This window comes from Streptococcus dentiloxodontae, from assembly GCF_053206925.1.
In genome coordinates this window covers 1-57,671 of sequence record NZ_JBRUHR010000006.1, presented here as the reverse complement: position 1 = coordinate 57,671, position 57,671 = coordinate 1, and the positions used below count along the sequence as shown (strand labels likewise).

Annotated in this window: 48 protein-coding genes and 2 pseudogenes (1 of these 50 running past the window's edge); 6 read left to right on the top strand and 44 right to left on the bottom strand. The window is 40.6% G+C overall.

Annotated features, from left to right (window positions below; genetic code table 11):
• From ACVRZ8_RS04875 to cdaA, 18 genes and pseudogenes are all read right to left on the bottom strand, one after another.
• Window positions 1-349: the 5' end (the start) of a TIGR01457 family HAD-type hydrolase gene (locus ACVRZ8_RS04875; RefSeq protein WP_447448191.1), read on the bottom strand. The gene continues 425 nt to the left of window position 1, outside the view; only the first 349 of its 774 coding nucleotides appear in the window; the start codon lies at window positions 347-349; its stop codon lies off the left edge, out of view.
• Window positions 346-1,089 carry an acyl-ACP thioesterase domain-containing protein gene (locus ACVRZ8_RS04870; RefSeq protein WP_447448190.1) on the bottom strand — a complete coding sequence of 248 codons (744 nt, stop codon included), beginning with the start codon at window positions 1,087-1,089 and terminating at the stop codon, window positions 346-348. Before ACVRZ8_RS04870 ends, ACVRZ8_RS04875 begins: the two co-directional genes overlap by 4 nt.
• An 11-nt stretch (window positions 1,090-1,100) precedes the next feature.
• Window positions 1,101-2,228 (bottom strand): radical SAM family heme chaperone HemW, encoded by a 1,128-nt coding sequence (gene hemW, locus ACVRZ8_RS04865; protein ID WP_447448189.1) that lies wholly within the window; start codon window positions 2,226-2,228, stop codon window positions 1,101-1,103.
• Window positions 2,229-2,246: 18 nt separating this feature from the next.
• On the bottom strand, window positions 2,247-2,714 hold the full coding sequence (locus ACVRZ8_RS04860) for a hypothetical protein (protein WP_447448188.1): 468 nt from the start codon (window positions 2,712-2,714) through the stop codon (window positions 2,247-2,249).
• A gap of 98 nt (window positions 2,715-2,812) precedes the next feature.
• Window positions 2,813-3,859: a dTDP-glucose 4,6-dehydratase gene (rfbB, locus tag ACVRZ8_RS04855; protein WP_447448187.1), complete on the bottom strand. Its 1,047-nt coding sequence runs from the start codon at window positions 3,857-3,859 to the stop codon at window positions 2,813-2,815.
• A gap of 210 nt (window positions 3,860-4,069) precedes the next feature.
• On the bottom strand, window positions 4,070-4,558 hold the full coding sequence (locus ACVRZ8_RS04850; protein WP_447448186.1) for a phosphoribosylanthranilate isomerase: 489 nt from the start codon (window positions 4,556-4,558) through the stop codon (window positions 4,070-4,072).
• A 1-nt stretch (window position 4,559) separates the two neighbouring features.
• Window positions 4,560-5,153: a dTDP-4-dehydrorhamnose 3,5-epimerase family protein gene (locus tag ACVRZ8_RS04845; RefSeq protein WP_447448185.1), complete on the bottom strand. Its 594-nt coding sequence runs from the start codon at window positions 5,151-5,153 to the stop codon at window positions 4,560-4,562.
• A gap of 3 nt (window positions 5,154-5,156) precedes the next feature.
• Window positions 5,157-6,026 (bottom strand): glucose-1-phosphate thymidylyltransferase RfbA, encoded by an 870-nt coding sequence (rfbA, locus tag ACVRZ8_RS04840; RefSeq protein ID WP_447448184.1) that lies wholly within the window; start codon window positions 6,024-6,026, stop codon window positions 5,157-5,159.
• A gap of 332 nt (window positions 6,027-6,358) precedes the next feature.
• A pseudogene (locus ACVRZ8_RS04835) lies at window positions 6,359-7,657 on the bottom strand (PHB depolymerase family esterase); the annotation flags it as partial.
• A gap of 223 nt (window positions 7,658-7,880) precedes the next feature.
• A complete protein-coding gene (locus ACVRZ8_RS04830) occupies window positions 7,881-8,966 on the bottom strand; it encodes an NAD(P)/FAD-dependent oxidoreductase (protein WP_447448183.1) in 1,086 nt (361 codons plus the stop codon).
• Window positions 8,967-9,014: 48 nt separating this feature from the next.
• Complete coding sequence (locus tag ACVRZ8_RS04825) at window positions 9,015-9,839, bottom strand: ZIP family metal transporter (RefSeq protein WP_447448182.1); 825 nt, start codon at window positions 9,837-9,839, stop codon at window positions 9,015-9,017.
• Window positions 9,840-9,896: 57 nt separating this feature from the next.
• Window positions 9,897-10,700 (bottom strand): alpha/beta fold hydrolase, encoded by an 804-nt coding sequence (locus ACVRZ8_RS04820; RefSeq protein ID WP_447448181.1) that lies wholly within the window; start codon window positions 10,698-10,700, stop codon window positions 9,897-9,899.
• A 14-nt stretch (window positions 10,701-10,714) separates the two neighbouring features.
• Window positions 10,715-11,503: a Nif3-like dinuclear metal center hexameric protein gene (locus ACVRZ8_RS04815; protein ID WP_447448180.1), complete on the bottom strand. Its 789-nt coding sequence runs from the start codon at window positions 11,501-11,503 to the stop codon at window positions 10,715-10,717.
• Window positions 11,490-12,179: a tRNA (adenine(22)-N(1))-methyltransferase gene (locus tag ACVRZ8_RS04810; RefSeq protein WP_447448179.1), complete on the bottom strand. Its 690-nt coding sequence runs from the start codon at window positions 12,177-12,179 to the stop codon at window positions 11,490-11,492. Before ACVRZ8_RS04810 ends, ACVRZ8_RS04815 begins: the two co-directional genes overlap by 14 nt.
• Window positions 12,180-12,462: 283 nt before the next feature.
• A complete protein-coding gene (locus ACVRZ8_RS04805) occupies window positions 12,463-12,909 on the bottom strand; it encodes a GtrA family protein (RefSeq protein ID WP_447448178.1) in 447 nt (148 codons plus the stop codon).
• 15 nt (window positions 12,910-12,924) lie between these two features.
• On the bottom strand, window positions 12,925-14,277 hold the full coding sequence (gene glmM / locus ACVRZ8_RS04800; RefSeq protein WP_447448177.1) for a phosphoglucosamine mutase: 1,353 nt from the start codon (window positions 14,275-14,277) through the stop codon (window positions 12,925-12,927).
• A 38-nt stretch (window positions 14,278-14,315) separates the two neighbouring features.
• Window positions 14,316-15,284, bottom strand: coding sequence for a CdaR family protein (locus ACVRZ8_RS04795; RefSeq protein WP_447448176.1), 969 nt, complete (start codon window positions 15,282-15,284; stop codon window positions 14,316-14,318).
• Window positions 15,277-16,131, bottom strand: a complete 855-nt coding sequence (gene cdaA, locus ACVRZ8_RS04790) for a diadenylate cyclase CdaA (protein WP_447448229.1) — start codon at window positions 16,129-16,131, stop codon at window positions 15,277-15,279. Before cdaA ends, ACVRZ8_RS04795 begins: the two co-directional genes overlap by 8 nt.
• A 127-nt stretch (window positions 16,132-16,258) precedes the next feature.
• On the opposite strand from cdaA, the gene murT reads away from it, so the two are divergent.
• Together murT and gatD are read left to right on the top strand one after the other, a co-directional pair.
• Window positions 16,259-17,602 (top strand): lipid II isoglutaminyl synthase subunit MurT, encoded by a 1,344-nt coding sequence (murT, locus tag ACVRZ8_RS04785; RefSeq protein ID WP_447448175.1) that lies wholly within the window; start codon window positions 16,259-16,261, stop codon window positions 17,600-17,602.
• A complete protein-coding gene (gene gatD / locus ACVRZ8_RS04780) occupies window positions 17,602-18,387 on the top strand; it encodes a lipid II isoglutaminyl synthase subunit GatD (protein WP_447448174.1) in 786 nt (261 codons plus the stop codon). The genes murT and gatD overlap by 1 nt, the downstream gene beginning before the upstream one ends.
• Window positions 18,388-18,879: 492 nt before the next feature.
• Here the strand turns inward: gatD and ACVRZ8_RS04775 are convergent, their stop codons facing one another.
• The 4 genes from ACVRZ8_RS04775 to udk form a co-directional block, all read right to left on the bottom strand.
• Complete coding sequence (locus ACVRZ8_RS04775) at window positions 18,880-20,757, bottom strand: ABC transporter ATP-binding protein (protein ID WP_447448172.1); 1,878 nt, start codon at window positions 20,755-20,757, stop codon at window positions 18,880-18,882.
• Window positions 20,758-20,759: 2 nt separating this feature from the next.
• Window positions 20,760-22,511, bottom strand: a complete 1,752-nt coding sequence (locus ACVRZ8_RS04770; protein WP_447448228.1) for an ABC transporter ATP-binding protein — start codon at window positions 22,509-22,511, stop codon at window positions 20,760-20,762.
• Between the two features lie 63 nt (window positions 22,512-22,574).
• Entirely contained in the window at window positions 22,575-24,488 is a 1,914-nt protein-coding gene (locus ACVRZ8_RS04765; RefSeq protein ID WP_447448171.1) for an ABC-F family ATP-binding cassette domain-containing protein, read from the bottom strand.
• A gap of 47 nt (window positions 24,489-24,535) precedes the next feature.
• Window positions 24,536-25,159 carry a uridine kinase gene (gene udk, locus ACVRZ8_RS04760; protein WP_447448170.1) on the bottom strand — a complete coding sequence of 208 codons (624 nt, stop codon included), beginning with the start codon at window positions 25,157-25,159 and terminating at the stop codon, window positions 24,536-24,538.
• Window positions 25,160-25,246: 87 nt separating this feature from the next.
• On the opposite strand from udk, the gene ACVRZ8_RS04755 reads away from it, so the two are divergent.
• Window positions 25,247-26,329: a DEAD/DEAH box helicase gene (locus tag ACVRZ8_RS04755; RefSeq protein ID WP_447448169.1), complete on the top strand. Its 1,083-nt coding sequence runs from the start codon at window positions 25,247-25,249 to the stop codon at window positions 26,327-26,329.
• 68 nt (window positions 26,330-26,397) lie between these two features.
• Here ACVRZ8_RS04755 and ACVRZ8_RS04750 read toward each other — a convergent pair whose 3' ends face one another.
• The 7 genes from ACVRZ8_RS04750 to acnA all read right to left on the bottom strand — a co-directional run bounded on the left by ACVRZ8_RS04750 (window position 26,398) and on the right by acnA (window position 36,898).
• Window positions 26,398-28,041 (bottom strand): phosphoenolpyruvate carboxykinase (ATP), encoded by a 1,644-nt coding sequence (locus ACVRZ8_RS04750; RefSeq protein ID WP_447448168.1) that lies wholly within the window; start codon window positions 28,039-28,041, stop codon window positions 26,398-26,400.
• A 129-nt stretch (window positions 28,042-28,170) separates the two neighbouring features.
• On the bottom strand, window positions 28,171-29,601 hold the full coding sequence (locus tag ACVRZ8_RS04745; protein ID WP_447448167.1) for an NADP-dependent glyceraldehyde-3-phosphate dehydrogenase: 1,431 nt from the start codon (window positions 29,599-29,601) through the stop codon (window positions 28,171-28,173).
• A gap of 148 nt (window positions 29,602-29,749) precedes the next feature.
• On the bottom strand, window positions 29,750-31,483 hold the full coding sequence (ptsP, locus tag ACVRZ8_RS04740) for a phosphoenolpyruvate--protein phosphotransferase (protein ID WP_447448166.1): 1,734 nt from the start codon (window positions 31,481-31,483) through the stop codon (window positions 29,750-29,752).
• A 2-nt stretch (window positions 31,484-31,485) separates the two neighbouring features.
• Window positions 31,486-31,749, bottom strand: coding sequence for a phosphocarrier protein HPr (locus ACVRZ8_RS04735; RefSeq protein ID WP_000146945.1), 264 nt, complete (start codon window positions 31,747-31,749; stop codon window positions 31,486-31,488).
• A 141-nt stretch (window positions 31,750-31,890) separates the two neighbouring features.
• Entirely contained in the window at window positions 31,891-33,093 is a 1,203-nt protein-coding gene (gene icd / locus ACVRZ8_RS04730) for an NADP-dependent isocitrate dehydrogenase (protein WP_447448165.1), read from the bottom strand.
• A gap of 13 nt (window positions 33,094-33,106) precedes the next feature.
• A complete protein-coding gene (locus ACVRZ8_RS04725) occupies window positions 33,107-34,231 on the bottom strand; it encodes a citrate synthase (RefSeq protein WP_447448164.1) in 1,125 nt (374 codons plus the stop codon).
• A gap of 3 nt (window positions 34,232-34,234) precedes the next feature.
• Window positions 34,235-36,898 carry an aconitate hydratase AcnA gene (gene acnA, locus ACVRZ8_RS04720; protein ID WP_447448163.1) on the bottom strand — a complete coding sequence of 888 codons (2,664 nt, stop codon included), beginning with the start codon at window positions 36,896-36,898 and terminating at the stop codon, window positions 34,235-34,237.
• A 469-nt stretch (window positions 36,899-37,367) separates the two neighbouring features.
• Here acnA and nrdH point away from each other — a divergent pair, with 469 nt between their 5' ends.
• From nrdH to nrdF, 3 genes are all read left to right on the top strand, one after another.
• Window positions 37,368-37,592: a glutaredoxin-like protein NrdH gene (nrdH, locus tag ACVRZ8_RS04715; protein WP_447448162.1), complete on the top strand. Its 225-nt coding sequence runs from the start codon at window positions 37,368-37,370 to the stop codon at window positions 37,590-37,592.
• Between the two features lie 105 nt (window positions 37,593-37,697).
• Window positions 37,698-39,857, top strand: a complete 2,160-nt coding sequence (gene nrdE / locus ACVRZ8_RS04710; protein WP_447448161.1) for a class 1b ribonucleoside-diphosphate reductase subunit alpha — start codon at window positions 37,698-37,700, stop codon at window positions 39,855-39,857.
• Between the two features lie 393 nt (window positions 39,858-40,250).
• Window positions 40,251-41,210, top strand: a complete 960-nt coding sequence (nrdF, locus tag ACVRZ8_RS04705; RefSeq protein WP_447448160.1) for a class 1b ribonucleoside-diphosphate reductase subunit beta — start codon at window positions 40,251-40,253, stop codon at window positions 41,208-41,210.
• Between the two features lie 84 nt (window positions 41,211-41,294).
• On the opposite strand, the gene ileS is transcribed toward nrdF, so the two are convergent.
• From ileS to ACVRZ8_RS04630, 15 genes and pseudogenes are all read right to left on the bottom strand, one after another.
• Window positions 41,295-44,093 carry an isoleucine--tRNA ligase gene (gene ileS, locus ACVRZ8_RS04700; protein ID WP_447448159.1) on the bottom strand — a complete coding sequence of 933 codons (2,799 nt, stop codon included), beginning with the start codon at window positions 44,091-44,093 and terminating at the stop codon, window positions 41,295-41,297.
• A gap of 262 nt (window positions 44,094-44,355) precedes the next feature.
• Window positions 44,356-45,180: a DivIVA domain-containing protein gene (locus ACVRZ8_RS04695; RefSeq protein ID WP_447448158.1), complete on the bottom strand. Its 825-nt coding sequence runs from the start codon at window positions 45,178-45,180 to the stop codon at window positions 44,356-44,358.
• 234 nt (window positions 45,181-45,414) lie between these two features.
• Window positions 45,415-46,224 carry a YlmH family RNA-binding protein gene (locus tag ACVRZ8_RS04690; RefSeq protein ID WP_447448157.1) on the bottom strand — a complete coding sequence of 270 codons (810 nt, stop codon included), beginning with the start codon at window positions 46,222-46,224 and terminating at the stop codon, window positions 45,415-45,417.
• A gap of 1 nt (window position 46,225) precedes the next feature.
• Window positions 46,226-46,483 carry a YggT family protein gene (locus tag ACVRZ8_RS04685; protein ID WP_447448156.1) on the bottom strand — a complete coding sequence of 86 codons (258 nt, stop codon included), beginning with the start codon at window positions 46,481-46,483 and terminating at the stop codon, window positions 46,226-46,228.
• 3 nt (window positions 46,484-46,486) lie between these two features.
• Window positions 46,487-47,053, bottom strand: a complete 567-nt coding sequence (locus tag ACVRZ8_RS04680) for a cell division protein SepF (RefSeq protein WP_447448155.1) — start codon at window positions 47,051-47,053, stop codon at window positions 46,487-46,489.
• 15 nt (window positions 47,054-47,068) lie between these two features.
• Complete coding sequence (locus ACVRZ8_RS04675; RefSeq protein WP_447448227.1) at window positions 47,069-47,740, bottom strand: YggS family pyridoxal phosphate-dependent enzyme; 672 nt, start codon at window positions 47,738-47,740, stop codon at window positions 47,069-47,071.
• A gap of 2 nt (window positions 47,741-47,742) precedes the next feature.
• Window positions 47,743-49,068, bottom strand: coding sequence for a cell division protein FtsZ (gene ftsZ / locus ACVRZ8_RS04670; protein WP_447448154.1), 1,326 nt, complete (start codon window positions 49,066-49,068; stop codon window positions 47,743-47,745).
• A gap of 25 nt (window positions 49,069-49,093) precedes the next feature.
• Window positions 49,094-49,306 carry a cell division protein FtsA C-terminal domain-containing protein gene (locus tag ACVRZ8_RS04665; RefSeq protein ID WP_447448226.1) on the bottom strand — a complete coding sequence of 71 codons (213 nt, stop codon included), beginning with the start codon at window positions 49,304-49,306 and terminating at the stop codon, window positions 49,094-49,096.
• A pseudogene (gene ftsA, locus ACVRZ8_RS04660) lies at window positions 49,279-50,473 on the bottom strand (cell division protein FtsA); the annotation flags it as partial. The gene ACVRZ8_RS04665 and the pseudogene ftsA, both read right to left, overlap by 28 nt.
• Window positions 50,474-50,606: 133 nt before the next feature.
• Window positions 50,607-51,758: a cell division protein FtsQ/DivIB gene (locus tag ACVRZ8_RS04655; protein ID WP_447448153.1), complete on the bottom strand. Its 1,152-nt coding sequence runs from the start codon at window positions 51,756-51,758 to the stop codon at window positions 50,607-50,609.
• 8 nt (window positions 51,759-51,766) lie between these two features.
• The gene (locus tag ACVRZ8_RS04650) at window positions 51,767-52,843 is read right to left on the bottom strand and encodes a UDP-N-acetylglucosamine--N-acetylmuramyl-(pentapeptide) pyrophosphoryl-undecaprenol N-acetylglucosamine transferase (protein WP_447448152.1); all 1,077 of its coding nucleotides are present in this window, start codon (window positions 52,841-52,843) and stop codon (window positions 51,767-51,769) included.
• Between the two features lie 3 nt (window positions 52,844-52,846).
• Window positions 52,847-54,199: a UDP-N-acetylmuramoyl-L-alanine--D-glutamate ligase gene (gene murD, locus ACVRZ8_RS04645; protein ID WP_447448151.1), complete on the bottom strand. Its 1,353-nt coding sequence runs from the start codon at window positions 54,197-54,199 to the stop codon at window positions 52,847-52,849.
• Window positions 54,200-54,303: 104 nt separating this feature from the next.
• Window positions 54,304-54,606 (bottom strand): DUF3165 family protein, encoded by a 303-nt coding sequence (locus ACVRZ8_RS04640; RefSeq protein ID WP_447448150.1) that lies wholly within the window; start codon window positions 54,604-54,606, stop codon window positions 54,304-54,306.
• Between the two features lie 28 nt (window positions 54,607-54,634).
• Window positions 54,635-56,476 carry a translational GTPase TypA gene (gene typA / locus ACVRZ8_RS04635; protein ID WP_447448149.1) on the bottom strand — a complete coding sequence of 614 codons (1,842 nt, stop codon included), beginning with the start codon at window positions 56,474-56,476 and terminating at the stop codon, window positions 54,635-54,637.
• A gap of 165 nt (window positions 56,477-56,641) precedes the next feature.
• A partial coding sequence (locus ACVRZ8_RS04630) for a putative Ig domain-containing protein (protein WP_447448148.1) occupies window positions 56,642-57,671 on the bottom strand: 1,030 nt, incomplete at its 5' end.

Genomic DNA, 57,671 nt, shown 5'->3' with positions numbered 1-57,671 from the left:
CAACATAGGCAGGATTTTGACTATCTTCAATATAGCCTGCTTCTGCAATTGCTGATTTGAGTCCGGTCTCTCCGATCACATAAGCCGTTTTCCCGCGATTAAGGTCATTCATGTAATCAACGGTTGCAAGAGTTGCTGTATAAATACTCTCAACCGGCGTCTCCAACTGGCATTGCTCACGCAGCAAAGCCTGTACCATTTCTGGTGTTCGCATACTGTTATTGGTTACAAAAAGGTGAGGAATTTGACGTTTCTGCAATTCCTTGACAAAAGTCTCTCCCTCTGGGATACGATCTTTGCCTTTGTAGATTGTACCATCTAAATCTATAATATAGCCTTTATAACTCATTTTACTGTCTCCTTTTTCTCTTGCCAGTCAATAATCGCTTGTGCATGGAGGCTGTCATCTACCGTAATTTGATGCTGAGAAGTTAAACCATCCAGTTGATAGGCTGAATGAATATCATTGCCATGATGGATTTCTTTTACATATTTGAGATGAATTTTCTTGGGAATATAATTGGTCAAAAAGTCCAGCTCAAAGACATCTAACATCCATTCCAGATATTTGCTGTTGTTGACATGCCCATTCATATCTAAGTCAAAATAGCGTACGTGGTAAAAAGTATGCTCTGCATTCTCCAACAGCTTATACTTAGGACCGCGAAGAATCTTTTTAATCTTGTCCGATTCATAAGGAGCCACAAGATCGTCAGGAACTTCTGCTACCTTACGCGTATCATAATCCATAAGAACAAAGGTTGATCCAATAGTCATGATTTTATCTCCTTTTTCCCCATAGATATAAAAATCACGGTAGCAAAAAAGTTTGTTGTAAGCGACAGCTTCAGTTTCTATAGTCACGATTTCGTTGTAAACCGGCAACCGGTCAATCGTAATATCATAATCAGTAATAACCCAGACAAGATTATAGGTCTTATAAACATAGTCATCAGCATTTCCTAATTCCTCTGACTGTTTTGAAGAGACTTGCAGAGCCACCGACAGAAGTGTTGATAATTTAACATTGTGGTTAACATCTGTTTCGTAAAAAGGAACTTGATAAGTCATTTTGAATGTTTTTCCCATAAGAACCTCCACTAATCTAAAATAAAATGTTCTGCAACGGTATCCCCAAGAAAAAGCCCTTTCTTTGTCATGCGAATTCGGTCATTATCTTCCTTCAGAAGGCCTTGAGCTTCTAAATCAGCAACGATTTGTCCATAGCGTTCCTTGAAAGAAAAACCAAATTTACTTTCAAAGCGAGACTTAGAGACACCGGATTTTTTACGCAGACCAAGAAAGAATTCTTCTTCCATCATCTCTTTTTGCGTTAAAACCTCTTCTTCTAATCGAGGATTTCCCGCAGCCACTCCTTGAAGGTAATGCTGAATCGGCCCTCGATTGCGGTAGCGAATACCATCAACATAACCTGATGCTCCAGCACCGACTCCGTAATATTCCTCATTATTCCAGTACATAAGATTATGGCGGCTCTCCATACCCGGTTTGGTAAAATTTGAGATTTCGTAATGCTCAAAACCGTTTTCTTCTAGCGTTCTAATGATGTAATCAAACATTTCTGCTTCCGCATCCTCAGTAGGCAAATGAAGCTTGCCGCGCCGCATTTTATTCATAAAAACCGTATGGTGCTCTAAAATCAAACTATATAAGCTTAGATGCGGAATATCCAAAGCTAGAGCCTTAGCAACATTTTCTCTAACATCTTCCATGCTTTGACCAGGCAAAGCATAGATCAAATCAATGGAAATATTGTCAAAACCGGCTTGTTTAAGACTGTCAATACTTTCATAGATTTGCGCTTGATTGTGTCCGCGACCAATTTGCCTAAGATGCCTGTCATTGAAAGTCTGTACCCCTAAAGAGACCCGATTGACAGCTGAGTTTTTCAAGACTGCTATTTTCTCAGAAGTCAAATCACCAGGATTAGCTTCAATTGTAAATTCCTCCAACAGCGTCAAATCAAGATTTCTGGTTAAATGGCTAAGCAGATAGTCTAATTGCTCAGCTGTAATAGCCGTGGGAGTTCCACCGCCAATATACAATGTCCGAAGCTGTTCAATTTTATAGGAATCAAACTCACGAATCAAAGCCTGAAGATAAGCATCTACAGGCTGATTCTTAATGAAAACCTTCGAAAAATCACAATAATAACAAATTTGTGTACAAAAAGGAATATGCACATAAGCAGAAGTCGGTTTAGTCATAGGATTATTATAGCACGTTTAAGACCCTGCTGCACCTTCTTCAATCATAAGAATTGTCATTCTCACTTCATCTTTCAAATAATCTTTTAGTGTTTGAATCATAGCAGATCTGACAGACTTCGCTTCTGTTTTCTTCAGCCATATCAGTTGACATACAGAACCAGATAGTTCAGCGTAAGCCCAAATAGCCGCATTTCGAATAAGCACATAGCTATTTTTCAAATCCATTTGAATTGCAGCTGCAGGATACCGCTCTTGAATTTCGGCAATCAAGTCCATAGTCATGGGAAGCACTGCCTGATAATTCATGCGACGAAAACTTTTTACCAGATTTTTAATAGGACGATTTTGTGTCTCATTAACCAATGTTTGATAAACATAATCAGCATAAGACTGCTGGTAGGCATAAATCATCTCATCACAAATTGGCTGAATATCTGTTGGAAAACGCTCAGAAAGCCCTGCAATAGAACCCGAATTTAACATGGTTTCTCTTCCTCTCTACCTTTGATGAAACTATCATAGAAAATTGCAGGGCTGAGATATTTAAAAAGCTATCATTCAGTAAAATGACAGCTTTTAGTTTATTTAATCACTTTTTGTGTCTTAGCATAGTTGGCTTCGACAGCTTCTTTTTCAGCTTTCCACCAGTCTTGGTGTTTGGTGTACCAGTTGATGGTTTCTTGAAGCCCTTCTTCGAAGTTAGTGAATTGTGGTTCCCAACCTAATTCTTCACGAAGTTTAGTTGAATCAATAGCATAGCGCAAATCGTGTCCTGCACGGTCCGTCACATGGTCGTAAGCATCTTTTGGTTGACCCATTTTTTCAAGGATAAGTTCAAGCACTTCCTTGTTATTCTTTTCACCATCGGCACCAATGAGATAGGTTTCACCGATACGGCCTTTGGTCAAAATAGCCCAGACACCGGTAGAATGGTCATTGGTGTGAATCCAGTCACGAACGTTCTTGCCTTCACCATAAAGTTTTGGCTTAATGCCAGACAAAATATTAGTAATCTGACGTGGGATGAATTTTTCAATGTGTTGGTAAGGTCCGTAGTTGTTTGAACAGTTGGAAATAGTCGCCTTGACACCGAAAGAACGTACCCAAGCCTTAACAATCAAGTCAGACGCTGCCTTGGTTGATGAATAAGGTGATGATGGATTGTATTTTGTTTCAGCAGTGAATTTTTCACCCGGACCGTCACCATGACCCGGCAAATCTTCACGAAGAGGAAGATCACCATAAACTTCATCAGTTGAGACGTGGTGGAAACGAATATCATATTTACGCGCCGCTTCCAACAAGGTGTAGGTTCCCACAAAGTTGGTGTAGATAAATGGAGATGGATCTTTGAGTGAATTGTCATTGTGGCTTTCAGCCGCATAATGGACAATAGCATCCGCTTTGGCAGCTAGCTTGTCTACCAATTCCGTATCAGCGATATCTCCGACAACCAACTCCACGCGGTCACCAAGAATTTCTTCAAGATTTGCGCGATTACCAGCGTAAGTGAGCTTGTCAAGGACCGTCACATGAACATCTGGATGATTGTTGTAAACATAGTGAACGAAGTTTGAACCGATGAAACCAGCGCCACCGGTAACGATAATATTTTTGTATTCTGTCATTTTTTCTCCGAAAATGTTTTCTTTTTGGTGTGTCGTCTTAGGTAGCGAGGGCGTAAACAACCACCTTCGGTGTTTTATTACTAACTCTTGAGCCTAAAGTTTCAAGAGTTCCCCAGTACCTTAGTTTAAAACTAGGATGCTTTTCACTACGGTGACAACACATAGTTCTGACTCGCTAACGCTCGCCAATTTTGACGAAGTAAGCTCGCCTTATTCCTCTAATACTTTTTTCAAGTAATCAATTTTTGCAAAGTCTTTGTGATTGTTTTTATCTGCTCGGTAAGAGTCTTTTGACGAGGCTTGGTAGATTTTGAGGTATTGTTCCAGACTAGGCAGATAGTAATGAACTCCCTTATCTTCTATCTCTTCCAATTCTTCAAGTGCAATACCAGCAAAACTCGAAAGAGAGTGAAGACCACCAAACTCAACGGAATGCCCTTCTTTTTGAAACTCGTGTTCATGGCGATCCACCAAGTGATAGCCTAACTTTTCCATGATGAGATTCAGTTCATCAAACCGATAAATTCGCCCCTCATCAGGTGCTTCCCAACCACGAGGATCACTAGGCACATGAATGTCTAAATCACGCGCCTGCCAAGAACGACCTGTACGCTCTTCCAGACCAACAGAGCCTATCAAAAGTGGTGTAATTCCAATCTTATTCAATTCATGGGAAATCGTTAAAAATTCACGATACATCTTACAAATCTTCTTTTCTCAATGGTTTAACGTCTTTGAGTAAAGGATGATTTTTATCTGCCTCTGAGACTTCTGCTTCTGCTAAATTTTCCCATGTGATACCAAGGGCTGGATCAGCATAGTTAACAAAGGCATATTTGGGCTTAAGTTCAAGTGCCCAATAGTCGTTAACCAAATAACTATAGGAAACTTTATCAGATAAAACTTGGAAGCCATTAGCAACACCGCGCGGAACAAAGATACCTTTAGAAGCATCAATAACGGTTTGGTAGACATGTCCAAAACTATCACCCTCACGAAGATCAACCCAAGAACCGAGAACCTTTCCTTCGTCAGCTACTGAGATGTATTTATCCCATGGTTCAGCATGCAGACCGCGTAAAACATTTTTACGTGAAAATGAGACATTGTTTTGCAGTTTTCCTTCTGCAAAGAAGCTTTCTGGAAAACCTAAAGGCACCATTTTTTCCTTTTGAAAATTTTCTTTAAACCAGCCGCGATTATCACCATGGACTGGGATATCAAATTCCAGCATGCCAGGAATCGCTTCAATGCGACGCGCAGCTAACTCTTTACCAAAAAATTGTTCAGTCATTTTCTATGCTTCTCCAATCAAACGGAGCAAGTATTGTCCGTATTCATTTTTCTTCAAAGGCTGTGCCAATTCACGCACTTGATCAGCCGTGATATAGCCCATACGATAAGCAATTTCTTCAAGATTTGCCACTTGAACATTTTGCAGGCGCTGAACCGTCTCAATGTATTGAGCGGCTTCAAGGAGAGACTCATGAGTTCCTGTATCAAGCCAAGCAAAACCGCGTCCCATAAGTTCAACGGATAAATCACCACGCTCAAGATAGGCCTTATTGACATCAGTAATTTCTAATTCACCACGAGGTGATGGCTTGATATTCTTAGCTATCTCAACAACGTCATTATCATAGAAATAAAGCCCTGTAACGGCATAATTAGACTTAGGATGATCAGGTTTTTCTTCGATGGAAATAGCGTTCATATCAGTATCAAATTCAACAACACCAAAACGTTCTGGATCCTTGACTTGGTAACCAAAAACTGTGGCACCCTTTTCCTTGGCCTCGGCACGGCGAAGCATTTGTGTCAGACCATTTCCATGATAGATATTATCCCCCAAGATAAGGGCTACGCTGTCATCTCCAATAAAGTCCTCACCAATGATAAAGGCTTGCGCAAGGCCATCTGGACTTGGCTGCTCTGCATATTCCAAATTAATACCAAACTCTGAACCATCTCCCAAAAGTTCCTCGAAACGAGGAAGATCCTGAGGAGTGGAAATAATCAAAATATCTTTGATTCCTGCCAGCATAAGCGTTGATAAAGGGTAATATATCATGGGTTTATCGTAAATTGGCATTAGCTGTTTGGATGCAGCTCGAGTCAGTGGGTACAAACGAGTGCCTGAACCACCTGCAAGAATAATACCTTTCATAAGAAAAGTCTCCTTTTGTCATTTATCCTATTTATTTTAACATTTTTTGTAAGCCTTGTCACTTAAAGCTTTATCTATTCCAATAATTGCTATTATTTTTTGAATAAATTGTAAAACAGTCATCCAAAATAGCCACTGAATGGTTAGGACTCCATTAAAAAGCATAGACAATCAAAGCTCACTGCTTTCACAGAAAAAAAGAAGGCTGCCAGTCGACTTAATATGATTACCATAACCTCAGCCTTGCTGCTAATACTCTCTGATTGGAACAGATAAACAAAAAAGAGCCGAGTTCAGAACTCAGCCCTCAAAATTAAGCATTAGCTTTTATTTTAGTTATCAGTTGATTGGTCATTAAGCCAGTCAAATACATTGCTGTAGGATACACCGTCATAGATGGCTTTAGCATCTCCTCCCTGAGTTGGATCTGTTGCAACCATGCCTGTCAAGCCAGACCAAGTTTTTACATTTTCAGTATTTTGAACACCAGTCACTTGATCATTAAAGAAATAAATCCATGACCAATGACCATTATAAACCTGTCCGGGAAGGTCTGTTCCTGTCGCAGTTTCATAGTAGGTCAGCCATTTGTTAGTAGCTCCGCCATTTAAAAGACCTTTATAAAATGGCAACACATTGGTATCTACTGGTACAGTGGTATCTGCACGCGCATGTACAAACCACATAGGTTCATCTTTTAATGCATCTAAAGTGGCTTCATCCACACTGTAAATAGATTCACCGCTGTCACTTGTTGTTTCGTTGTAAGTATAGCCACCAGCAATCGGAACAAGAGCGGCAAAAGTATCAGGATAGGCAACTCCCATTTTAGCAACCATGCCGGCACCATTGGAAGCACCAGCGAGATAAATACGACTGCTGTCAACATCTGGGTGGGCAGCTACATAAGCATTAATCAAAGCCATCAAGTCATCCGTATTGTCATCACTCCAAGGCTCTGATGACTGCGGAACAAGAACATAGGCACCGCTTTGTGTTCCAGATCCAGTAGAACTGAAGTGGCTCTGAATGTCATCTTGCGTTAAAGCCTTGACCTCTGTGGAATTGAGCGGCATATCCATGTCTGTGCCTACTTCGCCAATACCATGCAGCCAAACAATCAAAGGATTTTTCTCACCGCCGGCAGCACTTGCAGGACTGTAAGAAGCATACTGCATATTACCTGAACTTCCGCGCTCTGTAAAAATATTAGATGCTGCCATAATGCGATTGGAAAGAGCTTCTTGAGAAGAGGTGATACTTTGGGCTCCACGAGAGCGATCTGGTGTTAGTTCGATACCGTTAACATCAACAACATATGAGCTAACCCAATTATTGCGCCATGTTGTTAAGTCAAAAGTAAATGGTGATGCACTCAGTGTACTGTCTGAGACATTGTAACTGATATCCAGCTCCAAAGTCACATACTTACTTCTGCCATCGCTAATTTGATTGCCTTCTGAATCAGACAAATAGCTATTTAAAATGCTTCTGGAAATACCCGCAGTTGTGACACTGGCATTAGCTGTTGATACGGCATTAACATAGGTATTGGTCTGTAAAACAACCTTGGACACTGCTGGCCCAAATTCATAAGTATCTATAACTATGCTTGTTTTATCAATTGATATCGCTTGACTGCGAGGGCCCGCATAAGCATTGGATGCTATAGAAAAGCTGCCTAATATTAAAGTAAAGGCAAGCAAAAAAATCAGTAGTTTTTTGTTCATAACTTTCCCCCTCAGAACTGTCTGACAGACAATTCTTATTTTTTAATACTTTACTGGAATATTATAATTTATTTTTAAGGAATTGTAAACTAAGCCAACTAAAAAGGAGAGGACAAACATCCCCTTAATCTTTATAAATATAGCGTTCAATAGGATAATTTTCTTTATTTAAAACCGTTTCTTGCCCTAATAAATTCCTAACCAATTCACAGCCAATAAGAGGACCCGTTGTCAGACCAGAAGAACCTAAGCCAGATGCTGCCCATACATGAGCAAGTCCCGGAACCTCTCCGTAAAAAGGAGAGAAATCACTGGTGTAAGCTCGTGTTCCTACACGTTCTGAATGCGCTTTTGCTTCTTTTAATTTTGGAAAATAAGCTAGCGCTTCTGTCTCTAATCGGTTAAGAACTTCTGAATCAACCGTTAAATCATAACCCTTATCATTTTCATGGCTGGCACCTACAGAAATCTTACCACCAGCAAATGGTATCACATCTAATTCACCCTCCGGCATAAGAACAGGGTAGTCCCCAGTATTCAAGTGATTATATTCATAATCACGAAGCTGACCTTTTTGCGGACGAATATCAACCCGATAGCCTAATGGCTCAAGAATATCTGGCAACCAAGCACCGCAGGCTAAGATAAGAGCATCAAATGGCTGACCTTGAACACAGTAATTCCCATCAGCTGCAACTGTTAGCTCTGCTTTTTCTTTAAAAACTGGAAAACCCGCAGCTTCAATAAGCGTCTGAGTAAGATGGCTCCCTTCGACTCTAGCTCCTCCAGCAGCAAAAAGATAATGCTCAAAGCCAGTAAAATCAGACAAATTTACTGCAGGTTCAATACTGATTTGACCAATAATCGGCGATTCCTTTAAACGCTTGCTGGCATGATCATAAAGATCTTTCAGTTTTGTTTCATCTTTTTTCAGCAAAGCCACTCCTGACTGCTCATAAAAGTCTGTAGAAATACCTTCTGCTTTTAAATCGGCAATCAATTCTTGGTAAAAATCAGCACCTAAGCGAGCCATTTTATACCAAGCTTTGTTACGGCGCTTAGAAAACCAAGGGCTAATAATACCTGCGGCAGCCTTGGTCGCCTGACCTTTTCCCTCATCAAAAATAACAGCTGTTATACCTTCTTCTTTTGACAGATAATAGGCAGCCGCTGAACCAACAATACCTGCACCAATAATGGCTACTTTCATGACATTTATCCTTTCCAAAAAACACGGATTACCCGTGTTCTCATCTCATTATCCCAAAGCAACATCCATAATCATCATAATAACAAAACCAACCATGAGGCCTAAAGTGGCAATATCCGTATTTCCATTGGTCTGAGACTCTGGAATTAATTCTTCAGTAACCACAAAAATCATAGCACCTGCAGCAAATGAGAGTGCATAAGGAATAACAGCTAACATCCACATAACAAGAGCTGCCCCTAATACCGCGCCTATTGGCTCAACGATAGCAGACATAGAACCCATGTAAAAGGCTCTGGCACGCGAAGCACCGTCAGCACGAATGGGAATAGAAAGTGCTGCTCCTTCTGGGACATTCTGTAAACCAATACCAATTGCTAAACCAATTGCTCCCATAAGACCTGCAGTGGTCATATTACCACCTGCCAGCGCACCAAAAGTAACACCTACTGCCAAGCCTTCTGGAAAATTATGAATCGTAATAGCTAAAAATAAGAGAGCTGTCTTAGACAGTTTCTTATCAGGCTGAATGCCCTCAGCCTCGGAAACATCCTTGCCCAAATGCAAGTGAGGAACAAGTGCATCAATCAAACGAAGACTCAAGCCACCAACAAGGAAACCAACAGCTGCAGGCAGCCATGACCAAGTCCCATAATCATTATTTTGCGCATAGGAAATGGACGGCTCTAGCAAAGACCAAAAGCTGGCAGCAATCATGACGCCCGCCGCAAATCCCATCATAACATCCAGAAGCTTACGGCTGATATTTTTAAAGAAAAAGACAATGGCAGCACCTACAACCGTGCAGCCCCATGTAAATAAACCAGCCAATAAAGCCAGCAAAACAACATTTTGTGACATGAGCCACGACATAAGACAATCCCTTTCTATATTTTACATAAAAAAGTTTCACACAATAATCTTAAAACACTAAACATCAGCTGTTTTTAAAAACTCTAAGATTCTTTGATTAAAATCCTTAGCTTCCATATAAGCCGAATGTCCCAACCCTTCATAAAGATAGCTAGGACAAGATAACTGTTCTGCAATTTCTCTGGAAGCTTGACCGCTTAAAACCTTGTCCTCTTTGCCGCCAATAGCAAAAACCGAACACTGAATGCGCTTTAAATCATCGTAAACATCGAAATTCAAAATAGACTGAGCCAGAATGACAAAACGATCTAACTCCTTAGGCCGCATGAATCTAGTCATTAAATTAATCAGAAATCGATGCCTGCGAATATAGTTTTCCGAATAAACAGTTTCCATCATATTTTTGACAATAGCTGAGCCATCAGCACTTTTAGCTAATGCAATCCACTGACTGACAGTTGACTGAACTGTAGCATTGACTTTGGGCATGGTAACCCCCAGTACCAATTTATGAACGAGACTGGGATAATGAATAGCCAAATATTGAGCAATCATACCGCCTTGTGAAATTCCTACCACATCTGCTTGTGTGATTTCTAACTGCTGCAGAGCCCGAGCTAATTCATTTGCCATATCAGAAATGTGATAGCCTTCCGATACGAGATCTTTTCGGTCAAACATATAAACCTTGTAATCTTTGGCAAAAATACGATAAACAAAAGACATTTGAAAGGCTGAACCTTTGATACGCTGTAAACTCAAACCAGGAATAAGAACTAACGGCTGCTTACCTCGTCCAAAAGTAACATAATCCATCTTGATATTATCAAAGGTCAAGCTTGCATTTTTAGCATGATACATAAGTACCCCTTCTCCTAAAGATGATCAAAGGGATTGGTAGTGGCCTTACTTTCCAAAACTTCCAGCTGCCAGTTCTCTTCTTTCGCCCAAATTCTAATTTGCTCTGCTATTTTTTCAATAAATAAAACTTCAATGTGATGACCAGGATCAATAGCTAAAAGGCCATTGGTAAGCATCTCCTGCCCTGTATGGTAATAAATATCACCTGTAATGAGAACTTGCGCCCCCTTACTCAAGGCATCTTTATAAAAGGACTGACCCGAACCGCCGCAAATAGCCACTCGGCTCACCAAAGGATTATCCTTATCATAACGAACCAGACGAACAGCATCCAAAGCAAAAGCAGACTTAACTTTGAGAGCTAAATCTTCCAAGCGCTGCTTTTCTACTTGACCCACACGGCCAATCCCCTGACCATCTGCTGTCGCTGTCAAATACTCGGTATCTTTAATCTCAAGCAGCTCACAAAACCAATCATTGAGCCCCCCTTCAAGCACATCAATATTAGTGTGGCTGACATAAACGGCAATATTGTGTTTAACCAAGTCCAGCAATATATCAGTTTGCGGTGATGCCGTTAAATCTTTGAGCGGCCGAAAAATCGGTGCATGCTTGGTGATGATAAGATCCACTCCTTCTTTGATAGCTTCGGCCACCGTATTTTCTCGAACATCTAAAGTCACCATAACAGTCTCAACCTCTTGATTAGGACTGCCAATTTGCAAACCCGATATATCCCCCTCCATAGAGAGTTCTTGCGGACAAAAAGCCTCATAGCGCGCAATCAGCTCACTCGCCTTCATTATCCAGCACCTCCTTGATTCTGATAATTTTTTGGGAAATAGCAGAGCAATCTCTCTCGTTAGTTAGCGGCACCTTAGTCAGAGCAAGTTCCAACTTAGTTAGTTCTCGCTGCCATCTTAAGCTAAAAACTTCTGACTTTTCCTGACGCAGGCAGGGGCCAAAACGCAGATCTAATGAAGTTAATTCCTGCTTCCCATGCTCAGCGACAATAATTTCATAATACTTGCCATTTTCGGTCATAATAGTTTCATCAAGAATCACAAACTGATGTTGGCTAAGCCACAGGCGCAAATCATCTTCGCAATTATTTGGCTGCAAAATCAGACGACTGACTTTAGCCAATTTTTCCTGTCCTGCATCTAAAATATCAACAATTAAGCGGCCGCCCATCCCACAGATAGTGATGGCAGAAATACCATCTCTGTCATCAAAAGCAGCTAAGCCATTTGCCAAACGCACAGTAATTCTATCTGAGAAGTCAGACTGAGTGACATTCCTTAAAGCCGATTCAAACGGACCTTTGACAACCTCACCTGCAATAGCCGATTGGATTTGATTTTGTTCCAACAGATAAAGAGGCAGGTAAGCATGGTCGCTCCCCACATCTAAGAGTTTAGCACCTTTGGGGACAAATTGAGCAACATTCAAAAGACGCTGCGATAAAGGGATAGACATCTATTTTCTTAACTTTCTAAATCGTAAAATTACTTATAATATATCAAAAAAAGATAGCATTCTCAAGTAAGACAGAAATCACAGGACTTCTGTCTCTTAAGTCATTTTTTCTTTCAAGGGCTAAAATTAAGCAGCAAGTTTTTACCATAGCATGCCAGTAATAACAGCTAAAATCATTTAAAAACACAATTTTAACACATTGAAAAGAGTTGCTTCATGTGCACGCTCTTACACAAAATCACTAAAAAAGCTGAGGTTATTTTACCCCAAGCTTTAACATGAATTATTTTTCTGACCGCTGCGAGCCAGTAAAGACAAAGAATTTTGAAATGATGTAATTGAGCACAATAATCAAGACTTGCGAGAAAACGGTCTCAATAGCATTTACCATACCTGCATTATGGTTAACAAACTGACCAATAATTTCTGGGTATTGGTCTACTAAGAGACGAGCCAATAAAACATCCATAATTAAGGTCAGAAGACGAGCCCCTGTAAACTTGACAAATCGATTCATCATTCCAGCCCGTTTTTGGTTGAAAACGAAGAAATCATTAGTAAAAAAGGCAAAAATAATGGAAACAACATTAGCGATAAAAGCAGAGAAATCTCCCTGCTGGGTTATCCAGAAGAGGAAAAGCCGAGTCACGATAGAAACGATTGTTGCTAAGACGCCGAAAAATAAATATTTAAATACTTCAGTTGACACAAAAGCTTTTATTTTGTCCATAGACAGCCCCTCCCTTTAGTCCAATCCAATCTCGTCACGAACAACACGGGCAATCGTATTGACATAGTAATCTACCTCTCCATGCGTTGGTGCTTCAGCCATAACGCGTAAAAGAGGCTCTGTTCCTGAAGGACGTACTAGGATACGGCCATTGCCTGCCATCTCTGCTTCCATTTTTTCAATAACAGCAGCAATAGCTGGGACTGCCATTGCATTATCTTTCATACTATTTTCAACACGGATATTAACTAATTTTTGAGGGTAAATCGTAACTTCTGATGCTAGCTCTGACAATGTCTTACCAGTCTCCGACATAATCTTGGTTAGCTGAATAGCTGTCAGCTGACCATCTCCTGTAGTATTGTAATCCATGATAATGACATGCCCTGACTGCTCACCGCCAAGATTGTAGCCCGATTTACGCATTTCTTCAACAACATAACGGTCACCAACTGCAGTTACAGCTTTATTGATACCTTCACGATCAAGTGCCTTATGAAAACCAAGGTTGGACATGACCGTTGTTACGATGGTATTTTTAGCCAACTCCCCCTTATCAGACAAGTATTTGCCGATAATATACATAATCTTGTCACCGTCTACAATCTCGCCATTTTCATCAACAGCAATTAAACGATCGCTATCACCGTCAAAGGCAAGACCAATAGCTGAGCCTGATTCCTTAACCAGCTCTTGCAAGGCTTCTGGATGGGTTGAGCCAACACCATCATTGATATTAAGACCGTCCGGCTGATCGCCAATAACAGTGATATCAGCGCCCAAGTCTAAGAAAATGTTGCGTGCAGAAGCTTCCGCAGCACCATTAGCCAAATCGAGTGCAATCTTAAGCCCGTCCAAGTTATGACCTGTTGAAATCATAAATTTTTCGTACTTACGGACACCTTCTGGATAATCAACAAGTTTCCCTAAACCTTCAGCCGAAGGGCGCGGCAGCGTGTCTTCGGCAGCATCTAAGAGAGCCTCAATTTCTGCTTCGCGTTCATCATCTAACTTAAAACCATCTCCGCCAAAGAACTTAATTCCATTATCAAGCGCTGGGTTATGGCTAGCCGAAATCATAACACCTGCGCTGGCTTTTTCCGTACGAACCAGATAAGAGACCCCAGGAGTAGCTAGAACGCCTAGTTTATAAACTTCAATACCAACTGAAAGCAATCCTGCTACAAGGGCTGATTCAAGCATCTCACCTGAGATACGGGTGTCACGTGCCACAAATACTCTTGGATGCCCTGCTTCATACTGACTCAGAACATAACCGCCAAAACGGCCCAGTTTAAAGGCTAACTCTGGTGTTAATTCTACATTTGCTTCACCACGGACACCGTCCGTTCCAAAATATTTCCCCATAATGTCGTCTGTGCGAACGCACATCCTCCTTATTTTCTTTATTTTTTAGTTGTTTTCAAATTAACTTTCACAGTCTCTGGCTCAACACTAACGTCCTTAGCTGATAGGGTCACCGTTTTTGTTGTGTCTTTAGTAATCGCTGAAATATCTACTGTTGCCGTAACACTGCTTATAGCATCCAATTCTTCTTGAGTCCCTGAAATCGTGACTTGTGAGGTATCAATTTCATAGTTGATCTTAGATAGACTGCTGTCCATATCACCTACAAGCTCAACTTTCAAAGGTACCTTTTTGGTTAATTTCTTGACTTTAATTGCTGCAGTTGCCTTAGCTGGTGAAATTGAGCTTGCCAGTACTGTTCCTGATTCAGAAACCGCCTGCAGCGTCATCTCACCATCATAATCACCATTTAAAATTGTATTGTCTGGCAAAACAGCTTCGACATGGTCAATTTGATCAATAATATCCTCACTTGACGTTACCGTCACCTTATCTAAATTCAGTTTGGCTGAGGTGATGCTATAACCCTTCTCTAATTGATCATCTGATATTTTAGGTTCCACCGCAAAGGTCTTGCTGGCCTTTTTACCAATAGTTACTGTCATAGTAGCCGGATAAACCTGTGCTGACATCCCGGCAGGCAAATCTTTAACCTTGATGGCGACTTTGCTAGTACCTGGACCAAAATTAGTCAAATCAGCGACCAGCTTAAAGTTACGAGTATCAAGAGAAGTCTCTGTTGCAAGAGCTAGTTGAGTCGTAGCTGTCAGATAGACCTCCGCACCGTAATTATAACCACTGATAAAATAAGCATCACTATCATACTTGATGTCAATCGGAACTGACTCAAGCGTCTGTGTATAGGTTTCTGTCGAACTGGATACATTGTCACGCAAAGAATAATTGCTGGTCGCTGCCGTAATAAAAAGAATGACAGCAAAGAAGAATGACACACAAATTTGCCAGAAAGTTGGCCGTTTAAAACGTGATAAAAAGCGTTTAAGCATTTTTCCCACCCCCAATCAAACGTTTATACCAAGCAGGTTTCGCCGCCTCTTCTTGAATAAGGATGCTGCGCAGCTCTTTTTCAAAATCCTCTATAGATAAATCATGGTTAAAATCACCCTTATAAGCAATAGAAATTGCTCCCGTCTCTTCTGAAACGACAAAGGTCAGGGCATCTGTCTGCTCAGATAAACCAATAGCCGCTCTGTGTCGTGTCCCAAATTCTTTGGAAATCTTGCTGGATTCCGACAAGGGAAGATAGCTGCAGGCTGTGGCAATCTTATTGCCTTTGACAATAACAGCTCCGTCGTGCAAGGGGGTATTGGGAATAAAAATATTGATAAGAAGTTCCCCAGTTACATTTGCATCAAGCGGTATTCCCGTGGATATATATTCAACAAGCGTTTGGGTTCGTTCAATAGATACCAGGGCACCTATTTTACGAGGGCTCATGTACTTGACTGATTTGACACAGGCTTCTATGAGAGCCTCTTCACTTGAAACGGTCTTTGTCTTAAGGAAACTTCGTGGTGTTCGGCCAAATGTCTCAAGAGCAGAACGTATTTCTGGAGCAAAAATGATGACCGCCGCAATAACACCGTAGGTGATCACTTGATTCATCAAAAAAGCAATTGTTGTTAGACCGATAATATCAGCTATTATTTTGATTAAGATGAAAAATATCACCCCTTGGATCAGGGTCATGATTTTCGTTCCTTGCAAAACCTTAATCAAACGGTAAATTAAATACGTAACAATAATAATGTCCAAGGAATTAATAAAGATAGCCCAAGGCGATGAAAAGATACCTCGCCAAAACTCTAAATCAATGGACGAAAAAATTCCCATACAGTTCACACTTTCTTTCATCGTTTCCAGCAGCCATAACTGACTGCAAAAATCAACAAATAATATTATACCACGAATTACGATTATTTTGAGACTACAAGAGGTTATTTTGTGATAAAATAAAGACATGACTATAAAAACAAGCTTGGGAATCCTGGCTGGTAAAACCGCCCACTTCTTTCTCAGTAAAATGGGACGAGGATCTACCTTACCGGGAAAAATTGCCCTTAAGTTCGACAAAGATATTTTAAATGCACTCGCTAAAGATTACGAAATCGTTGTGGTTACGGGTACCAACGGTAAAACATTGACCACCGCCTTAACAGTTGGCATTCTTAAAGAAGCCTACGGTCAAGTATTGACCAATCCCAGCGGTGCCAATATGATTACCGGAATCACCTCCACTTTTCTAACGGCTAAAAAAACAAAATCAGGTAAAAAAATAGCCGTGCTGGAAATTGATGAGGCCAGTCTTCCTAAGATTACAAACTATTTAAAGCCTAATCTTTTTGTCTTCACCAATATTTTCCGTGACCAAATGGATCGTTACGGCGAGATTTACACGACCTATCAGATGATTTTGGACGGAGCAGCCAAGGCACCGGAAGCGACGATTTTAGCCAATGGTGACAGCCCTCTTTTTCATTCAGCCAATGTTATCAATCCTGTCAAATTTTACGGTTTTGATACTGAAAAGCATGAGCCGCAGCTAGCCCACTACAATACCGAAGGCATTGTCTGCCCAAAATGTGAGCACATCCTGCAATACCGCATGAACACTTATGCTAATCTGGGCGATTACATTTGCCTCAACTGCAGTTTCAAACGGCCGAACTTAGATTACAAGCTGACTGAGCTGACCAAAATTAGCAACACAAGTTCTGAATTTATCATTGACGGACAGGATTACAAAATCAATGTTGGCGGCCTTTATAATATCTACAATGCACTGGCTGCCGTATCTGTGGCTGAATTCTTTGAGGTGAATCCTGAGCAGATTAAAGCTGGTTTTGAAAAAAGCCGTGCTGTTTTTGGACGGCAGGAAACCTTCAGGATTGGAAATAAATCCTGTACGCTTGTTCTTATTAAAAACCCTGTCGGTGCCAGTCAGGCCTTAGACATGATCAGGTTAGCCCCATATCCTTTCAGCTTATCTGTCCTTCTCAATGCCAATTATGCTGACGGAATTGACACCAGCTGGATTTGGGATGCCAATTTTGAGAGCATTTTGGAAATGGACATTCCGCAAATCTTTGCAGGCGGTGTCCGCCATTCAGAAATTGCCCGTCGTCTGCGGGTTACTGGTTACGATGAAACAAAAATCCAGCAAGCCGAACAATTAGAAGACATCATGAATATGATTGAAAAGCAAGAAACAGATCACGCTTATATTTTAGCAACCTACACTGCCATGCTGGAATTTCGCGAGCTCTTAGCAAGTAAACACGCTGTTGGAAGGGAGATGAACTAATGACTTACACTTCTTTGCAATCTCCTATTAACAAAACATACCCTTACCAGCTCAATGTCGCCCACCTCTATGGCAATCTTCTCAACACTTACGGGGACAATGGAAATGTCCTTATGATGAAATATGTTGGCGAAAAATTGGGCGCCCGTATGATCTTTGATATCGTCTCAGTCGGTGATACTTTTGATGCCGATAAGTATGACCTAGTCTTCTTTGGCGGCGGTCAAGACTATGAGCAAGCTATCGTCGCTAAGGATTTGCCGCATAAACGCGCAGCTATTGACGATTTTATCCAAAAAGACAAAGTCATGTTAGCCATTTGCGGGGGCTTTCAGCTTTTGGGGCAATACTATGTTCAGGCCAATGGCGTTCGTATTGATGGTATCGGTGTTATGGGTCACTATACCCTCAATCAGGAAAATAACCGTTTCATCGGTGACATCAAAATTCACAATGATGAGTTTGACGAGACCTACTATGGCTTTGAGAACCATCAGGGAAGGACTTTCCTGTCTGATGATGAAAAACCATTAGGTCAAGTTGTCTATGGCAATGGCAATAACAGGGAAGACAGCACCGAAGGTGTGCATTATAAAAACGTCTTTGGTTCTTACTTCCATGGCCCTATTCTCTCGCGCAATGCCAATCTTGCTTATCGCCTAGTCACAACAGCCCTGTATAACAAGTATGGCAGAAACATTCAGCTGCCAAGTTATAATGATATTCTTAGCTTGGAAGTCGCTGAAGAATACGGCGACATTAAAAGTAAGGCAGAATTTGACTGAGAAGAAGCTGAGATAAAAGTAGCCAATTATTTATTTCTTGCTGTACAAGTGATAGCGGCTAACCTAACCAATTTGTGCGAAGGCGGGTTAAAAAGGTCTGAGAAATCTTTTTAATCATGAAATAAAACTTGCGAAGCAAGAGTCAAAAACAGTCTAGTGGACTGTTTCAGGTTCTAAGCTGCCGTCTGGTGAACATACCATAACGATTTCTTCAAACTACACTCTCCTAGCCAAAACTTTCTTTTTCCTAAGTATTTTGCCAACGCTGGTTTTATTAGCCTATATGGCTATTTGGAAAGCGGTCGAATACAATCCATATTTAAAAAACAACATGAAGTCTGTTTTATCAGATCACCCCAATTAATAGCCTTTTCTGGAAAATACTTATCTTTTTTTAAAATCTCATACAAAAACCAAGTTTGAAATCAAACTTGGTTTTTTTGCTGTGCTGTCTTTAGCTTTTTGCCAATATCAGCACATGGTGTACTTATTTTACTCAGCAATAGCATTGCCTGTATAAAGCTGATAATAACGACCTTTTTGAGCCAGCAATTCATCATGACTGCCGCGTTCAATGATACGTCCCTGCTCCATAACCATGATACAATCAGCATTTCGAACCGTTGAAAGACGGTGGGCAATAACAAATGTTGTACGGTTTTTCATCAGAGCATCCATTCCTTCTTGGACGTGAACCTCTGTACGTGTATCAATGGATGAAGTCGCCTCATCTAAAATCAGAGCTGGCGGATTGGCTACTGCTGCTCGTGCAATAGCCAGCAACTGACGCTGTCCTTGAGACAATGTACCGCCGTCACCAGTCAAAATAGTGTCATACCCTTCTGGCAAATGCCTGATAAAGCCATCTGCATTGGCCAATTTTGCAGCCTCAATACATTCTTCATCCGTTGCTTCCAATCGCCCATAGCGAATGTTTTCCATGACTGTTCCTGTAAAAAGATGCGTGTCCTGCAAAACAATACCTAAGCTGCGACGTAAATCGGCCTTTTTTATTTTACTGATGTTGATGCCATCATAATGAATCTTACCTTCCTGAATATCATAGAAACGATTGATCAAATTTGTAATGGTGGTCTTACCAGCACCAGTTGATCCGACAAAAGCAATTTTTTGGCCAGGTTTGGCAAAAAGATTGATCTGATGAAGAACCATCTTCTCATCGTTATAACCAAAGGTCACATCAGAGAATGTCACGCTTCCTTCTTGCTTAGTGTAAGTCACACGGCCATCTTCATGAGGATGCTTCCATGCCCAGGTTCCTGTTTGTGTATCAGTCTCAGATAAGCTGCCGTCAGCTTTTTCGACAGCATTGACTAGCTCAACATAGCCTTGATCCATTTCTGGTTTTTCATCTAGGAGTTTGAAGATACGATCAGCACCGGCCATGGCCATGATAACACTATTAATTTGCTGACTGATTTGAGTAATTGGGTTGGTAAAACCACGGTTCAGGGTCAAAAAGGATACTAATGTCCCTAACGTTAAGCCAACATAACCATTCAATGCAAGAACTGCTCCCATAATGGCACAAAGAACATAGGAGATATGTCCGATATTAGCAGAAATCGGCATCAAAATATTAGCATAGATATTGGCGTCTGTTGCACTGCTACGCAGTTCTTGATTAATCTTATTGAAATCTTTCTTAGCCTGTTCTTCATGGTTAAAGACTTTGACGACCTTTTGCCCCTCCATCATTTCCTCAATGAAACCATTAACACGTCCTAAATCATTTTGCTGAGCATGAAAGAATTTTGAAGACTGCGCAGCGATTTTCCGTGCCACAAATAAAAGAACCAGAACCATAAGAACAGATAAAACCGTCAAAGGAAGGTTTAGAATGGTCATTGTTGTCAGAGTCGTTAAAATGGTAAACAATGAATTAAGCACCTGCGGAATGCTCTGACTGATAAGCTGACGCAAGGTGTCTACATCATTGGTATAGATGGACATGATATCTCCATGGGAATGGGTATCAAAATATTTAATCGGCAAAGCTTCCATATGGGTAAAAAGGTCTGAACGAATACGCCGCATAGTTCCCTGACCCACATAGACCATGAGGCGATTGTAACCGTAGGCACTCAGCACACCAAGAAGACCTACCAAAGCTAATTTTAAAATCGCCAAATCAAGCCCTGAAAAATCATGACTATCAGAAGCCAATAGCGGAGTGATATAATCGTCAATCAGAGTCTGGATAAAAAGATTAAACTGCAGCAAACACAGTGCCGTTATTAAAATCAAAACGAAAACTAGGATAAAACGAATTTTGTAATATTTAAAAATATAGGCCAAAACACGCTTCAAAGTGTCCTGTTTGTTAACCGATTGTTTTTCATTAGCCATCCTTAGTCTGCCCCTCCTTCCTCATCAAAATCACCGCTTCCTTGCTGCTGTACTTCATAAATTTCACGGTAAATCGCATTAGTTTTTAACAAATCACTATGATTTGCAAAGCCAGAAATTTTACCATCATCAAGTACCAAAATCTTATCAGCATGTTCCACACTGGAGATACGCTGAGCAATGATAATCTTAGTTGTACCTGGAATACTTTCAGCCAGAGCACGGCGAATCTTGGCATCTGTTGCTGTATCAACAGCACTTGTTGAGTCATCTAAAATGAGAACTTTAGGCTTTTTCAAAAGTGCACGGGCAATGCAGAGCCGCTGTTTTTGACCACCTGAAACATTGCTTCCGCCTTGTTCAATCCAAGTATTGTACTTATCTGGGAAACGCTCAATAAATTCATCAGCACAGGCCTGATGGCAAGCCTCAATACATTCGTCTTCTGTTGCATTTTCATTGCCCCAACGCAGGTTGTCTAAGATTGTTCCTGAGAAGAGGACATTCTTTTGAAGAACAACCGCAACCTGATCCCGCAAAATTTCCAAATCATAATCTCTTACATCATGTCCGCCAACCAAGACACGCCCGCTATCAACATCATAAAGACGTGACATTAAATTGGCAAAGGAAGTCTTACCGCTGCCTGTTCCGCCAATAATCCCGATAATTTCCCCAGAACGAATAGTCAAATCAATATCTGTCAAAACTTCATCTGAACTGCCATGCTTATAAGCAAAACTGACGTGTTCAAAAGTAATTTCTCCATTTGGGACTTCCGTGATAGGGTTTTCAGGATTGACAATATCGGCTTTTTCCTCAAGCACTGCTGCGATACGATGCGCACTGGCAATACTCATAGAAATCATAACCATAATCATAGACAGCATCATAAGAGAAATCATCATGCCCAAAACATAAGAGAAAAGCGACGTCAATTCTCCTGTTGTTAGGCTGCCTGCAATAATAAAACGAGTTCCAAACCAAGACAACAAAATAATACAGGCACAGATAATAGCAATCATCACGGGATTATTGAAAATGATAATTTTTTCAGCCTTGACAAAAAGGTCGTAGATAACATTAACAGCCTTGTTAAATTTTTGAATTTCAAAATCCTCACGGACGAAGGCTTTGACAACACGAATCCCAGAGATATTTTCCTGTGTGCTAGCATTCAAATCATCATATTTTCGAAATCCTTTTTGAAAATTGATCATAGCCAAACGAACGATAATGAGCAAAGCTCCGCCCAAAAATAATACGGCTGCTAAAAAAATTAAGCTCAGCTGACTGTCAACAATAAAGCACATTATCATACTGACAATAATTGTCAGCGGTGCCCGCACAACAATACGGATAATCATCTGATAGGCATTTTGAACATTGGTTACATCTGTTGTCATCCGTGTAACCAAACCTGCTGTACTGAATTTATCAATATTTGAAAAGGAAAAGGTCTGAATATTGTCATACATTCCTTCACGCAAATTAGCTGCAAAACCTGCTGACGCCTGCGCTGCATATTTCCCTGCCAAATAACCGCAGGTCAAACCGCAAGCAGCTAGAAGAAGCATTAAAAATCCATATAAGATCACCTTAGTCATGTTGCCTGTTTGAATCCCTTGGTCAATTAAAAGGGAAATGACAAAGGGAACAGAAACATCAAAAAAGACCTCTAATGCAGCAAATAGGGGCGACAAAAGCGACTGCCTTCTGTACTGCTTGACTTGAGCTAATAAGGTATTAATCATCTTGTCCATCTCTTTCTACAATATTAGGAATAGGTTCTTCAATAATTGGTATATCCCAGTTGCTCACTCCTCCACCTGTTCGCTTAGCTTCTCCCACTCGTCCATCAACTCTAATTGTTCTGCCTGAACGCTGTCTAGTTCCTTTTGCAGGTCTACAAGTTGGCTGGCATCATTGGTCTCAAGCATGGCAGAGTTGATCTCAGACTCACGCGTTTCGATGGTTTCCAAGCTTTCTTCAATTTCAGCGATGCGGCGTGTGAGTTTGCGCAATTCTTTTTGATTGGCCTTTTGTGCTTGATAATTGACAGCGCCAGCTGCTGATGTCTGACTGGCAGGGGCTTTGGCTTCTTCTTTAAGACGTGTTAATTCTTCCTGCTCTGCCTTTTTTTCCAGATAATAATCGTAATCGCCCAGATAAAGAGTGGAGCCCTTCTCAGAGATTTCCAGAACCTTTGTGGCTACACGGTTGATAAAATAACGGTCGTGACTGACAAAAAGCAGAGTGCCATCAAAATCAATAAGGGCATTCTCCAACACTTCCTTGCTGTCAATGTCTAAATGGTTGGTCGGCTCATCCAAAATGAGAAAATTATTGTTCTCCATGGAAAGTTTAGCTAGGAGCAGACGAGCGCGTTCGCCGCCTGACAGCATGGCAACTGATTTTTTAACATCATCACCAGAAAAGAGAAAAGCACCCAGACGGTTGCGAATCTCCACTTCTGGTGTGGTTGAAAAGTCATTCCAAAGTTCGTCCAAAACGGTATTGCTAGGCGTCAGATTGGTCTGTGTTTGGTCGTAATAACCCACTTCCACGTTGGCGCCGTAAGTTGAACTTCCCTGAACAAATGGAATTTGGCCTAGGATAGACTTGATTAGGGTTGACTTACCGATACCATTTGGCCCCACAATGGCAATGGCATCCAGTTTTCTGACATCTAGGTCAATGGGCTGTGCTAGAACCTGACCATCATAGCCAATAGCGGCATCTGTCACTGTCAAGACAATATTACCAGATACCTTGTCCGCATGAAAAGTCATATTGGCAGACTTCTGTCCAGCCTGAGGTTTCTCCAGCCGCTCCATTTTTTCCAACTGCTTACGGCGCGCCTGAGCACGTTTCGTCGTTGAAGCTCGGACAATATTGCGCTGCACGAAATCCTCTAACTTTGCGATTTCCTTGGCTTGCTTTTCATAATTTTTTTCTTCAGCAGCCAATTTCTCCGCTTTCAAATCCATGAACTTGGAATAATTTCCTACATAACGATCAAGGCTATGCGGGGTCAAATCCAGCGTCACTGTCGCCACTTTGTCTAAAAAATAGCGGTCGTGACTGACAATAATCAGTGCTCCTTGATAATTGACCAGATAATTTTCCAGCCAAGCGATAGTCTCAATGTCCAAGTGATTGGTCGGCTCATCCAGCACCAAGAGCTCTGGTTTCTCCAGCAGCATCTTAGCCAAGGCCAAGCGCGTGTTTTGACCACCTGACAGCTCTGCGATTTTCATCTGCCACATGGACTCATCAAATTTAAAACCGTTGAGAATAGCCTTGATATCACTCTCATAAGTGAAACCGCCCTGCTGTCTGAAATCCTCTGATAAACGATCGTAGTCAGCCATGAGCTTGTCAAACTCCGCTCCTGTCAGCTCTGCCATTTGCCCTTCCATCACACGCAGTCGCTTTTCAGTAGCATGCAAATCATCAAAAACGTGCAGCATTTCATCATAAATGCTATTTTCAGACTCAAAACGGCTGTCCTGAGCCAGATAAGACAGTGTGACATCACGCTTGACATTAATGTCACCTGATGTCGGCGCTTCTTCACCCACGAGAATTTTTAAGAGTGTCGATTTACCCGCACCATTGCGGCCAACCAAAGCGATACGGTCGCGTTCATCTACCTGAATGTTAATATTATCAAAGAGCACATCACCAGAAAATGAGCGCTCTAATTTATTTCCTTGTAAAATAATCATAACTCTATTATAGCAAAAAAGTTGAGCTCAAGACCCAACTTTTGCCACTATTCTCCAAGAATACTGGCAACCTTTGTATTGATAAGATCAATAGCCACCGTATTTGAAACACCTTCTGGAATGACAATATCAGCATAACGTTTACTAGGCTCAATGAATTGATGATACATAGGTTTAACAACGCTGGTATACTGTTCAATAATACTGTCCAAACTTCTGCCGCGTTCTTCCATATCTCTTTTAATCCGACGAATAATACGAATATCATCATCCGTGTCAACAAAAAGTTTAATATCCATCAAATCACGCAGGCGCTGGTCTTCTAAAACTAAAATCCCTTCAACAATGAAAACTTCCTGAGGTTCCTGACGGTAAGTTTTATCGCTGCGCGTATGCTGTGTGTAATCATAAATAGGGATATCCACTGGACGTCCAGCAATCAGTTCATTGAGATGTTCAATAAAAAGATCTGTCTCAAAGGCTAAAGGGTGGTCATAGTTAGTCATTACACGCTCTTCAAAAGTCAGATGAGACTGATCCTTATAATAAGAATCATGCTCAATCATAGCAATCTTAGCATCAGGAAAATTAGCCAAAATAGCACGCGACACACTGGTCTTGCCTCCTCCAGAACCACCTGTCACGCCAATAATAATCGGTTTCTTACGCATCTTAACTTCCCATCTAAAATAGTCTTCTCCTATTTTACACCAAATCATGCTATAATAAAAGAAAATCAAATAGAAATTGAGACCTTTATGTTTACTACTTTTCCAGAAGCATGGCAGAGCCTACTCAGTCAAAAAGATATAAGAGAGGCTGCCCCTATTCAGAAATCCTTATTTCAGCCCATATCTGACGGGAAAAATGTTCTGGGCATCAGCCCGACAGGAACAGGCAAAACACTAGCTTATCTTTTTCCGCTTTTACTGTCACTAACACCTCGGAAAGCTCAGCAGCTGCTCATTTTAGCTCCTAACACCGAACTGGCCGGGCAACTCTTTGAGGTTGTCAAAGAATGGGCAGAACCCTTGAATTTGAAAGCACAGCTCTTTCTATCTGGTTCTAGTCAAAAACGGCAGATTGAGCGCTTGAAAAAAGGCCCTGAGATTCTTATCGGAACGCCAGGTCGCGTTTTTGAACTGATTAAGCTGAAAAAAATCAAGATGATGTCTGTCAACACCATTGTCCTAGACGAATTTGATGAATTGCTCAGTGACAGCCAATACCAATTTGTTTCAAAAATAACACACTATGTGCCGCGCAAACATCAGATGATTTACCTATCTGCAACTCAGAAAATTCCTATTTCTGATTTAGCTGAAGAAACGAAGGTTATTGATTTATCCCAACAAAGCTTAGACAGTATTCATCACTATTATTTATTGGTAGATAAACGAGATCGCCTAGAATTATTACGTAAATTCTCCAATATTCCAGATTTTCGGGGGTTGGTTTTCTTTAACAGTCTATCTGATTTAGGCGCTGCCGAAGAGCGTCTGCAATATAAAGACTGCTCTGCGGTGTCATTAGCTTCTGATGTTAATGTCAAATTTCGTAAACTTATTCTTGAAAAATTTAAAAATTACGAGCTCACTCTGCTATTAGCCACAGATATTGTCGCTCGTGGGATTGATATTGACAGCCTTGAAACAGTCATTAATTATGATATTCCTCGCAATGCCGATGACTATACCCATCGTGCTGGACGAACTGGCCGTATGGGCAAAAAGGGAACCGTTATTAGTTTCGTCAGTCATCCAGAAGATTTGAAAAAACTTAAAAAGTTTGCTAAAGTCAGCGAACTTACCTTCAAAAATCAGAAATTCTATGAAAAATAAATCGTTCGAGATTATCCGAATATTTAGAACCAAAAGGAACTAGGACTTATGACCTAGTTCCTTTTTACTCATTCTAATTCACTGATAATACCTTCTAAGCGAGAAATTGCCTGAACTGGCAAAGCTGTCTTAGGATTTTCCTGGTTGAAATGGAGTAGGAAATTTAAACGTATTTGCATTCTTTCACGAAGCAATTGTTTATAATCATCATCAAAATCAGGAAGAGGATAGTTCTCTAATTCTAGATAATCTACACCATCTAAGGTTCCAAAATGTTTAAAACTAGCATCGCCATCAACAAGCTTTTCAATAATTTCTAAACTAACTTCCTTCGGTATGCTTTTATTCATATAAAATCCAGTATTAATGATATAACAATCCACGCCCGAAACAAAGAGATAATGGAATTTCCGATAATCTTGAACCAGCGGATAGACTCGAAAAGGATTAGCGTAAGGTTCAATAACTAAACTTTTTAAATCTCCTTTAACATTTTCAGCACTAGATCGCTTTGTCATCAGGGTACAGCCCATGGCTGCTGCCAGCGCTGGATCTTTGATTCTAATCAAAGGCGGTAGAGAATCATCCTTCATAATCCAAAAAATAGCGTTTATAGGTTCATCAATACGATCAACACGATTAGGAGTAGAAAAGCGTGACTTGACTGTTCTGCCGTTACCATTACGAATATCTTCTGTCACCAATTTTTTACGGCCATTATCATCAAGCGTAACCCCGCAATTTTGAACAGTAACAAAGAAATCCTGTTCCCGATGCCCTGTCGGGTAGTCATTTGTCTTATCAAAATAGGAAGGTTCTAAAGCGATGGATGATCCATCCTTTTCGGATATGATAAAAGCGTCATCATGCAGCACTTTAATATCATATTTATCCTTATGTTTAGCATGTGTTAACGTTGATTTTCCCGATCCAGATAATCCAAAGAAAGAGGCAACATAATCATCTTTTCCTTCATTCGTTTTGAAAATTTTTAGACCGCCATGACAGGCAACATAACCATTTCGAGCTGCAGTCGCCCAAGCCAAGGTTAAAGTTGATTTCTTTAACTCTCCAAAGTAATTTAATCCCAAAATAGCTACACAATTATGTTTGGTATCAAAATAAGCCAAACCATCCGGATAATCAGGATGTGACCATTTAGGATCAAAAAAGACAAAAATATCATCTTCATCATAGACTTTAGAAACCTTCAAACGGTTTTTAAATTCTTCGTCCAAAATTTGAAAGTTAAGCAGCCACGAATAGATATTATTAACTTCTTCTTCGGGTACCATCAAATGAGCCCGTACCATAAAATTCTCATCTAAGCCGACAATAGCATCTGCTTTATAAAAGCTGCGGCGATGCGATTGATAGATAGCACTGCGAACAATAGATAACAAGCGCTCATCTTCATCAGCATTAACACCATAAATGCGACGAGCTTTGGCTGTCCTTCCGACTATAGCACCGGAGTTTGTCAATAAAACACGGGCATAGGAAGGCAGGCCTAGTTCTTTAGTATGGATGACAGGCATATCTAAGACAACTGTTCCTGCCGCTACTGAAGCTAATTGATAGGCTTCTTCCAAAGTTTTAATAGAATGAACTTGATTTTCATAAAAAGCTGTTTCAACGATTGTTTTCAAAGGAGAGAAATAGGAACTGTTTTTTCCCATTTCATTTTCTGAAAATTGATGACGTGTAACCATATTTACCCCTTACTATTTTACATCAGATAAGATTTTCTAATTCCAACATTTAGAAAACCTTTAAGAAATTGCTGTCTTTCAGATTTACAGAAACAGCAAAAGGACTAGCACAGCTAATCCTTTAAACTATTATTTAGCAATATCAAATACTGTAGATTTAACAGTTGTCATTGCTTCGATAGAGTATTTCACACCTTGAATTCCGGCACCAGATTTCTTAGCACCCAAGAATGGGAAATTATCTGTACCGCGTTGTGTTTTGTTGTTGATATGCACAGTACCCACTTCAAGCTGTTCAGCAATCTTGAAGGCCAATGGGAAATTGTTGGTAAATACTGAAGCTTGAAGGCCGTATTCAGATTTATTAGAAATCTCAATAGCCTCATCAACAGATTTCACGCGGATAATTGGCAATACTGGACCAAAAGGTTCTTCCCAAGCCAAACGCATATCTGTTGTTACCTTGTCAAAGAGAATTGGACAGATAAGGTTACCTTCGCGCTTGATCTCAGTGCGGGCGTCTGCACCTTTTTCACTGGCATCATTGATCAGACCTTCAACATAGTCAGCTGCTTTGGTATCAATCAATGGTGTGATATCAGCATCATCTTCTGGCATACCAATAGTCAAATCAAGGACTTTTTGACGAATGAGTTCAACCAACTCATCAGCCACTTCTTCTTGAACAAGCACACGTTTCACTGCTGTACAGCGTTGACCTGAATAACCAAAAGCACCAGCAATGATATTTTTAGCTGTCAATTCAAGATCAGCATCTTTGAGGACAATAGCTGAGTCCTTACCGCCAAGTTCAAGCATAATTGGGCGCATACCAGCCAATTTGCCAATACGTTCACCGATTGGTGTAGAACCTGTAAAGTTGATATAATTAACCGCTTCATGCTCAACAATATAATCACCAATAACAGAACCACGTCCAGTGATGGTATTAAAGACTCCTGCAGGAAGTCCTGCTTCAGCAAAAGCTTCCGCCAAAAGAAGACCTGAAATAGAACCTTGTGTTGGTGGTTTAAGGGCAACAACATTTCCTGAAATAAGTGCTGGTGCAATCTTAGAACCCGCAAGGTTAATTGGGTAGTTAAATGGTGAGATAGCAAGAACAAGTCCTACTGGTTCACGACGAACAATCGCAATTTTTTTCTTGCTAGCCGCTTCAAAACTTCCACCTTCTAAAACTTCACCTTCCATGCGAAGACCTTCTTCAGCTGCATAATTAATAATTTCAGCAGTACGGATAACTTCGCTAACAGCTGATTTATAACCTTTTGCAATTTCTTTTGAAAGAACGGCACCGATTTTTTCAGCATCACGTTCCAAAATATCTGCAACTTTATGAAGGTAAGCTGCACGTTCTATATAAGAAAGGGCACGCCATTCTTTTTGTGCAGCCTTAGCAGAAGCATAGACATAATCTACCTCTTCTTGACTCATAGCTGGAACAGAACCTAGTTCCTCACCAGTAGCTGGTGCATAGATCTTAATTTCATCATCTGATGATTTCCATTCACCATTGATATAATTTTTATATTGTTTTGCCAATATATTTCTCCTTTTTAATTAGTATAAGTCTATTCTAGCATTTTCTTGGTAATTTTCCAATATTTACTATGTAAATAATCTGAAAATTTCGAAATGATCATACACAAAAATAGAAGTAAGTTTCCTCACTCCTACTTTTGGATAGGAACTAGTCAAAATCAACATATTCCTTTTGAAGTTCAAGAACCTCTTCGGCAGTACCACATTCAGTAATTGCACGGTTAGCATATTCTTGCATTTTAGCTGTATCAAGTTTTTTCATGAGGCTGCGTGTGCGAAGAACTGATGTTGCTGACATTGAAAACTCATCCAAACCAAGTCCCATAAGAAGCGGAACAGCTTTTTGGTCACCGGCCATTTCACCACACATACCAGCCCATTTACCTTCTGCATGAGCAGCCTTGATAACATTGTTAATCAGGCGCAAGATTGATGGGTTATATGGTTGGTAGAGGTATGATACTTGCTCATTCATACGGTCAGCAGCCATAGTGTATTGGATAAGATCATTTGTACCAATTGAGAAGAAATCAACTTCCTTAGCAAATTGGTCAGCAAGCATTGCAGCTGCAGGAATTTCAATCATGATACCAACTTGAATATCGTCAGAAACAGCAACACCTTCTGCTTTAAGGTTAGCTTTTTCTTCGTCAAATACCTTCTTAGCTGCACGGAATTCTTTAAGAAGGGCAACCATTGGGAACATGATACGCAACTGACCATGAACTGAAGCACGAAGCAGGGCACGAATTTGTGTGCGGAACATAGCATCGCCAGTTTCAGAAATTGAGATACGCAAAGCACGGAAACCAAGGAATGGGTTCATTTCTTTTGGAAGATCGAAATAAGGAAGTTCCTTATCTCCACCGATATCCATTGTACGAACCACCACTGGTTTACCGTTCATACCTTCAAGTACAGCTTTGTACGCTTCGTATTGTTCGTCTTCAGTTGGGAAATCTTGTGAATCCATATACAGGAATTCTGTACGATAGAGACCAACTGCTTCAGCACCATTATCGTTTACACCTTCAACGTCTTTAGGGGTACCAATATTTGCTGCCAATTCAAAGTGCTTGCCATCAGCCGTAACTGTTTTAGCATCTTTAAGCAGAGCCCATTCAGCTTTTTGCTTAGCGTAAGCTTCACCAGCTGCTTTGAATTCTGCCACTTGTTCATCAGTAGGGTTAATGATAACTTCACCAGTGATACCATTGACCGCCACAACATCACCATCTTTAACACGACTAGTGATGTCATTTGTCCCAAGAACAGCAGCAATTTCAAGAGTACGAGCCATGATAGCCGAGTGACTTGTGCGGCCTCCGATGTTTGTCACGAAAGCTTTTACAAATTGCTTATTCAATTGCGCAGTATCTGAAGGAGTCAAATCATGTGCGATAACGATTGACTCTTCGTCAATAGCAGCAGGGTTAGGCAGTTTAACACCAATCAGGTGAGCCAAAACACGTTTTGCAACATCACGGATATCTGCAGCACGTTCTTGCATGTATGGATTATCTTCCATACCTTCAAAAATCGTGATAAACATATCTGTCACTTCTGTTAAAGCCGATTCAGCATTAACCTGCTTAGCACGAATCGTTTCTTTAATTTGGCCAACCATTTCTGGGTCAGCAAGAACCATCAAATGAGCATCAAATACAGCTGCGGCCTCTTCACCAAGGCTTTCTACTGCTTTTTCACGGATAAGAGAAAGCTCGTCTTGTGACGCCGCTAGAGCAGCATCTAGACGAGCCTCTTCTGCACTTGTATCTTTAACTGTAACAGTTTCAAACGACAAGTCCGGTTGAACAAGCAGATACGCCTTAGCAACAGCAACACCATCAGATGCTGCAATTCCTTTAAGCATTTCTGTCATAATTATGCCAATCCTTCTTTTGTCATAGTTTCTTCAATAGCTGCGATTGCATCGTCAGCATCTGCACCTTCAGCTGAAATAGTAACATCAGCACCTTGACCAACACCAAGGCTCATAACGCCCATGATTGATTTAAGGTTAACTGCTTTTCCTTTGTAATCCAAAGTAATGTCTGAAGCAAATTTGCTAGCTGTTTGCACAAGCAAAGTGGCTGGACGTGCATGAATACCTGTTTCTGCAACAATGTGGAAATCTTTAGAAGCCATAATGGATTCTCCTTTATAATGATGTGATTTTGGGATTACCATATTTTGGTAACCCTTACAATTTAGAATTATACCATAGAGGCATGAGTTTTTCAAGATTAAAACTTGTTTTGTGAAAAAAATTGAAAATCCTTTTCGCGATTATTTTTCATTTTCTTCTATTATATAATCCAATATAACCTGACTAAATTGACTGGTTGATAAGCCTTTAACACCAGACATTAAGCAAGCAAAATCATTGGTTACTTCCTTTTTCGCTATGGCTTTTTCAATCGCTTGAGTTATTAAATCAGAAACCTCACTCCAGCCTATATAATCAAAAAGCATACATCCTGATAAAAGGACAGAACAAGGATTGGCTAAATCTTGATTAGCAATATCAGGAGCTGTACCATGCGTTGCTTCAAAAATAGCATGCCCCGTTTGGTAATTGATATTAGCACCTGGAGAAATACCGATGCCGCCTACCTGCGCAGCTACTGCATCACTGGCATAGTCCCCGTTAAGATTGGTTAAAGCAACAACTTCAAAACGTTCTGGGTTAAGAAGAATCTGCTGCAAAAAATTATCAGCAATAATGTCATTGATAACTAAACGGCCATCTGCCAAAGCATCCGCATATTTTTCCTGAGCCAGCTCATAGCCCCACTTACGAAAGCCTCCTTCTGTGAACTTCTGGATATTTCCTTTGTGAACTAAAGTCACAGTTGTCAGACCATTCTTAAGAGCATAGTCAATAGCAGAGGAAATCAGCCGTTTGCTGCCTTCGATAGAGATTGGTTTGATTCCGATACTGGACGTCTGAGGAAAACGAATCTTGGAAACTTGCATGTCCTCTTGTAAAAAATCAATGACTTTCTTGACATCTGCTGTTTGCGCTTCCCATTCAATTCCTGCATAGATGTCCTCGGTATTCTCACGGAAAATGGTGATATTTGTTTTTTCGGGTTCCTTGAGCGGGCTTGGAACGCCTTTGAAATAACGAACAGGACGGACACAAGCATAGAGGTCTAAGTCTTGACGCAAGGCTACATTCAGCGAACGTATTCCACCGCCAACTGGTGTCTCAAGAGGGCCTTTGATGGCCACCAGCTTTTCTTTAATGCTGGCAAGTGTTTCCTGCGGCAGCCATTGACCTCTAGTATCAAAAGCTTTCTTACCAGCTAAAACCTCCTGCCAATCAACTCTGCGCTGACCTTGATAAGCTACTTCTACAGCTTTATCAAAAATAGCCTGCGCGTTTTTCCAGATGTCGCGGCCGACACCATCGCCTTCAATATAGGGAATGATCGGGTATTCTGGGACTTGTAGCTGTCCCTCAACCATTTTAATTGCTTCTGACATAATTGCCTCCTGACTAACGCTGTTCTATTGGAATGTATTTTAGATTTGATGGGCCATTATATTTTGAACGCGGTCGAATCAATTTGTTGTTCTTTTGCTGCTCTTGGATATGGGCAATCCACCCTGCTACACGGCTCATGGCAAAGATCAGCGTGAAAATAGAGCTGTCAATACCAAGCACATGGTAAACTGTAGCTGAGTAAAAATCAACATTTGGAATCAGTCCCTTTTTTTCTTTCATAAAAGTCTCAATTTCCTGAGACAGTAAGAACAGATCCTCGTTTTCAGTTCCTTGAGTTAATTCCTTAGCCATTTCGCGTAAATATTCTTCGCGTGGATCCTGAGTCTTGTAAACACGATGTCCAAAGCCCATGATTTTTTCTTGTGAATCCAATTTTTCCTGAAGATAGGCTTGCGCATCTCCTGATTGACGAATCTCGCTTAGCATATCAAAAACACGTTCGTTGGCGCCTCCGTGCAGAGGGCCTTTGAGAGCACCGATAGCTGTCGTAACACAGGAGTAAATATCCGTCAGCGTCGAAGCACAGACACGTGCCGCAAAGGTTGAGGCATTGAGCTCATGATCTGCATGTAAAATCAGGGCACGGTTCATCGCTTCGATTTCCAATTCCGACGGCGTTTCTCCATTTAACATGTATAGGAAATTAGCCGCAAAACCTAAGTCTTTACGTGGTTCAAGAGGTGTATCACCCATACGCAGACGGACAAAAGCCGCAATGATAGTCGGCATCTTGGCCATGAGTTCAATGCTCTGCTGATAGACTGCTTCAAAAGAGCGTTCTTCTGCCTGAACATTATAAACTCCCAGCAAAGAAACAGTTGAGCGAAGTACACTCATAGGATGCAGATGCGGACGGGACTGTATGAGAATGCACTGCTCAACTGCATCACTAATCTCATAATTATTCCTAAGTTCTGTTTCAAAATATTTCAACTCGATCCGAGTTGGCAGATGACCATTCCACAAAAGATAGATAACCTCTTCAAAAGAGGCTTTATGTTCCATGAACTCGGAAATATCATAGCCAGCATAGGTTAACTTATCATCAATAATAGAAGAAATACGCGTATCGCAGGCAATCATATCCTTAAGACCGTTTGTTTCAACTGTTCCCATAGCCTACACTCCTTTCAATTTCTTACGAATCACCATTGGGAGAATACCACCATTTTGGTAATAACGAATGTCAGCGTCAGCATCAAAGCGCACAAGCGCTTCAAAGGTCTTGCTGTCATTTTCACTTTGAGCTGTCACCGTCACCACTTCATGAACACTTGGATTTTCAGGCAAATCAATGGTATAAGTTTCCTGTCCTGTCAGTTCAAGTGTATCAGCTGTCTGACCATCCAAAAATTGCAGGGGTAAAATCCCCATCATAACTAAATTGGAACGATGAATCCGCTCAAAACTCTCAGCAAGAACAACCTTGACGCCCAAAAGATTGGCACCTTTGGCAGCCCAGTCACGGCTCGAACCCATACCATAATCTTTGCCGGCAAGAACAATCGTCTCCTGCCCATCCTGCTTGTATTTCATAGCCGCATCGTAAATAGACAGAATATCACCCTTATAGTTGGTATAACCGCCAATTTTACCGTCCGCCAGTTCATTTTTGATACGAATATTGGCAAAGGTGCCTCGCATCATGACTTCATGATTGCCGCGGCGGCTGCCGTAGGAATTAAAATCCTGATAGTCCACGCCGCGCTCTTCAAGGTATTGAGCTGCAGGACTGTTTCTAGCGATATTTCCTGCAGGCGAGATGTGGTCGGTTGTCACCGTATCTCCAAACTTAGCCAAGACCTTGAGGTTATTTAAAGGCTTGATTGTCAAATCATCTCCTAAGTTTTCAAAATAAGGAGGATTCTGGATATAGGTTGATGCTAGATTCCACTTGTAATTTTGGCTGGACTCTGTCGGGATAGCATTCCACTTTTCACTGTCTGTAAAAACATTGGCATACTCTTCTTGGAAAAGCTGACGCGTCACATAACGATCAACATAAGTTTCAATTTCCTCACGGCTAGGCATGATATCATTAAGATAAACAGCTTCGCCATTATTTCCAAAACCGAGTGGTTCTTCTGTCAGATCAATATTGGTATTGCCAGCCAAGGCGTAAGCTACTACCAAAGGCGGACTGGCTAGATAATTTGCCTTGACCAAAGGATTAATGCGTCCTTCAAAGTTACGATTACCAGAAAGAACCGCACTGACCAGTAAGTCTTCCGATGAGATAGCCTCAGCCATTTCTGGGCGCAGACTGCCTGAGTTTCCAATACAGGTCGTACAGCCATAGCCGACCAAATTAAAGCCAAGCTGATCCAGATAGGTTTGTAAACCACTAGCCTTGAGATAACCAGTCACCACCTTGGAACCTGGAGCTAGGGATGTTTTAACGGTTGGCGATACGCTGAGCCCTTTCTCAACAGCTTTCTTGGCCAAGAGCCCAGCAGCCATGAGAACATAAGGGTTGGAAGTATTAGTGCAGCTAGTAATAGCTGCAATAGCCACATGACCAGTTGAAATGACCTCATCACCTTCAGGCAGGTGTACCGTAGCGGTTTTATCCAGCTCTGCCTTATCCAGACCAAAACCACGCACACCAGCTTCATGTACCAAAGCTTCCTGAAAGGCTTCTTTAGCTTGCGATAAAAGGATTAGATCCTGCGGGCGCTTAGGTCCGGAGATAGACGGCTTGATTTGAGCAAGATCAATCTCTACAATCTTAGTGTAATTTGGTATGACATCAAGATTGTAGAAAAGATCATTTGCTTTTGCATAAGCCTCAGTTATCTTGATTTGCTCGTCACTGCGATTGGTTAGACGCATGTAGTTCAGCGTTTCATCATCAATAGGGAAATAACCGCAAGTTGCTCCGTACTCTGGAGCCATATTAGCAATTGTTGCACGGTCTGCCAGACTAAGATTGGACAGGCCATCGCCAAAATATTCAACGAATTTTCCAACCACATTTTCCTGACGAAGAACTTGAGTCACCTTGAGCGCCAAATCTGTCGCTGTTGCTATTTTGGGTAATTCACCGACAAGATGGACACCGATAACATCTGGAACAGGGAAATAAGAGGCCTCTCCCAGCATGGCAGCTTCTGCCTCTATCCCACCGACACCCCAGCCAAGCACACCAATACCATTGATCATGGTGGTATGACTGTCTGTCCCAAACATGGAATCCGGATAGAGAAGGCCGTCTTTTTCAATGATAACATCACTCAAAAATTCGATATTGACCTGATGGATGATACCAGTTGCAGGAGGTACAGCTCGATAATTGTCGAAAGACTTTTCTGCCCATTTGAGAAATTCATAGCGTTCATTATTACGCTTAAATTCCATGCTAACATTATCTTCCATGGCAGTATCACAGCCGTAAAAGTCAACTTGAACACTGTGGTCGATGACTAAATCAACAGGAATCTCAGGATTGATTTGCTCTGCTTTTCCACCATTGTCAACGATAGCGTCTCGCATAGAAGCAAGATCAACCACAACAGGCACCCCCGTAAAATCCTGCAAAATGACACGGCTGGGTTTGAAGGGGACTTCAGAAGAAGTCGAAACATTCGGAAAATTCAGCAAGTCAGATATGTGATTTTTTGTGACATCTATACCATCATATTTTCTCAACAAACTTTCAAGCAAAATACGGATACTGTAGGGAAGCTTTTTTAACTCAACTTCTGCATCTCTAGCCGCATCAGATAACTTGTAGTATTGATATTTTTTGTTATTAACAATTAAGCTAGCTTGGTAATCCATCATATATAGCTCCTCCAAAATATAGTAAATAACGGTTTAATTATACACTTAATTTGATAGAAATACAATCTTTTATCGTACATATGTCATTTTTTATAACATAAAATAGCGAGTTTTAAGCTAAAACTTCTAAATTCCCTTAAATAAGTTCACTTTATATAACATCAAAATCACATCATTTGCAGCTAATCTTACTTTTTCCAAAATCATTTAGTATTAACATATTCAATAAAATCTTCAAGTGCTCTTTTTTTGTCTTGAAATGACTTGACAAATCAACAACAAACACAATATATAGGGGGTTGTTTAATCGAATAACACAAAATATTGTATTTTGTTAGATAAAAAGCTTGCTTTTTTCTTCTATTTTGGGTATTCTATTATTTGCCGTATGGAACATGAAAATTCTTTATTTAGTCTTTAAATATTGAATAAAAAATGATCCCATGCTCATTAGAAAAGGAGAATACAAATGGCTAAAATTACGTTATTTTCAAAGAATAACTGCATGCAATGCAAAATGACTAAGAAGTTCTTGGAAAAAGAAGGGGCTGATTTTGAAGAAATCAATATTGACGAACACCCAGAAAAAATTGACTACGTCAAAGGACTTGGTTTCTCTGCAGCGCCCGTTATTGAAGCAGGGGAAGTTGTCTTTTCTGGTTTCCAGCCAGCCAAATTAAAAGAAATTATCTAGTTTTTTGATAAAACATTCAGAAAGGAATGAAAAGAAACAGCCCTGTGATTGTTGTTTCGTAAGTCCTTAAACTCAAAAAATGAGTTCAAGGGTTTGGTATAAAATATGAGTCTTAAAGAACTTAGCGATGTATCTTACTTTCGCCTTAATAACGAAATTAACCGTCCAGTCAATGGACAAATCCCGCTTCACAAGGATAAAGAAGCATTAAACGCTTTTTTCAGGGAAAATGTTAAACCAAATACTATGGCTTTTGACAGCATCACTGAAAAGATTGCATTTTTGGTTGAGAATGACTACATTGAAGCAGGCTTTATCAATAAATATTCTCCTGAGTTTATCGAACAGATCAATCGTGAACTACATTCACATCATTTCCGTTTCCAATCCTTTATGGCCGCCTATAAATTCTACCAGCAATATGCTCTAAAAACTAATGATGGCGAATATTATTTGGAAAATATGGAAGATCGGGTGCTTTTTAATGCCCTTTATTTCGCGGATGGTAATGAACAGCTAGCCAAAGACTTGGCGATTGAGATGATTAATCAGCGTTATCAGCCGGCAACACCTTCCTTCCTTAATGCAGGGCGCAGCCGTCGTGGTGAATTGGTATCGTGTTTCCTGATTCAAGTAACTGATGATATGAACTCTATTGGCCGTTCCATTAATTCAGCTCTGCAATTATCCCGTATCGGCGGAGGAGTAGGTATTACTCTAAGCAATCTGCGTGAAGCTGGTGCGCCCATCAAAGGCTATGCTGGAGCTGCATCAGGAGTTGTTCCTGTTATGAAACTCTTTGAAGACAGCTTCTCCTACTCCAACCAACTTGGTCAGCGTCAGGGAGCTGGAGTTGTTTATCTTAATGTTTTCCATCCTGATATTCTTGCCTTCCTTTCTACTAAAAAGGAAAATGCGGATGAAAAAGTGCGTGTTAAAACCTTATCACTTGGCGTAACGGTTCCTGATAAATTCTACGAGTTGGCACGTAAAAACGAGGATATGTACCTCTTTAGCCCTTACACGGTTGAAAGAGAATATGGTATTCCATTCAATTACATTGATATTACCGAAAAATACGACGAGTTAGTAGCCAACCCGAATATCACCAAGACCAAAATCAAAGCACGTGATTTAGAAACTGAAATTTCGAAGCTACAACAAGAGTCTGGTTATCCTTATATCGTCAACGTTGATACAGCTAATCGCAGCAATCCTATTGATGGTAAGATTATTATGTCTAATCTTTGCTCTGAAATTCTTCAGGTACAGGCACCTAGCACCTTAAATGATGCACAAGAATTTACTACTTTAGGAACCGATATTTCATGTAACTTAGGATCAACCAATATCATGAATATGATGACCTCACCTGACTTCGGACGTTCCATCAAGGCCATGACACGCGCATTGACTTTTGTTACTGATTCTTCCAGCATTGATGCGGTTCCTTCTATTAAAAATGGAAATAGCCAAGCCCATACTTTTGGCCTTGGTGCCATGGGGCTGCATTCTTACCTTGCTAAGCATCACATCAAGTATGGAAGCCCAGAGTCTGTTGAATTTGCAGATGTCTACTTTATGCTTATGAATTATTGGACTTTAGTAGAATCCAATAACATTGCAAGAGAACGTGGTGAAACTTTTGTTGGCTTTGACAAATCAAAATACGCTGATGGCACTTACTTTGATAAATATGTGACTGGCCAATTTGTTCCAAAATCGGATCGTGTCAAAGAACTTTTTGAAGGGCATTTTATTCCTCAAGCAGAAGATTGGGAAGCGCTGCGTCAAGCCGTTATGAAAGATGGTCTCTATCATCAAAATCGCTTAGCAGTTGCGCCTAACGGCTCTATCTCATATATCAATGACTGCTCTGCTTCCATTCACCCCATTACGCAACGTATTGAGGAACGTCAAGAAAAGAAAATTGGGAAAATCTATTATCCTGCCAATGGTCTTTCAACTGACACCATTCCTTACTACACTTCTGCTTACGATATGGATATGCGTAAAGTGATTGACGTCTATGCAGCTGCAACGCAACACGTTGACCAAGGTCTCTCACTGACCCTCTTCTTGCGCAGCGAATTGCCAAAAGAACTCTACGAATGGAAGACCGAAAGTAAACAAACGACACGCGACCTATCTATCCTGCGTAATTATGCCTTCAATAAGGGCATCAAGTCCATCTACTATGTCCGCACTTTCACTGATGACGGTGACGAGGTCGGATCAAACCAATGCGAAAGCTGTGTAATTTAACTGAGCAGTCAGGAATGAAGCTAATGCTCCTATCCTTGACCCAGCAGCCACTAGGGTAGCCTGTCTAGCTCACTTACTAACTCCGAAAATGAAGTACTATTGATTTCATTTTCTACTTGTCATAACTAAACAGCAAGTCTCGGGGAAAATTCTTGAACCCTACCTGTTGGGATTTACTCATTACATTTAAGAAACGAACGTATTGAACCCAAAATCAATACTTTTCGACTTGGTGACAAGAGCAACGTAGTTGCTCGGAGGTAACTCAAAGACTTCAGGTTTTGAGTTAAATCATGGAACGACGAAGTCGGTCGCTGACGACTCCACCACCCAAGAAAAGTATCAAAAAATAACTAAACAAAATACAGCTCATAACTCTATCAGGAGATAATCATGACAACCTACTACGAAGCAATAAATTGGAATGAAATTGAAGATGTGATTGACAAGTCAACTTGGGAAAAGCTAACAGAGCAATTCTGGCTTGATACTCGTATTCCCTTGTCAAACGACTTGGACGACTGGCGCAAGCTTTCTGCTGAAGAAAAAGATCTAGTTGGTAAGGTCTTTGGCGGTCTGACACTGCTAGATACCTTGCAATCTCAATCTGGTGTCGAAGCTATTCGCGGCGATGTGCGTACCCCGCATGAAGAAGCTGTGCTTAACAACATCCAATTCATGGAATCTGTCCACGCTAAATCTTATTCGTCTATCTTTTCAACTCTTAACACCAAATCAGAAATTGAAGAGATTTTCGAGTGGACCGACAACAATGAATATTTGCAAAAAAAAGCAAAAATTATTAATGATATTTATGAAAATGGAAATGCTCTTCAAAAGAAAGTCGCTTCTACTTTCCTTGAGACCTTCCTTTTCTACTCTGGTTTCTTCACACCGCTCTACTATCTAGGTAATAACAAGTTAGCCAATGTTGCTGAAATCATCAAACTGATTATTCGTGACGAATCCGTTCATGGCACTTACATTGGCTATAAGTTCCAGCTTGGCTTTAATGAGCTATCTGAAGAAGAGCAAAGCGAATTCCGCGATTGGATGTATGATTTGCTCTATCAACTCTATGAAAATGAGGAACTCTATACTCAAACACTCTATGATCCCGTTGGTTGGACCGAGGAAGTTATGACTTTCTTGCGTTATAATGCCAATAAAGCCCTTATGAATTTGGGACAGGATCCACTCTTCCCAGATACCGCTAATGATGTCAATCCTATTGTGATGAATGGTATTTCTACAGGGACATCCAACCACGATTTCTTCAGCCAAGTCGGAAATGGTTATCTGCTTGGAACCGTTGAAGCAATGAAAGATGATGACTATAATTATGGATTGTAATAAAAAACAACTCGAATGAGTTGTTTTTTTAATTGATAAATTATAAAAATGAATTCAATATAACATTTAATTGCCGTGAAAATGCTATTTTACTTTTATTTCAAATCCTTCTGCTACTGCTTCTGAAAAATTATTTTCAACGATTTCTGCACAGTGATCACAGATGTGAGCATTGTAAGTGCGATCTTTTGTCGTCATATCAACACGGCGGCAGCGCTCACAGACATCACCTTTGGCATGTGTGACAGCAAAAGCAACATTTTCAAATACCGTTGCATCTGATGGTGCAGTTTCTTGAGCAATTGTCAATTCGGACACGATAAGAAGCTGGGCAATATCACTATCTAATTGCTCAAGCAGAGCTTTTACATCATCTGAAGCATAGACTGTCAGATGAGCTTCTAGAGATTTACCAATAACCTTTTCATTACGAGCTTCCTCGAGAGCTTTTTGTGCCTGCGTACGGAAAGTCATGAAAGTTTCCCAATTTGTCAGAAGCTCAGCTTCATTGACAAAGGTTTCAGCTTTAGGCATTTCAGATAATTGAACAAATTCTTCGGTTTCAAAGTCAAGATAGGACCAGATTTCTTCAGCTGTATGAGGAAGAATAGGGGTTAAAAGCTTGGTAATTTTAACCAAAATATCATAGAAAACAGTCTGCATTTGACGGCGTTCTTTGCTATCTGCTGCTTCAATGTAAACAATATCTTTAGCAAAATCAAGATAGAAAGCCGATAAATCAATCGTGATAAAGTTGACAACAGCTTTGTAAATAGCCATAAAATCATAAGCTTCATAAGCATTTAAAATGGTTTGAACCAATTTATTAAATTTGACTGTTAGATATTGATCAACTTGACGAAGATCAGAAAAAGTAACGGCATCTGTATTAGGATTAAAATCAGATGTATTGGCAATCAAGAAACGAAGCGTATTTCTGATTTTTCGATAGGTTTCAGAAACCTGACCAAGAATATCCATTGATACACGAACATCACTATCTGTATCTACAGAAGCCACCCAGAGACGCAAAATTTCAGCTCCGTACTGCTTAGCAACATCGTTCGGCGAAATGATATTTCCTTTTGACTTAGACATCTTTTCACCCTTACCATCAAGAACAAAACCTTGAGATAAAACTGATTTATAAGGTGCATGTCCATTGACAGCTACAGAAGTGATAAGTGATGAGTTGAACCAACCACGGTACTGATCAGAGCCTTCAAGATAGAGATCTGCTGGATAGGAAAGATTATCACGCGCATTCATAACACCATTCCATGATGAGCCTGAATCAAACCAAACATCCATGATATCCGTTTCTTTCTCAAAAATGCCATTTGGAGAACTTGGATGGGTAAATCCCTGAGGCAGAAGATCTTTAGCCTCACGCTTCCACCAGATGACTGAACCATGTTCTTCAAAGAGATCTGCCACATGATCTGTAACTTCTTTGGTCATAATTGCGGTACCATCTTCTGCATAAAAAATTGGAAGAGGAACTCCCCAAGCACGCTGGCGGGAAATAACCCAGTCACCACGATCACGAATCATGTTATAAAGACGTGTCTTACCCCATGATGGATGAAAATTCGTCTTTTCAATTTCATCAAGAATATCTTGGCGGAATTGCGATACTGATGCAAACCATTGCGGTACTGCACGCCAAATAATTGGTTTCTTCGTACGCCAATCAAATGGATAGGAGTGAGTAATCACTTCTGATGCAAGGAGTAAATCACCTAATTTTTCCTTTACAGTTGGCAGAACCTTATCATAGAACTGACCTTCAAATTCAGGCCCCGCATTTTCCATCATGATTCCACGGCTATCAACCGTCACAGCTACTTCAAGTCCATTGGCAATCCCGACATTGTAGTCATCTTCACCAAAACCTGGAGCCGTATGAACAATACCTGTACCTGAATCTGTCGTAACATGATCACCAAGAATAACCAGCTCATCAACTTCTGTATCCCATGGATGCTCAACGACAATATGATTGAGTTCCTTACCATTATATCGAGCTAGAATCTCAAAAGATGCCCAGCCGAATTTTTCAGCCAAGCTATCAACCAGAACCTCAGCTACGAGGTATTTACGCGCTGAGCCATCAGGCAAAACAAGTACATAGGTCATATCCGGTCCAACAGTCAACCCTCGCGAAGCTGTAATGGTGAATGGTGTTGTGGTCCAAACGACAATGTAAGAATCAGTATCAAGAATCCCTTTGCCGTCTTTCACACGGTTAGCATAATAGAGTGAGGTAGAATCAATATCATGATATTCAATTTCTGCCTCCGCAAGAGCAGACTCTGATGACCAAGACCAATAGACTGGCTTAGCGCCGCGATAAATATAGCCCTTATCAGCCATAGCACCAAAAACACGAATTTGGTCTGCTTCATATTGCGGCTTTAAAGTAATATAAGGATTTTCCCAATCCGCTGAAACGCCTAGACGTTTGAAATCATCACGCTGTTTATCCACCTGAGAAAGAGCATAGTCACGACACATTTCAAGGTATTCAGCCAGATCCATCTCTTTACGTTTGACACCCTTTTTCGCTAAAACCTGCTCAATAGGAAGTCCATGTGTGTCCCAACCTGGAACATAGGGGGCAGAAAAACCTGACATAGATTTTGCACGTACAATAATATCTTTTGAAATTTTGTTCAAAGCATGCCCAACGTGAATATTACCATTGGCATAGGGAGGACCATCATGAAGGTGGAAAGAAGGTTTACCTTCATTTAATTCTTGACGTTTTTTATAAAGTTCAGCTTCCTCCCAAGCAGCCTGCCATTGCGGCTCTTTGTTCGGAAGTCCAGCACGCATCGGAAAAGCTGTTTTGCCAAGGTTCAGGGTTTCTTTTAATTTCATGTTTGCTCCTTAATAAAGTAATAGGCAGTCCCATAGACATAGAAAAAGCTCCCATCTCAAAGGACGAAAGCTCGTGGTACCACCTTGATTTAGATAGAAGATAAAGCACCTTCTATCCCTCTTTGAGCTGTAAGGTAGCTCAGACCTTCTAGCTTACTTATTTCTGCTAGAACGATTGAAAATGATAGCTAAACAATCAGAGACTGCAGGACTCACACCATCTCCTGCTCGCTGTTAATATCATTGCAAAGCTGTATTTTTCTTATTCGTTAATATTTAATTTGAAAGTCTGCGTTTCGTTAAGATTGATTCCATGCTCATCTGTATCGTTTTCAACTTCTTCTCTTTCCTGAATTACGAAGTCTTCTGGAGCAATGATTTCAACTGGCTGTGTATCGCCGATAGATGTTTCAGCTTCTAACTGTTTATTGCTCTCAGCAACACGGCGCTGTAGCTCAGCCATTTCTTCAGGAGTAAATTGGCGTGTTGCATCAAATGATGCAGCGTCATTTGATTCTGGCACATACTCATCAAGCACTTTTTCAACAACTTCTTTGAAAGCCGCATCTGAATTCTGAAGATAAACAGCTGTAGGCTGTAATAATTCATTCCATTCAGGCGCATTGGCTAAACCGAGCTGTCCTTCAACCGCAGCCAGCAAACGCTGGTGGAAAATACGGCTTTGACGTTTTAAATCCTCAGTTTCGACAGCTACACGTTTTGCTTCGTCGGTTGCATCGCGTAAAATCTCTGAAGCTTTTGCTTTAGCCTCTTCAATCAAATGCGTAGAATCATATTTAGCCTTGGCTAAAAGATTAGCAGATTCATCTGCAGCTGAGGTCTTTACCTTTTCAGCTGTTTCCTGTGCTAAAATAACAGACTTACTAAGAGATTCTTTCATTTCATCGAAGTAGGCTAATTTTTCGTCCAGATCTTTGATACGAGTCGCAAGAGTACGATTGTCACGAACCAACTCCTCATAGTCATCATAGATGATATCCAAAAAATCATCAACTTCTTCTGGACTGTAACCACGCAATTTTGTGGAGAATGTTTTATCTTTAATATCAAGTGCAGTAATTGCCATTACCTGTCTCCTTTAGTTTACATTTTTATAAAATAGCTAAGCTAGTTCAATTAGCTCGCAGACTTTACTAAGATTATCATAGTCAGTTTTTACTAGTTAATCCTTGAAAGATAAGATTTAAAAATTCATCAACCTTATTTGGATTATAATCATGAATCTTCTTTTGAGAATACCTTATCTTTTATATCAAATACCGTAAGCGCCATTATAACCTTCTTATCATCTAAAGCAAGTCTAATTTCGAATAGACTTTTTATTTAAGTTCTTTTCAACAGTAGCTTTATGTTTACCTGACTTAGAGTACCCCTCAAGGCTAAGCAGTTTAAAGCGGCCAAATCCCTTAACAGAAATCATATCTCCTGCTTCGACTTGCTGAGTTGGCTTAGTTAGGGGCTGATAATTCCGCTTGACTTTCTCACTGGCAATCAGCTTATCAGCTGCAGTTCGAGAGATTCTCAAAACAGTTGCAATAACATTATCTAAACGCAGACTGGATAAGAGAACAAAATCTCTAATAGCCTCTTCGTGATTTTCAATTTTATCACTCAGTGCAGTTTCCTTGAGACAAACAGAAGTTCTTCCAATTCTATCAACAGCACTTATGAAGTAATTCATCATAGCCGCTGTTACAAAGATTTGTGCTCTGCCATTATCATCCAATAAGATATCACCAAAAAGTCTGCGGTCAATTCCTAACTGGTTAAGAAGACTTCCCATAATTTGTGAATGGGTCAGTCTATGAAATTTGCTAGTATAAACAATTTCCAGCAGACGTAACTCAAAATCATTGGAGTCCAACTGATAATAGTTAGGTGCTATAATCACTCTGCCATATTCAGTCGAAAACCAATCTACACTGGCATGTACTGTCAAACCATAATGATTGCCAAGATCTCTTATTATTTGAATTTCACGAGGATTTAGAAAATCTGTCAGATGTGGAACATACCTATCTTCCACCTGCTGACAGTATTCTCTAATCCTCTCAACAAATACCCTTTCACTGGGCTGATAATGCTGTTCAATTTTATCAAGTTTCACCATTTTATATAAGAATTATTACCACAAGTCGGTATAAAACCTGCATCAGGACAATAGCTACCATAATAGTAAAATCAAGACCAGCAATAGTCAAGTTAAAGCGGCGCAATGGACGCAAAATTGGTTCTGAAAGCTGGTGCAACAGACGGCCAAACCAAGTATCGTAAGCTCCTGGGAACCAAGACAAAAGGGCATAAATTATCAGAATCCAAGAATAAACTGTAATCAAACGGCTCAGTAGAATTAATAAATAGGCGATCATATTTTATCGTCTCTTCATATCAAAATCAAAGTTAGCTTCTTGACCAATGTTTGCAAGCCCAATCTCTTCCATATCAACAACAACATTGATAGGTGTTAAAAGGTACATTGATGAACCAACCTTTTGTAAATTTCCAGTTAGAACTTTGCTAGCTCCGTCAATGAAATCCAGACAGCGACGTGCTTGAGCTTCTAACATATATTGGAAATCAATCAGAACACATTCATTTTCAATTAAGAGGTCTACAATTTCTTGTGCATCTTCATATCGTTTAGGGTATTTGATGGCAATTGTAGTCTTAGTTGGATTAGCTTGAGCCGCCTGCTGTATTTGACTGCGGTTAACTGGCAGACTGCGGACTGGCGGTGTTTCTTGTGCGTCTGTCTGACTTTGAGGACGTCGCGTTTGAACTACCTGAGGTCGATGACTAGCAATTGGACGCTGTTGGGGCTGCTGCGCTGCAGCTGGACGAGGCTGAGAAGCTGGTTTTTGTGTTGGCTCCTCATTTTCTGTTACCTCATCAGTATCAAAGTATGAGATAATTTTTTCAAATCTATCTTTGAATGCCATAGTTAATTCTCCATGTTATTTAAAGAAGGCTGTACCTATTCTGACAAAGGTTGAATGATTCTGAATGGCTATTTTAAAATCACCACTCATTCCCATACTTAGTTCATCACAAGGTATATTCTTTAAGTGTTTTGACTGAATTGACTTCCGAAGCTCTTCAGCTGCAGCAAAGATGCTGTTGAGTTCTTCATCCGTCGCATCAATTGGTGCCATTGTCATCAGCCCAACAACTCGGACTTTATCCAAAGGCTCAATTTGCTCAAGAACCTGTTCCATTTCTTGAGGCGAAAAACCGTGTTTGGTTTCTTCACCAGAAATATTGACTTGAAGGAAACAATTAATAGGATGTTCAGCACGTTTTTGAATTTCTTGAGCTAATTTAACTGAATCCAAAGCGTGAAAATAATCAACAAAGTTGATAACGTCCTTGACTTTGCGGCGCTGCAGGCTTCCAATCAAATGCCAAGTCACATCATAGCCGCTCAAGGCCTGATACTTATCCAAGAATTTATCTACACGGTTTTCACCAATGTGAGTAATTCCTGTCTGAACAAGTTCTTCTGCTGTCCTAGAATCAACATACTTAGTTACAGCAATAATGGATACATCCTGTACAGAACGTCCAGCCTTCTGACAAGCTTCAGCTACGGCCGAATAAACTGATTCCTTATTAGATTTTAAATTCATCATTATCGATTTTTAAAGAATGGCGGTGTTTCCAGTTCATCATCATCTTCTGTATTATTAGCAAAAGTTGACATTGTCAGCTGGCTATCTAATTCTCCAGTTTCTGGACGGGCAATATTATCACGACGTAAATCCCAATTACCAAAAGCTGATTGCTCTTGATTTTGAATTGGCACAGACTGAGCTGGACGAAGACCTGCTTGAGGCATATTATGTGTTTCACCGTAATCAAAGGAGTTGCGACGCTCAAATGATGGCTGTACAGTTGACTGGCCTTGAGGCTGACCTGACATTGCTGAACGTGTCTCAGAATTTGGTACCGATTGAGCAAATGGACGTGATGCTGGGATACCAGTAACCTTTTCAGTTTTTTCTTTACGAACACCTGTTGCCACAACTGTTACACGAATCTCATCTTTAAGAGTGTCATCAATGGCTGTACCAAGCCAGATATTGACACCCTTACCAGCTGCCTGACTAACAATTTCAGAAGCTTCTTCAGCCTCAGTTAATGTCATATCAAGACCGCCGGTAACATTGACAATAACATCTTCTGCACCATCAATTGTTGTTTCCAAAAGTGGTGAATAAATTGCTCTGCGAGCTGCTTCAGTGATACGCTCTTCTCCAGAACCAATACCAATACCCATAAGAGCATTGCCTTTATTTGCCATAACTGTTTTAACATCGGCAAAGTCAAGGTTGATAAGTCCAGGGCTTGTGATGAGGTCTGTAATCCCTTGAACCCCCTGACGAAGAACATTATCTGCTTCGCTAAGTGCTTCAAGAAGAGGTGTCTTTTTATCAACAATTTCCAGCAAATTGTTATTTGAAATGATCAGCAATGTGTCCACTTGTTCACGAAGTTCTTGAATCCCTTCAACAGCAAAATTACTGCGTTTATTTCCTTCAAAGCCAAATGGACGTGTTACAACTGCAACAGTAAGAGAACCGAGATCTTTTGCAATGCGGGCAATAATTGGAGCAGCTCCTGTACCAGAACCACCGCCCATTCCAGCAGTGATAAAGACCATATCAGCACCTGTCAGGGCTTCTGTCAAAGCTTCTTCACTTTCTTCTGCAGCCTTTCGACCGATTTCAGGCTGACCTCCAGCACCGAGACCGCGAGTCAATTTAGGTCCTAATTGGATAACTGTTTCAGCTTTTGAAGCACTCAAAGCCTGGATATCTGTATTAGCAGCTATAAATTCAACACCAGCTAATCCCTCATCAATCATTCGGTTGATGGCGTTTCCGCCACCACCACCGACACCGATAACTTTAATAACTGCACCTTGAACTGACGCAGCGTCAAATGAAAAACTCATTTTATTTCCTCACTTATATTCATTCTTAATCAAACATACTACCGAATATCCCGCGAACACGATCGCCAATTTTTTGCTTTGGTTCATCATCATTTTCAGCTGACGGCCCATTTGACGCAGCTGTAGCATCTAAAGGACGCGGAATATTGTGCACAACACCTTGCTGCGGATGAGCTGCCTGAACAAATTGGTCTGTATCTGCTGATGTTCCAACATCTACAGGTTTTCTGCGAAGCAATTCTTCACCTGTAACGGCTTTTTGAGCAATGACATCAACATCTGTCAGAGTTCCGACATACTCAACCAAACTAATAACATTGGCAAACATTGGATTGCGAATACCAACTTGATTGGGAACGTAAAGTTTAACATTGGTATTAAAGACTTCTTGAGCTACTTCTACGATACCTGGCATAATAGCTCCTCCGCCAACCAATACGATGCCTCCTGGCAACTCAAGAAGACGGCCGCGATCAAGATCTTGTTTAATACGATCCAGCAAATGCTTAATGCGAGCAGATATAATTTCGGATAAATAGCGCTCTGTCACTTCAACCGGAGCTCTTTCTCCAACAACCTCAACCTGAACTGTCTCTGTCTCGCTGGCTTCTGCAACATTGGCATCACCAAAATTAAATTTCAGAGCCTCTGCCATTTGCATCGAGGTTTTAAGAACCTTCGAAATATCCTTAGTGACATATTCGCCGCCTTCAGAGTAGATATTGGTAAATTGAAGTTCTTGAGCCCGCATACTGGCAACAGTAGTTTGACCGCCACCCATATCAATTACCGTAGCTCCGAACTCTCGTTCACCTTCGTTCAAAACAGTACGGGCAATTGCCAGAGGAGAAATAATAACATTCTCAACTTTGATACCAGCTCGTTCAACTGTTCTGCGAAGATTGTGAAGAATGGTGCTAGGACCTGTATAAATAAGTCCGCGCATTTCAAGACGAATACCCATCATACCGCGAGGGTCACGAATCCCCTGAAAACCATCTACAACAAATTCTTCTGGCACCAGAGAAATCACTTCGCGTTCAGGTGTAATACTCTTCGTCAAAGCAGAACGAACAACACTTTCGACATCTTCATCCTTGATTTCTTTTGAATCACTCGTTACTGGAATCATTCCTTGGGTAGGCTCAATCTGGAGCAGATTCGCAGGTAAGCCAACATTAACCTGTTCAATAGCAATGCCTGCTTTTTCTTCTGCCTGCTCAATAGCTGTCTTGATAGATTTTGCTGCAGTATCAATGTCTACGATAATGCCATCTTTGACACCTGAGCTTTTAACATTGCTGACTCCGATAACATTCATTTCGCCATTGATAAATTCTGCAACAAGAACTTTAATCGAGCTAGTTCCAATATCTAATCCTGTAAAAAAGCCATCTCTAGCCATTCACTCGACCTCTCAATCTTTTCAATCAGTATCTTTAGTAAGCTGTATAAAAACAACATTATTCAGAAATTATTATACCATAAAAAAGCGCATAATGTTAGTAATTTACGTTTTTTGTTATATAAACTTAATTTTATTCAGAAGCTGATTCTGTCAAGTTTTCAGTTGTTGTTTCAGTATCAACAGTCTGACTTGATTCTGTCACACTTCCTGCCTCTGAAGAATCACTGTTATCACTTGCCGCAGCATCTGCTTCTGAAGATGATGATTCTGCACTTGCAGCAGAAGATTCCAAATCTGATGTAGTGGTATAAATACCAACTTCCATATCAACAATTGCTGTCCCATCTAGCTTAGTCTTAATTTTGTCATAATAAGGCAGCTTGGTTTCCAAATCAGACAGAGGAACACGGACAGTATTTCCATCTTGCATCTCTAAAGACAGCAAATCAGGAGTAGCATCTGTAGCCGTTAAGCTGACTACTTTGATTTCAGAGGTCAGTTCCTTACTCATCTTAGCTATTTTCTTGACAAACGTTTTGAGGTAATCTTTGTTGTCAATATTAACCGTGATAAAGTTTTCCGGAAGATTATCAGCTGATACCAATCCATCAACCTTGCCATTTTCCAAAATAGGATTGTAACCATTGTCAGTCTGCTTATAAGCAACAATTTGATATTCGGTAATGGCAATATTTAAATTATTGGGAAAGCCATAACTAATCCTTGCATCTTTAACCCAAGTATTATCGGCCTCAATTTTTTTCTCAATCGTACTGCTGTTCCAAAGGACAGTAGTAATATAATCACTCTCCTGAATAGCGCTGGCTGATAAAATATCTGTTTCTTGGGCATTCACTAATCCAGAAACGGTGATATTTTTGTCTTTCGACAACGGTGAAAGCAGAAAAATAGATAAAAGTATACAAATACTAAAAAAAGATAGGACAATCCCTGCTAACCGCTTTTCCTTAATTGGAATACGGCTAGCAGCTTCTTTTTGACGTTTTCTCTCACGTTTTTCTAAGCGTTTGGCTAAGCGAGCCTGAATCTTTTCTTCTTTAGTTGGTTTATCCTCTGAAACGTCATCCTTATCAGATGATTTGGATTCCTCGTTTTTTTCTTCTGTTTCTTCCTTTGGACGCCGTTGCTCTAAAGCTTCTTGTCGAGTCTTTTCGTTTTCTGCTTCCTCAGCCTCTTTTTTCTTGAGAAATTCAAGATTTCGCTTCTGCCATTCTGTCAGAGAGGGTGTTTCTTTTTCTTGCGATGATTCTTTTTTTGCCATTTCTTCCTCTATTTTTTTGAAATATCTTGGATTAACAAATCATAAAAAGCTTCTTGCGAAGTGATTTCTTCAGACTGACTCATCGCCTTTTTGAAGCTAGCTTCTTGAGCAAATAGCAGAGCTAGCTCCTCTTTTAAGTTATCCAAAGTCAAATCCTGCTCTTTTAATTGAAGGGCATATCCCTTTTTCTCGAAATAAGCGGCATTTTCCAACTGATCCCCACGGCTGGCTTCTTTACCGAGAGGGACTATTATGTGCAGCTTTTGCATAGCAACCAGTTCAAAAATGGTATTAGAGCCTCCACGTGTCACAACCGCATCTGCTAAAGACATCAAAGGCTGATAGAGATCGGTCACATAATCCACACGGTAAAGATTCTTTGATAAGGTGTTTAGTGACTGATCACCTGAGATATTGATGACATTATAATTTTCCATCAAAGCAGGTGTCTGAGAAATGAATTCATTAAAAACTTTTGCTCCTGCCGACCCTCCAATAAACAGCAATGTCTTTTTATTTGTATCAAAATAAGCTTTAATTTCTTCTATTTTTTGGTTGACTCCTGCTTCAATTTTTTCTGGCTCGACTTTTGTAATAGCTCCAACATGTTTGACCTTTGTTAAACTGTCAGCTTGTTCAAACGTACTGTACATTGTCGTTGCAAATTTATAAGCAATTTTATTTGCCAAGCCCATAGAAAGGTCTGACTCATGTACAAATACAGGTAAGCGCAGCAATTTTGATGCAATAACCGGCGGAACCGATACAAAGCCACCTTTTGAAAAAAGAGCTTGCGGCCGCAGTTTCGCAATAATAATCAAAGACTGAAGAAGCCCCCAGCCAACCTTAAAGACATCCAATAGATTTTGCCACGAAAAGTACCGACGAAGCTTTCCTGTTGCAATGGAGTGAAAAGTGACATCAAGTCCTGAAGCCTTAATCTGTTCATGCTCAATCCCATGCTTATCGCCAATATAATGTACCTCCCACCCATCTGTGAGAAATTTAGGAATCAATATAAGATTTAAGGTCACATGTCCTACGGTACCGCCGCCTGTAAAGAGAATCCTTTTTGTCTTGGCCATAGCTTACCCCTTCAACGCTTCAACTGTCGCGATAAATTCGTCCCCGCGTACTTCAAAGTTCTTATACATATCCCAGCTAGCATTAGCAGGGCTGAGTAAGACAACATCTCCAGCATCTGCATGTTCAAAAGCAAGTTGTGCTGCATCTGCCACGTCTTTGGCGTCAACATAAGGAACCCCTGCTTTATCTGCCGCACGTTTAACACGCACAGCGGATTCCCCAAGAATAACCATTTCTTTAAGACCAGTTATATCTGGAACTAATTCGTCAAACTCATTACCACGGTCAAGTCCGCCTGCGATTAAAATAACTTTGCTATTATCAAAACCAGAAAGAGCCTTTTGTGTCGCTAAAATATTAGTTGATTTGCTGTCATTGTAAAATACAACACCATCAATTTCTGTCACATACTGAAGACGGTGTTTGACCCCTCCAAAAGCTGATAAGGTTGTCCTAATTGTATCATTTGAGACACCTGACAACTTAGCGACAGCTATCGTTGCCAGAGCATTTTCTATATTGTGACTGCCTGGCACACCAATTTCTTGTGCTTGCATAACAGACTCACCTTTAAAATACAGAACACCATTTTCTAAATAGGCACCATCAACCTTCTCAGTCGTTGAAAAAGGAACAACTGTCGCCTGTGTTTGAGCAGCTAGTTTTTTTGCTAAATCTTGATTAAAATTGAGAACAACAAAATCTTCTGCCGTCATATGGTTTTGCAAATTCCATTTAGCCGCCACATAATCTTCAAAAGTCCCATGATAATCAATATGAGTTGGCATAAGATTGGTAATAACAGCAATATGCGGGTGAAAACGATCTACTCCCATAAGCTGGAAAGAAGATAATTCCATAACCAGTGTATCTGCTGCTGTTGCTTCCTGAACAACTTCTGAAGCAGGGAAACCGATATTTCCAGATAAAAGAGCAGACTGACCAGCAGCGTTCAAAACCTCTGCAATCATGGTAGTCGTTGTTGTCTTGCCGTTAGAACCTGTAATCCCAATAATTGGAGCTTCAGAAACCAAGTAAGCTAATTCAACCTCTGTCCACACTGGGATTCCTTTTTCAAGTGCGCCCATTACCATCGGATTGTCATAGCGAATTCCTGGGTTTTTAACCAAAAGCTCAAAATCTTCATCTAAAAGCTCAATAGGGTGACTGCCACAAATGACTTTAATACCTTCCTCTAAAAGAGCCTGTGCAGAGGGATTTTCATCAAAAGGTTTACCATCATTGACTGTTACAATGGCTCCTAATTTTGCCAGTAACCGAGAAGCGGCTTCGCCAGATTTTGCCAAGCCAAGTACCAAAACTTTTTTGTTTTCCAATTGCGTTAGTGATTTCATAAAATATCCGTTCTATCAAAAATATATCACCACTATTTTACCCTTAATTAAGTCCCATTTCAAGAAAGACCTTTAGCTAAAAGAAAAAATGATCACTTAAGCGATCATTTTCTATGACGATAACGTCTTTTGGCTTGACGTGAATAAGATTGCTGCGCAGCCGATTGTCCATGAGTCGAAAGACCAAACAAATCTTTGAGAGTGAAGTAGCTCAATACTATCATCCCCACAGTAACAAAGAACTCACCAGGAAGGCTAAAGAATTTAATAATAGACAGAACCGCTAGTAGCAAAAGAAGCGCCAGAACCGATACGACTAAAAGGAGATTCATGGTATTTTTAATCGTTTTAGGAGCAATAAAGAAATAATAAGATGCAATCAAGAGTGCGACAATTAAATAAAACATTTTTCTCTTTTCTAGTTTTTACGTTTTCTTATTCAGCTGATTTCTTCTTTTTATTGGCTTTATCACGAGCTGCTTTGTTTAAAATTTGCTTACGTAGACGAATAGATTCAGGAGTTACTTCCATATATTCATCATCATCCAAAAATTCCAATGATTCTTCAAGCGTTAAAATACGCGGTGTCTTGATAACAGCAGTTTGATCTTTAGTGGCAGAACGAACATTGGTCATTTGTTTAGCAGTCGTGATATTAACACCGAGATCATTTTCACGGGCATTCTCACCGATAATCATGCCTTCATAAACTTCTGTGCCTGGATTGACAAAGATAGTACCGCGCTCTTCAATACGCATAATAGAATAGGTCGTTGCTTTACCGGTATCAATAGAAACCAGTGCACCACGGTGGCGTCCTCCGATTTCACCAGCAATAACAGGCAAATATTGGTCAAAGGTGTGGTTCATGATCCCGTAACCACGTGTCATTGACAAGAATTCTGTTGAGTAACCGATAAGTCCACGGGCTGGAACAAGGAAGATTAAACGTGTTTGACCGTTGCCCACCATCTGCATATCAAGCATATCACCCTTACGTTCTGATAAGGACTGGATGATGGAACCTTGATATTCTTCTGGCGTATCAATTTGAACACGTTCAAAGGGCTCACATTTGACTCCGTCAATTTCTTTAATAATAACTTCCGGACGAGAGACTTGCAATTCATAACCTTCGCGGCGCATCGTTTCAATCAGTATTGACAAGTGAAGCTCACCACGACCTGATACTGTCCATTTATCTGGAGAATCTGTAGCTTCAACCCGAAGAGAAACATCTGTCTGAAGTTCAGCTAAAAGCCGCTCTTCAACTTTTCGTGATGTGACATGCTTACCTTCGCGACCTGCAAATGGTGAGTTATTCGCCAAGAAGGTCATTTGAAGGGTTGGTTCATCAATACGAAGCACTGGTAGGGGCTCAATAGCATCAGTCGGTGTTACTGTTTCTCCGACAAAGATGTCTTCCATACCGGAAACAGCAATCAAATCACCGGCTTTTGCTTCCTGAATTTCACGGCGTTCAAGACCGAAGAAACCAAAAAGTTTAGTAACACGAAAGTTCTTTGTTGTTCCATCAAGTTTTGAAAGTGTAACATTGTCACCAACTTTAACAGTACCGCGGAAGACGCGGCCAATACCGATACGACCGACAAAGTCATTGTAATCAAGAAGAGAAACTTGGAACTGAAGAGGCTCATCTGAATTATCAACAGGTGCTGGAATATGATCAATAATAGTATCAAAAATTGGCGCCATCGTTTCTTCCTGATCAGACGGATCATCTGAGAGAGATGAGGTTCCATTGATGGCAGAAGCATAAACAACTGGGAAATCTAATTGTTCATCATCTGCACCCAATTCGATAAAAAGTTCAAGAACTTCATCTACTACTTCTGCCGGACGGGCAGATGGTTTATCAATTTTATTAACAACGACAATTGGGGTTAAATTTTGTTCCAGAGCTTTTTTCAGCACAAAACGTGTCTGAGGCATTGTTCCTTCATAGGCATCTACAACAAGAACAACACCATCAACCATTTTCATGATACGCTCAACTTCTCCTCCGAAGTCCGCATGCCCAGGAGTGTCCATGATATTAATACGTACATCATTGTATGCAACTGCTGTATTTTTAGCAAGGATAGTAATTCCACGTTCTTTTTCTAAATCATTTGAGTCCATTGCACGCTCTTCAAGCTCCTTATGGGCATCAAGAGTATGCGATTGTTTTAATAATTCGTCAACAAGAGTTGTTTTACCATGGTCAACGTGAGCAATAATAGCCACATTACGGATATCTGTTCTTAAATTTGTCATTTTTTCCTCTATATTATATGTATTAACCTTAAAATTATAACATATTTTTTTGAAAATAGCAGAGTCAAAAAAATGTAAACGCTTTTTATATAACGATATTTTTCTTTCATTAAAAAAACACAGCTGAGAAAGTTTCTCAACTGCATTTTAATTCAAAGAGAATATCTAATCATTTTCTTTCTTCTTGTCAAGCACATAAATACCAAGAGAGGCTAGTATTAAAGCAAGACCAGCTAAAGTCAGATTATTACTTGATTCACCAGTATTTGGAAGTTCCGATTTGGTTTGAATAGTCTCTTTTTCCGAATCAGGCGCTGCAACTTCTTTATCTGAATTAACAGCAGTTACAGACTGAACCTCATCTTTGATAAGAACTGCGCGCAGCCATTGTTTCTGTGTATCTTCACCTTCTGGATTGAAAGAATCATCAAAAGTACCAAAAACAGTTAGAATCTTATTATCCTCTGAAAGGGTATATTCGACAGGATCGACAAAGATTGACGATGGATCAAAATGATAACCGTCTGGCGCCACATATACACGCGTTTGAATAATACCGTTGGAAATGCCTGTGAGAATCTCCTTAACAAAGAAATTACCGCCTTCCTTCAAATAGTAAAGTTCAATATTAACCATCTGGGTCATCGCATTAGGTGTTTTAGGCAGATGATCATATTTATCAAGAATCCCATCATTGTCATCGTCTGAGTCCGTGACATCCGGCGTCCCATCGCCGTCCGTATCCCGCTGAACCGTGATCGTGATGGCCTGACTCGTGCTATGACCCGCACTGTCCGTCGCCGTCACCGTCACCGTGTAGGCATGGCTTTCGTCCGTATCACTCGTCCAGTTCTCGCCACTGGCGCTGCCCGTGATTTGGTTGGTCGACGCATCATGACTCAAGCCCGTTGGCAAGCCGCTGACGCTAACCTCTACCGTCGCGTCATCCTCATCGCTTGCTGAAACCGGTAGGCTGACCGCCGTATGCTCCACAATCGTCGCATCGGACGCGCTGATGACAGGGGCCGAACTGTCGGCCACTTTCGGATGCTTGTCGTCGCTGTCCAAAATCCCATCATTGTCATCGTCTGAGTCCGTGACATCCGGCGTCCCATCGCCGTCCGTATCCCGCTGAACCGTGATCGTGATGGCCTGACTCGTGCTATGACCCGCACTGTCCGTCGCCGTCACCGTC

Bases quoted from the DNA above. Each gene is read 5' to 3' on its own strand.
- ACVRZ8_RS04870 (WP_447448190.1), bottom strand. From the start codon at position 1,089: ATGGGAAAAACATTCAAAATGACTTATCAAGTTCCTTTTTACGAAACA.
- hemW (WP_447448189.1), bottom strand. From the start codon at position 2,228: ATGACTAAACCGACTTCTGCTTATGTGCATATTCCTTTTTGTACACAA.
- ACVRZ8_RS04860 (WP_447448188.1), bottom strand. From the start codon at position 2,714: ATGTTAAATTCGGGTTCTATTGCAGGGCTTTCTGAGCGTTTTCCAACA.
- rfbB (WP_447448187.1), bottom strand. From the start codon at position 3,859: ATGACAGAATACAAAAATATTATCGTTACCGGTGGCGCTGGTTTCATC.
- ACVRZ8_RS04850 (WP_447448186.1), bottom strand. From the start codon at position 4,558: ATGTATCGTGAATTTTTAACGATTTCCCATGAATTGAATAAGATTGGA.
- ACVRZ8_RS04845 (WP_447448185.1), bottom strand. From the start codon at position 5,153: ATGACTGAACAATTTTTTGGTAAAGAGTTAGCTGCGCGTCGCATTGAA.
- rfbA (WP_447448184.1), bottom strand. From the start codon at position 6,026: ATGAAAGGTATTATTCTTGCAGGTGGTTCAGGCACTCGTTTGTACCCA.
- ACVRZ8_RS04830 (WP_447448183.1), bottom strand. From the start codon at position 8,966: ATGAAAGTAGCCATTATTGGTGCAGGTATTGTTGGTTCAGCGGCTGCC.
- ACVRZ8_RS04825 (WP_447448182.1), bottom strand. From the start codon at position 9,839: ATGTCGTGGCTCATGTCACAAAATGTTGTTTTGCTGGCTTTATTGGCT.
- ACVRZ8_RS04820 (WP_447448181.1), bottom strand. From the start codon at position 10,700: ATGTATCATGCTAAAAATGCAAGCTTGACCTTTGATAATATCAAGATG.
- ACVRZ8_RS04815 (WP_447448180.1), bottom strand. From the start codon at position 11,503: ATGAAGGCGAGTGAGCTGATTGCGCGCTATGAGGCTTTTTGTCCGCAA.
- ACVRZ8_RS04810 (WP_447448179.1), bottom strand. From the start codon at position 12,179: ATGTCTATCCCTTTATCGCAGCGTCTTTTGAATGTTGCTCAATTTGTC.
- ACVRZ8_RS04805 (WP_447448178.1), bottom strand. From the start codon at position 12,909: ATGGACAAAATAAAAGCTTTTGTGTCAACTGAAGTATTTAAATATTTA.
- glmM (WP_447448177.1), bottom strand. From the start codon at position 14,277: ATGGGGAAATATTTTGGAACGGACGGTGTCCGTGGTGAAGCAAATGTA.
- ACVRZ8_RS04795 (WP_447448176.1), bottom strand. From the start codon at position 15,284: ATGCTTAAACGCTTTTTATCACGTTTTAAACGGCCAACTTTCTGGCAA.
- cdaA (WP_447448229.1), bottom strand. From the start codon at position 16,131: ATGGGAATTTTTTCGTCCATTGATTTAGAGTTTTGGCGAGGTATCTTT.
- murT (WP_447448175.1), top strand. From the start codon at position 16,259: ATGACTATAAAAACAAGCTTGGGAATCCTGGCTGGTAAAACCGCCCAC.
- gatD (WP_447448174.1), top strand. From the start codon at position 17,602: ATGACTTACACTTCTTTGCAATCTCCTATTAACAAAACATACCCTTAC.
- ACVRZ8_RS04775 (WP_447448172.1), bottom strand. From the start codon at position 20,757: ATGGCTAATGAAAAACAATCGGTTAACAAACAGGACACTTTGAAGCGT.
- ACVRZ8_RS04770 (WP_447448228.1), bottom strand. From the start codon at position 22,511: ATGATTAATACCTTATTAGCTCAAGTCAAGCAGTACAGAAGGCAGTCG.
- ACVRZ8_RS04765 (WP_447448171.1), bottom strand. From the start codon at position 24,488: ATGATTATTTTACAAGGAAATAAATTAGAGCGCTCATTTTCTGGTGAT.
- udk (WP_447448170.1), bottom strand. From the start codon at position 25,159: ATGCGTAAGAAACCGATTATTATTGGCGTGACAGGTGGTTCTGGAGGA.
- ACVRZ8_RS04755 (WP_447448169.1), top strand. From the start codon at position 25,247: ATGTTTACTACTTTTCCAGAAGCATGGCAGAGCCTACTCAGTCAAAAA.
- ACVRZ8_RS04750 (WP_447448168.1), bottom strand. From the start codon at position 28,041: ATGGTTACACGTCATCAATTTTCAGAAAATGAAATGGGAAAAAACAGT.
- ptsP (WP_447448166.1), bottom strand. From the start codon at position 31,483: ATGACAGAAATGCTTAAAGGAATTGCAGCATCTGATGGTGTTGCTGTT.
- ACVRZ8_RS04735 (WP_000146945.1), bottom strand. From the start codon at position 31,749: ATGGCTTCTAAAGATTTCCACATTGTTGCAGAAACAGGTATTCATGCA.
- icd (WP_447448165.1), bottom strand. From the start codon at position 33,093: ATGTCAGAAGCAATTAAAATGGTTGAGGGACAGCTACAAGTCCCAGAA.
- ACVRZ8_RS04725 (WP_447448164.1), bottom strand. From the start codon at position 34,231: ATGGGAACAGTTGAAACAAACGGTCTTAAGGATATGATTGCCTGCGAT.
- acnA (WP_447448163.1), bottom strand. From the start codon at position 36,898: ATGATGGATTACCAAGCTAGCTTAATTGTTAATAACAAAAAATATCAA.
- nrdH (WP_447448162.1), top strand. From the start codon at position 37,368: ATGGCTAAAATTACGTTATTTTCAAAGAATAACTGCATGCAATGCAAA.
- nrdE (WP_447448161.1), top strand. From the start codon at position 37,698: ATGAGTCTTAAAGAACTTAGCGATGTATCTTACTTTCGCCTTAATAAC.
- nrdF (WP_447448160.1), top strand. From the start codon at position 40,251: ATGACAACCTACTACGAAGCAATAAATTGGAATGAAATTGAAGATGTG.
- ileS (WP_447448159.1), bottom strand. From the start codon at position 44,093: ATGAAATTAAAAGAAACCCTGAACCTTGGCAAAACAGCTTTTCCGATG.
- ACVRZ8_RS04695 (WP_447448158.1), bottom strand. From the start codon at position 45,180: ATGGCAATTACTGCACTTGATATTAAAGATAAAACATTCTCCACAAAA.
- ACVRZ8_RS04690 (WP_447448157.1), bottom strand. From the start codon at position 46,224: ATGGTGAAACTTGATAAAATTGAACAGCATTATCAGCCCAGTGAAAGG.
- ACVRZ8_RS04685 (WP_447448156.1), bottom strand. From the start codon at position 46,483: ATGATCGCCTATTTATTAATTCTACTGAGCCGTTTGATTACAGTTTAT.
- ACVRZ8_RS04680 (WP_447448155.1), bottom strand. From the start codon at position 47,053: ATGGCATTCAAAGATAGATTTGAAAAAATTATCTCATACTTTGATACT.
- ACVRZ8_RS04675 (WP_447448227.1), bottom strand. From the start codon at position 47,740: ATGAATTTAAAATCTAATAAGGAATCAGTTTATTCGGCCGTAGCTGAA.
- ftsZ (WP_447448154.1), bottom strand. From the start codon at position 49,068: ATGAGTTTTTCATTTGACGCTGCGTCAGTTCAAGGTGCAGTTATTAAA.
- ACVRZ8_RS04655 (WP_447448153.1), bottom strand. From the start codon at position 51,758: ATGGCAAAAAAAGAATCATCGCAAGAAAAAGAAACACCCTCTCTGACA.
- ACVRZ8_RS04650 (WP_447448152.1), bottom strand. From the start codon at position 52,843: ATGGCCAAGACAAAAAGGATTCTCTTTACAGGCGGCGGTACCGTAGGA.
- murD (WP_447448151.1), bottom strand. From the start codon at position 54,199: ATGAAATCACTAACGCAATTGGAAAACAAAAAAGTTTTGGTACTTGGC.
- ACVRZ8_RS04640 (WP_447448150.1), bottom strand. From the start codon at position 54,606: ATGTTTTATTTAATTGTCGCACTCTTGATTGCATCTTATTATTTCTTT.
- typA (WP_447448149.1), bottom strand. From the start codon at position 56,476: ATGACAAATTTAAGAACAGATATCCGTAATGTGGCTATTATTGCTCAC.